Genomic DNA, 44776 nt, shown 5'->3' on the forward strand with positions numbered 1-44776 from the left:
CGAGTTTGGGCAGGCGCTGAAAATGGGGCCGGATTCGAGGATACAAGCCATCGTGTGAGGCCGGCAAGGCAGGCCAATCACCCCGTGGGTAGTTACAGCCATACTTAGAATTGCTGAACACACCCCGATCCACTTGACATCGGCTGCGGGCAATGGGGTAATCCGGCGCTAAGTCAGCCTGGACCCACTGTCAACCCGATGAACCGGAATTCAACGCTTTACGTTCTACTCCTCAGCCTACTGCTGCTCGGCGGCTGTGCCAGCCAGGCCCGTTTTCCCGACAATCCGCCCCTGGCCGCGGCGAAACCGACGCTCAGCCCGATCACCCCGGACTCCACGGTGCTGCTGATGACCCTCTCCGGCGGCGGCAGCCGGGCTTCCGCCTTCGCCTACGGGGTGATGGAGGCATTGCACCAGACCCCGCTCACCACCCGGCCCGACGCGCCCACCCTGCTGGACAAGGTGGACCTGATCTCGGCGGTCTCCGGCGGCAGCATCATCGCGGCCTATTACGGACTGCATGGCGACCGGCTGTTCGAGCGCTTCCGTGATGACTTCCTGAAGCAGAATGTGAGGGACGAGATCCGCCAGCGCATGCTGTCACTGGAAAACCTCTCCCGGCTCTCCTCCACCACCTTCGGTTCCGGGGATATCCTGGACGAGTATTTCAGGGAGAAGTTGTTCGGCGAACGCCCGCTGAGTGAACTCTTCGATGACCAGGGGCCGGTGATCATCATCAACGCCACCGACCTGTTCAAGGGGAGCCGCTTCGGCTTCACCCCCGAGCTGTTCTCCCTGATCTGCTCCGACAACGAGCACTTCCCGGTGGCCCGGGCGGTGGCCGCCTCCAGCGCGGTGCCGTTGATCTTCACCCCGATCACCCTGACCAACCGGGCCGGCAGCTGCGGCGCGCCGGTCCCGGAGTGGGTACGGGTCGGGCTCACGGAAAAGGCGAAAAATCCCCGCCGTTACCGCCTGGCCAGGACCTGGAGCCGCTACCTGAACCGCCCGGAACACCCTTACGTGCACCTGTTGGATGGCGGTCTGGCCGACAACCTGGGACTGCGCGCCATGCTCGACCAGATCATTATCCATGACGGCCTGGACGATACCCTCAAACATGACATGTTGGCGCAGGCCCGGCGCATCGTCCTGATCGAGATCGACGCGGCGGCCCGGCTACCGAGCGAGTGGGAGAAGAAGCCGGATCATCCGCCACAAACGGTGATCCTGGATGCCGCCAGCACCACCCCCCTGAGCAACTACAACTTCGAGACCAAGGCCTACCTGCACAGTCAATTGGAGCCCTGGCTGCGCCAGAACGGTGCCGCACCCTGCCGGGACCAGGCGCGTTGCCAGCCCGAGCTCTACATCATCGAGATCAATCTGGACGATAGCAGTGAACAGCTCGACGGCCAGCCCCTGTCGACCATTCCCACCGACTTCAACCTGCCGGAACAGGCGGCGGAACGGCTGATTGAGGCGGGTAACCAACTGCTGCGCCAGCACCCGGAATTCAGCCGCCTGCTGAAGGATCTCTATGCGGAGATGGCCGGGTTTCGCTGACGCTCCCGAACGACGTACCCGCTGCAGGGATCCAGTTCCGGAAAGCGATGGCAGCGGGGCTGCGCCCAGCCTGTAGGAGGCCCGCCCCCACTGGCTGACCGATCAACCGTAATGGCGCTCCACGTAGCGTTCCACCAGCTGCTGGAACTCCTCGGCGATGTGTTCCCCCTTGAGGGTAACGGTCTTTTCCCCGTCCTCGTACACCGGCGCCACCGGCACCTCGCCACTGCCGGGCAGGCTGATGCCGATATTGGCATGTTTGCTCTCGCCGGGACCGTTGACCACACAGCCCATCACCGCCACCTTCATCTCTTCGACCCCGGGATACTGTCGGCGCCACTGCGGCATTTGCGCCCGCAGATAGTCCTGGATCTCCTGGGCCAGCTGCTGGAAGAAGACGCTGCTGGTGCGCCCGCAGCCGGGACAGGCGATCACCATCGGAGTGAACGAGCGCAGCCCCATGGACTGCAGGATCTCCTGGGCCACCTGCACCTCCTGGGTGCGGGCGCCGCCGGGTTCCGGGGTCAGGGAGATGCGGATGGTGTCGCCGATGCCCTCCTGCAGCAACACCGCCAGGGCGGCAGTGGAGGCGACGATCCCCTTGGAGCCCATGCCCGCCTCGGTCAGCCCGAGATGCAGGGCATAGTCACAGCGGCCGGCGAGTTCGCGATAGACGCCGATCAGGTCCTGCACCCCACTCATCTTGCAGGAGAGGACGATACGGTCGCGCCCCAGCCCCAGCTCCTCGGCGCGGCGGGCGTTGTCCAGGGCCGAGACCACCATGATCTCGCGGATCACCCGGTCGTTGTCCAGCGGCGCGGCGGCGCGGGCGTTCTCGTCCATCATCCGCATCACCAGTTCCTGGTCCATGCTGCCCCAGTTGACGCCGATGCGCACCGCCTTGTCGTGGCGGCAGGCCAGCTCGATCATGGCGGCAAACTTCTCGTCCCGGTTGGCGCCGCGGCCCACATTGCCCGGGTTGATGCGGTATTTGTCCAGGGCCCGGGCGCACTCGGGATAGGTCCGCAGCAGCTTGTGGCCGTTGAAGTGGAAATCGCCCACCAGCGGTACATCGACCCCCAGCTTGTCCAGCCCGTCGCGGATCGAGGCGACGGCGCGGGCCGCCGCCTCGCTGTTCACCGTGATGCGCACCAGCTCGGAGCCGGCGCGGCGCAGTTCGGCCACCTGGCGGATGGTGGCCGCGATATCCGCCGTGTCGGTATTGGTCATCGACTGAATGACCACCGGGGCGGCGCCACCGACGGTGACACCGCCGATGCGAACACCCACGGTCGCGGCACGTTTGACTGTCAGCTCAGACATACACTTAAAGGAACCTGACGGCGATACCCCGGCCGGGCTCGGTCCTGACCACCACGGCGCGTTGTGGCAGCGGGTCTTCAATATCCATGGCCAGCACCTCGACTTGCGAATCCAGGGCCGGCAGCAACTCCTCCTTGATGATCAGAAACAGACCCCCGTGAGACAGATCCTTGGTATACACCTCACGCACCCGGCCTTCGGCATCGGTCAGCCTGACCTGGGAGCGCAGGGAGAAGCGGGAATACTCACGGTTGTCGATGGTCATGCCAATCGGGCCGTCAACGGCCGCGACGCCGCGCGGCGACGCGCAGCCTCAGGGCATTGAGTTTGATGAAGCCGCCGGCATCCTTCTGGTCGTAGGCGCCGGCATCGTCCTCAAAGGTGGCAATCGATTCATCGAACAGGCTGTGGGTCTCGGACTTGCGCCCCACCACCATGATGCCCCCTTTGTAGAGTTTGAGACGGACCACCCCGTTGACCACGCCCTGGGTCTGGTCGATGGCGGCCTGCAGCATCTCGCGCTCCGGGCTCCACCAGTAGCCGTTGTAGACCAGCTCGGCGTATTTGGGCATCAACTCATCCTTCAGATGGGCCGACTCACGATCCAGGGTCAGGGACTCCATGGCACGATGTGCCTTGAGCAGGATGGTGCCGCCCGGAGTCTCGTAGCAGCCGCGGGATTTCATGCCGACATAACGGTTCTCCACAATGTCGTCACGGCCGATGCCGTTGGCGCCACCGATCCGGTTCAGCTCGCCCATCACCTTGGCGGGGCTCATGGCCACACCGTCGATGGCCACCACGTCGCCCTTTTCGAAGCTCAGCTCGATATAGGTGGGCTGGTCCGGCGCCGCCTCCGGCGCCACGCTCCAGCGCCACATCTCCTCGGCGGGCTCGCACCAGGGGTCTTCCAGGTCATAACCTTCATAGGAGATGTGCAGCAGGTTGGCGTCCATGGAGTAGGGCGATTTGCCCTTGCGCTTCATCTCCACCGGAATGCCGTGCTCTTCGGCATACTTCATCAGTTTCTCGCGGGAGAGCAGGTCCCACTCGCGCCACGGGGCAATGATCTTCACGTCCGGCATCAGCGCATAGGCGCCCAGTTCGAAGCGCACCTGGTCGTTGCCCTTGCCGGTGGCGCCGTGGGAGATGGCGTCGGCACCGGTCTCTTTGGCGATCTCGATCAGCCGCTTGGTGATCAGCGGCCGGGCGATGGAGGTCCCCAGCAGGTACTCGCCCTCGTAGATGGCGTTGGCGCGGAACATGGGGAAGACGAAATCGCGGGCGAACTCCTCGGTCAGGTCATCGATGTAGATCTCCCTCACCCCGGCCGCCTGGGCCTTGGCGCGAGCCGGCTCCACCTCTTCCCCCTGGCCGATATCGGCGGTAAAGGTCACCACTTCACAACCATACTCCTCCTGAAGCCATCTAAGGATGATCGAGGTATCCAGACCACCCGAATATGCGAGTACGACCTTTTTTACGCCAGACGCTGACATGGGGAAACTCCGTAGATTGCTGCCGCCCAAGCGGCTTTGCCGTCAAGAAAGCGTAGCATTATAACGCAGTCAGGCGGGTTTCATACCAGCCGTTGCGCGGGGTTGCAGTGGCTTGCCAGGGGGAGGGTGCGGAAGAGCCTTCCGGCTGATCCAGCCTACAATTGCCGGGCCACCAAAATATCCAGGGGTCGGAGTCAAATGGGGCCAACAGGGTGGGTATAATCGCACAATCCAGGACCCATTTGACTCCGACCCCACACAATTCCAGGCCACCAAAACCGGGAGCCCGTAAAAAGCAGGCAACCGCGAAGCGCGCCAAATGCGCAAAGGAAAACCAATCCTCTCCTTTGCGCGCTTGGCGTTCTTGGCGGTTACATGTAATTCAGGGGGCCTTCGGTTAAATTTCCCAGGGACGGGCTCAGCGCCCCTGGCGGCGCCAGCGGCGCACGATCGCCTCCACATCCACCGTGCCCGGTCCGTCACGCCACATATTGTAGAAGTCGATATCATTACTGTTCGGCGCCGGGTCGGGGGGATGGAACTGGAAGCGGGTCGGCAGCGGCACCGCCTCGCCCAGCGCCATCGCCTCACCGCGCCCCAGGGCGGCGAGGATATTCACCAGGTTGGACTCCGCGTCCGGCACCAGGTCGCGGATATACTGCTGGTCTTCCGGGTTGGTCACGCGCAGGCAGATGAAGCTGCCGCACTGCGCCAGCACCGTCTCCGACAGCTCATGCGGCCGCTGGCTCACCACGGCCAACCCCACCCCGTACTTGCGTCCCTCCTTGGCGATACGCTCCATGGAGCGCCGGGTCCCCTCGAACTGGGTACCGGCCTCGCGCGGGATGTAGTTATGCGCCTCCTCGCAGACCAGCAGCAGGGGGAACTCACGGGACTGCGGATTCCAGTAGTTGAATTCGAAGGCGAGCCGACCGATCTGCGCCGACACCGTGGGTCGCACGTCGAACGGCACCGAACTGAAGTCGATCACCGTAATCTGCCGTTGCGGCTCCACCAGACCGACGAACTCCCGCAGCAGATCCACCAGGGTGGCGGAGGATTTGCGCCGTTTCGGCTTGAACAGGAAATCGTAGCGCACATCGTTGAAGCGGCTCTGCATCTTGATCAGAAATTCATCGAACTGACCGTACAGCGCCCCCTTCACCTTACCGAAGTCCATCACCTGCTCATTGGCCCGCTTGAACTGATGGAACAGCTCCGCCAGGGAGAAGTAGACCGGCGAATCGATCGAGATATGGGCATCATCCATATCGCTGTTGGCCTTGCGCCGCAGCGTCAGCAGCACCTCGCGCAGAAACGCCATCTGGGTGGAGGCCTTGGCGTCGTCGCGGTCGATCAGCAGGTCCACCAGCTCACCATAGGTCAGCAACCAATAAGGTATCTCCAGATTGCGCGCGTCGATATAGCGGCAGGTCCCCTCCGCGAAGGCGGAGTGCTGGGTCTCGCCCTCACTCCAGACGTACTCGCCGTGAAGATCCAGCAGGATCACCTTGGCCTTTGGCATCACCTGCACGGTGCGCTGCAGTATGCTGGCCACCGCCCAGGACTTGCCGGAGCCGGACTGGCCGAGAATCGCCATGTGACGGCCAAACAGGGCCGTGGGATCCAGACAAACCCCCATGGAGGTGAGGGTGGGCAGGTAGCCCAGTTCGAAGCCGGTGGACTGGTACTTCTTGAACAGGATGGCGATCTCGTCCGGGCGCACCACGTGCACCTCCGCCCCGGGGGTCGGGTAGTGAATCACCCCACGGTGGAAGTTCCTGTCCCGATCCAGTTCGCCCAGGGGAACCAGCGTCATCACCCCGCGCATGCCACCCGCCTCCAGGTGCTCCTGACCGGCGCCGATCACCATGGCCACCACCTCAATACCGCGCTGTTTCACCATCAGATAAGAGCCCAGCTGGCCCACGGAGATATCGCCTGTTTCCGCCGGGACCACGGGAAACTCGCCATGCTCCATCGTGGTCAGCTCGGCGAGCATGATGTTTTCACGTACTTCGGTAACCCTACCGATATGGGTTTGCGTATTTTCCATTCTGGTCGGACCCCGTTCTGTGGTTCTTTAGTTATTGTTCCGGGCGGTGGCGGCCTGGGAGTATGGATTATTGATGCGCTGAAAGCGTCTTTTTCAAATTAAAGAATACCCCACATCGTCGCACTGTGTTGTGAATAATTTCTGCAATTCCAAATACAAATAAGAACCACCGTAAAACTCCAGGGCAATGTCAGATTTGAGCTATGCATCGATCGGACGCCTCTGCATGGCAATTGGCAGATTGATTCTCACCAAGACGCCAAGCACGCAAAGTTTAAACAAAAGGAGCGCTTTTCCTTGGCGTTCTTGGCGTCTTGGCGAACGCAATGATCCGTTACCGAATTGGGGGCGGGAACCAAAGAGGGGCCGACCGTACCTGCCGACGGCGCCCTTGGAGCGCCCCATAATCTGACTTGATCGCGAGGGGTAAGCTTGGGACCCGCGCAAGGGGGGGCGCGGACGGGGGCGCTCAGAAGTCGTGCAGAAACTCATTCAGCAGGTCGGAGAACGCCTGCGGCTGTTCGGCATAGACCCAGTGGCCGGCGCCCGGGACGCCGCGCAGGCGGGCGCGGGGAAACAGCCCCCGGATGATCGGTTTGGCCTCCGGCTGCAGATAGTCCGACTGTTCACCGTGTATGAACAGGGTAGGCCCGGGATAGGCGGGGCCGTCGTGGGTCGGGAAACCGACGATCTCCGCCATGCCCCGGGTCAGGGCCGGGAGGTTCATGCGCCATCCCCAGCCCCCCGCCACCTGCTGCAGATTCTGCAGCAGGAACTGGCGCAATCCCGCCTCATCCAGATAGCCGGCGAGGATCGCATCCGCCTCACCCCGACTGCCGACAGGCGCCTGGTCAACCGCGTGCAGCGCCTCATAGATCACCCCGAAGCGGTTGGGATAGGCGACCGGTGCGATATCCACCACCACCAGTCCAGTCACCCGTTCCGGCTGTTCCAGGGCCAGCCACATGGCGGCCTTCCCCCCCATGCTGTGTCCGATCAGCAGCGCCGACTCCAGCCCCTGCTGGTCAATCAGCTGCGCCACATCCCGGGCCAGGGCGGCATAGCCGACCTCCTCGTCATGGGGTGAGCGGCCATGGTTGCGCAGGTCCGGCACCAGCACGTGGAAGCGGTCGGCCAGCCCGCGGGCCAGCGAGTGCCAGTTGGCGGAGGAGCCGAGTAGGCCGTGCAGAAAGACCAGCGTGGGGTGCTGGTCGCTGTAGCTGCCATATTCCCGGTAGTGGAGTCGCATTGTCCGTTCCGCTGTGGTGAGACTTTTTTCGGCGCCGGATTGAACGGTCCAACCACCCAACCCGGGGCCTAGAGGCCAAGCTGTTTGTAACGACTCATCCGGTCAGTAAGAGATGGGCCTGCCTTGTTGGCCGATCTTGATGGCGCCTCGAATCCGGTCCCGTTTTCAGATTCAAGCCTGCCCTTGTTTGAGCGAAGCGAGTTTGGGCAGGCGCTGAAAATGGGGCCGGATTCGAGGATACAAGCCATCGGGTGAGGCCAACAAGGCAGGCCCATCACCCCGTAAGCAGTTACGGCTGCTTACTTCTTTTTCGGCGGCATCAGGTCGGTAATGGTGCCATCCGCCATCTCCGCCGCGAAGCAGATGGTCTCGCTCAGGGTCGGGTGCGGATGGATGGTCAGGCCGATATCCTCGACATCCGCCCCCATCTCCAGGGCCAGTACCGTCTCGCCGATCAGTTCGCCGGCATTCACACCGACAATGCCGGCACCCAGAATGCGCTTGGTCTCGGGATCGAACAGCAGTTTTGTCATGCCCTCTTCACGGCCGATACCCAGGGCACGTCCCGAAGCGGCCCAGGGGAAGGCGGCCTTCTCGTAGGCGATGCCCTGCGCCTTGGCATCCGTTTCGGTCAGCCCCATCCAGGCCACTTCCGGATCCGTGTAGGCCACCGACGGAATGGTCAGCGGATCGAACAGCGCGTGATGGCCGGCGATCACTTCCGCGGCGACCTTCGCCTCGTGGGTCGCCTTGTGGGCCAGCATCGGGTTGCCCACCACGTCGCCGATGGCGTAGATATTGGGCACGTTGGTACGCATGTGCTGGTCCACCGCGATGAATCCGCGCTCGTCCACCTTGACCCCGGCCAGGTCGGCGCCGATCAGCTTGCCGTTGGGCACGCGACCCACCGCCACCAGCACCTTGTCGTACACGAGTGCCTTTTCCGGGGCGTGCTTGCCTTCGAAGGTCACCTTCAGGCCGCCCTTCTGCGCCTTGATCTCGGTTACCTTGGTGTCCAGCATGATGCTGTTGAACTGCTCCTTGAGGCGCTTCTGCAGCGGCCTTACCAGATCGGTATCACAGCCGGGGATCAGACTGGACTGCAGTTCAACCACGTCGATCTGACTGCCCAGGGTGGCGTACACCGTACCCATCTCCAGGCCGATGATACCGCCACCCACCACCAGCATCTTCTTGGGGATATCTTCCAATTCCAGGGCGCCGGTGGAGTTGATCAGTCGCGGATCGTCATTGGGGAAACCGGGAATCGCCACCGGCCGCGAGCCGCAGGCGATGATGGCGTTTTCAAAACCGATGATCACCCGGCCCTTGCCGGTGTCGACGCTGATGCGGTTCGGGCTCTCGAACTGTCCCCAGCCGGTCACCACCTCGACCTTGCGCTGCTTGGCCAGGGCTGCCAGGCCCTGGGTCAGGCGGCCCACCACCTTGTCCTTGCCGGCGCGCATCTTGTCCAGATCGATTTTCGGCTTGCCGAAACTGACCCCCATCTGCTCCATCTCGGCCGCTTCGTTAATGATCGCCGCCGTATGCAACAGCGCCTTGGAGGGGATACAGCCGACGTTCAGACAGACACCCCCCAAGCTCTCGTGCTTTTCAATCAGCACCACCTTTTTCCCCAGGTCGGCGGCGCGAAAGGCGGCGGTATAGCCCCCTGGACCCGCGCCGAGCACTACCACTTCCGCCTGGATGTCGACTGCGCCCTGTGTGCTGTTGGAGCCGGAATTGTTATTCATCTCTTCTGCTTCACCCTATGCAAATTCCATAATTCAGGATAACCCCACTGGCCCTACTGGCCCGCCCCTGAAAATCCGTCATCACGGACCCGGAGATCGGCGTTCAAGCTATCCGCTGCGTATTCGGCCCAGCTGTTTTTTCTGAAACACTCCAAAAAAACAAAAAAGCTGAAAAAATATTGAGTAATTATTGGACAAGTGTACTAATTCTTGATTTCACCGCGAAATCATGCAAAGAGTAGCCTATCCGCCAATAAATTGAAATTATAAATTTCCCCAAAACCCACCCATTGCGGAAAAACGTCACCGAATCGGCCCCGGCTATAACAGCAGTCGGCGTATATCGGCCAACAGCGTCGACAGGAGGACCGTAAACCGGGCCGCCTGCGCCCCATCGATCACCCGGTGGTCATAGGAGAGCGAGAGCGGCAGCATCAGCCGCGGCTTGAACTTCCTGCCATTCCACACCGGTTTCGTGGCGGAGCGTGCCACCCCCAGGATCGCCACTTCCGGGGCATTGACGATGGGGGTGAAAGCGGTGCCGCCGATGCCGCCGAGACTGGAGATGGAGAAACAGCCTCCCTGCAGATCGGCCGGGGCCAACTTGCCCTGCCGGGCACGCTCACTTACCTCGGCCAGCTCGGCGGCCAGCTCGAGTATCGACTTGCTGTCGACCTGGCGCAGCACCGGCACCATCAGGCCGTTCGGCGTGTCCACCGCGACACCCATATTAAAGTAGCGCTTGTAGATCAGACTCTCCCGATCCGGGCTGAGCGAGCTGTTGAATTCCGGCATCTCGCGCAGCGCGCCGACACAGGCCTTGATCAGGAACGGCAGAAAGGTGAGCTTGATATCCTGCCGCGCGGCGGCCTCCTTCTGCTCGCGGCGAAACGCCTCCAGATCAGTAATGTCGGCCTCGTCGAACTGGGTGACATGGGGGATATTCAGCCAGCAGGCGGTCAGGTGAGCCCCGCCGATCTTCTTGATCCGGCTGAGCGGTTGCACCTCCACTTCGCCGAACCGGGTGAAATCCACCTCCGGCACTTCCGGCAGACGCAGCGCCCCAGAGACCCGCGCGCCGCCACCCGCCCTGAGTGCCTGCTTGATAAAGCCCTGCACATCCTCCCGGGTGATGCGACCTTTTCTGCCGCTCCCCTGAACCTGGTCCAGATCGACCCCCAGCTCGCGGGCAAAGCTGCGCACCGAGGGGCTGGCGTGGGCCACGCGATGCGGCTCGTCCGCGGGGTGGGGCTGGACCGGCGGCGGCTGGGTCGCCTTGTCCCCCGGCAGGCGCCCGCCAGGTGGCCCCTCCACGGCGGAGGTCTCCTCTGACGACTCCGCTGGCACCCCTTCCCCCCCGGGGGCGGCTTCCTCAGTCTGTTGTTCCTCTGGCTGCGCGGCCGGGGCCTGTTGACCCTCTTCGCCCCCCGCTTCAGCCGGCGCTTCGGGTTCCTCATTCGCCTCAAGAATCAGCAGCAGATCGCCCTCGCCGATGGTGTCCCCCACCTTGACCTCGACCGACTTGACCACTCCGGCATGGGCCGCCGGTATCTCCATGGTGGCCTTGTCGCTCTCCAGGGTGACCAGTGAATCCTCCACCGCCACCCGGTCCCCCTTGGAGACCAGCACCTCGATCACTTCTACGCCGGAAAAATCGCCGATGTCCGGCACCAGCTCTTTGATTTCACTCGCCACCGCGGGCCTCCAGATTGTTTGTCATCCTTACACACCTGCGCTCGACCGCACCGTGCAGCAGCTACACCGTCCATGGCCTGGGCTTGTCCGGATCGATCCGGTATTTGCGGATAGCCCGGGTCAGCTCCGCCTCCTGCACGCTCCCCTCATCGGCGAGCGCCTTGAGCGCGGCCAGCACCACGTAATAGCGGCTCACTTCAAAGAATTTCCTCAGCTGACTGCGCCGGTCACTGCGGCCGTATCCGTCGGTGCCCAGCACCCGGTAGGTGCCGGGGACAAAGGGGCGGATCTGATCGGCATAGCTGCGGATATAGTCGGTGGCCGCCACCACCGGCCCGGACCGGCCGCGCAACTGCTGTTCGACGTAGCTGGACCTCGGTGGCTGTCCCGGGTGCAGCATGTTCCAGCGCTCCACACCCAGCCCCTCGCGCCGCAGTTCGTTGAAACTGGTGACACTCCAGATATCCGCGGCGATGCCGAAGTCCTGCTCCAGCAGTTCCGCCGCCGCGATAACCTCGCGCAGGATGGTGCCGCTGCCCAGCAGTTGCACCCGTTTCTTGCGGCGACCGGCGGACTGCAGCAGGTACATCCCCCTGACGATCCCCTCCGCCGCGCCTTCGGGCATGGGCGGATGGCCGTAGTTCTCGTTCATCACCGTGATGTAGTAGAAGATGTTCTCCTGCTCCCGGTACATGCGTCGCAGGCCATCCTGGATAATCACCGTCAGCTCGTAGGCGAAGGTGGGATCGTAGGCGACACAGTTGGGGATGGTCGCCGCCTGCAGATGGCTGTGCCCATCCTGGTGCTGCAGCCCCTCGCCCGCCAGGGTGGTGCGCCCCGCGGTGCCGCCCATCAGGAAGCCGCGCGCCTGCATGTCGCCGGCCGCCCAGGCCAGGTCGCCAACCCGCTGGAAACCGAACATGGAGTAGTAGACGTAGAACGGGATCATGCTGATGCCGTGGTTGGCATAGGCGGTGGCGGCGGCGATCCAGGAGGACATGGCCCCCGCCTCGGTGATCCCCTCCTGTAGGATCTGGCCCTGCTTGTCCTCGCGGTAGTACATCACCTGGTCAGAATCCACCGGGGTGTAGAGCTGGCCCACCGAGGAGTAGATGCCCAACTGGCGGAACATCCCCTCCATGCCGAAGGTGCGCGCCTCGTCCGGGATGATCGGCACCACCCGCTTGCCCACCTGCTTGTCGCGTATCAGGATCGAGAGGATGCGGACAAACGCCATGGTGGTGGACATCTCCCGTTCACCGGTACCTTCCAGCATGGTGGCGAAAAACTCCAGCGCCGGGACCTCCAGTTTCGGGGTGGCCGCATAACGCGCCGGCAGCGAGCCGCCCAGGGCCTCGCGCCGCTCCAGCAGGTACTTCAACTCCGGACTGTCGGCGGCCGGCTTATAGAAAGGCATCTCGTTGAGCTTCTCATCCGGAATGGGGATGTTGAAGCGGTCGCGAAACGCCTTCAGGGCCGCTTCGCCCATCTTCTTCTGCGAGTGGGTGATATTCTGCCCCTCGCCCGCGATGCCCATGCCGTAGCCCTTGACCGTCTTGGCGAGGATTACGGTCGGCTGCCCCTTGTGCTCCATAGCCGCAGCGTAGGCGGCGTAGATCTTGTAGGGATCGTGACCGCCCCGGTTCAGGCGCCAGATATCCTCGTCGGTCATGTTGGCCACCATATCGGCCAGCTCGGGGTATTTGCCGAAGAAGTGCTCGCGGGTATAGGCACCGCCTTTCGCCTTGTAGGTCTGGTAGTCCCCGTCCACCGCCTCTTCCATGCGTTTGCGCAGCAGCCCCTGCGTGTCCCGGGCCAGCAACGGGTCCCAGTAGCCGCCCCAGATCACCTTGATCACGTTCCAGCCGGCCCCCCGGAACACCGCCTCGAGCTCCTGGATGATCTTGCCGTTACCGCGCACCGGCCCGTCCAGCCGCTGCAGATTGCAGTTGACCACGAACACCAGGTTGTCCAGCCGCTCGCGGCCGGCCAGGGAGATGGCCCCGAGGGACTCCGGTTCATCGCTCTCGCCATCCCCCATGAAGGCCCACACCTTGCGTGGCTCGGTGTTGACGATGCCGCGATCACCCAGGTAGCGCATGAAGCGCGCCTGATAGATGGCCATCAGCGGCCCCAGCCCCATGGAGACCGTGGGGAACTGCCAGAAACCGGGCATCAGCCAGGGGTGGGGATAGGAGGAGAGCCCCTCCCCCTCCGACTCCTGGCGAAAGCTGTAGAGATCCTCCTCGCTCAGGCGCCCCTCCAGGAACGCGCGGGCGTAGATACCGGGTGCCGAGTGGCCCTGGAAAAACACCAGATCCCCGTCCCGCGCCTCGCTACGGGCATGGAAGAAGTGGTTGAAGGCGACATCGTAGAGGGTGGCGGCGGAAGCGAAGCTGGAGATGTGCCCCCCCAGCTCCGGGCTCAGGCGGTTGGCCTGCACCACCATGGCCATGGCATTCCAACGGATAAAAGAGCGGATGCGCCGCTCCATGGCGGGATCACCGGGGAACCGTTTCTGTTTGGTCACCGGGATGGTGTTGATGTAGGCAGTATTGGCGCTGTAGGGGAGATAGGCGCCGGAGCGGCGTGCCTTGTCGATCAGGGTTTCGATCAGATAGTGGGCCCGCTCGGTCCCCTCGTTTTCCAGAACCGCCTCCAGGGCCTCGAGCCACTCCCGGGTCTCTTCAGGATCAATATCCGGTTTCATGGGTCACGCTCACGCTCTTTAGTGCATAGATTCCGTTATCAAGAAATACCCGGGACAGCTACGAAGTAAACCATTAACCCGGGCATTACTATTTGTTTTTTCAATTCTTTATATTGTTAATAACAATATACAGGAGTCGGCCGGCGCCCATCAACCGTAGGCGCAGAACGATCCCGCCAATGCTATGAGCATAGACGGTTGCCGGTGAAACGCGGGGGGCCGGCAGCGGCCCGGCCATCCGGGATGTCGCCTTAGGCGCAGGCCCCTGTGCCTCACCTGATCTATCGACACCGCCCCACCCGGCGGGCAACCAAGGGGGGTTGCCCCTACACAGAATCTGAAACAACCAACGCCCCACCCGTAGGGGCAGGCCCCTGTGCCTGACCTGATCTATCGACACTGCCCCACCGGTGGGCAATCCCCCCCTGGACAAAAAAAAAGCATCCGCGGCTGGGTGCCGCGGATGCTTTTGGGATGGAACCTGCCCCGGTGAAGGGCTTACATTATCAGAGTTCGCGAGCGCTGTGACGCGTCTCCATTTCCTGGCGCCGGGCTGCCTGCTGCTCCCGGGCAGAAGCGCGCTGCGCCTCGACACGCTTCATCATCTCGACCCGGCGGGCCTCCATCTGTTTCTGCATCTCATCACGCCGGGCCTGTACATCCGCCGGCAGTTCGAACGGGGCATTGGGGGCGGCAAACGGCTGAGGCTGCTGGGCGGCGAACTGCTCGGCAAACTTGCGCTGCGCTTCCACCGCCTCCTGCATGGCCTTGGCCTGCTGTTCCGCGAACGCCTTCTGCTGCTGCTCCATCGCCTGCCGCTGCTCTTCGCTCAAAGGGGCGACCGGGGCATAGGCACCATAATACGGATATCCGTAGTTCGGCTGGTTATAGCCATAACCGTCCCCATAGCCTGAAACACGACTGCGACCGCTGAAATTCATGCTGAATGAGCCGTCGCCCACGCCGTTTCCGAAACCGTCACCCAGACCGTTCCATGGTCCGCCCCACCAGGCACTGGCCGTCATGGATACGGTTGAAAGGGCCGCCGCGGCGACCAGGGTTGCAATCTTCTTCATTATCAAATTCCTTCCGTTGTATGCTTTTCAGCCCCTGGCCGCCGCCGTCCTGACTACCAACCTATGGCGTCACGCCGCACGAACCGGGAACCGCTATTGTAAGGGTACGTCCCTGTACCACACCCTTCCGTGGAGGGTTATATCGCTTTCGACCCGCTTACTTCGCCGGGGCCGGTGCTGCCGGGGCCGCCTGAGGGGCTACCGGGGCAACCGGATAACCGTAGGGGGCATAGCCGTAAGGCGCGCCATAAGGGGCGTAGCCGTAGGGGGCGCCGTACGGGCCGTAGCCGTAGTACGGATTCTGGTAGCCATAACCCCGACCGGCTCCGTACATGTTGCTGCGGCCGCTGAAGTTCATATTGAAATCGCCGGCGCCATCACCAAAACCATCGCCCATACCGTTCCAGGGACCACCACCCCAGGGACCGCCCCACCAGGCGGATGCGGAAGCAGAGGTAGCCAACAGAGCGGTAATTGCAGCAGCTTTAATAAATTTGTTCATCGTATCTCTCCGTAAATTTAAGTCTCTATCTCCGGTGCGGAAGCATTGATACTGCGCGTCTTCCTGAAGTGAAGAATATTAGTAAATACTTAAATTGTATAATTCGAATTTTTTATGCGCTGGTTAAATTTAATTAATGGGTGATATCTCATCGGAGAGCCCGCCCGGACATGCGGACCCGGCGAGCGGTTATGGCCATTCCGAACCACGGAGTCGCTGCGATCCGGGAATAGCGACAGGTATCAGGTGGCGTTGATGCGGTTCGATTGCCTCAGCGCCCGCCGGCCGGATTTTCAGGCCAGACCACTATGTACCTGCCAAAAAAAACCCCTTCTCGCGGGAAGGGGTTATTCTGACCGGGGTGCCGGAACTACTCATCCGCCTCCGGCGGTGGGGCGCCATCATAGACGTCATTACGACGTTTCTGCAGATAGGCGTCGCGCTGGAATTCATAGGGATCCAATGCCGCCTCTGCCAGCACCCGGCTTGCACTCAGCAGGTCGGCACGGGTATCGATGGCGCGCAGGCCGATCAGGCTGTTGCGCCAGTGGTTGGGTTTGACATAGCGTACCGGATCGGTATACCAGTCAACCACCAGGCCCACGGTATCGCGACCGCTGCTCGGACCGAAGAACGGCAGCACGATATAGGGACCGGGATCCAGGCCCCAGGCGCCCATGGTCTGGCCGAAGTCCTCGCCATATTTCTGCATATTCATGTTGCTGGCCACGTCGATGAAACCAAGCAGGCCGATGGTGGAGTTGACCAGCACCCGCCCCACGTCGCTGGCGGCGCGTTCCAGCTTGAACTGCAGCAGGTTGTTGATGGCCGAGCCCACATCGGCGAGATTACCGAAGAAGTTGCTGATGCCGGTATCCACGGGAGCCGGGGTGATCGCCTTGTAGCCCCTGGCCAGCGGCTCCATCAGGATATCATCCAGCCCTTCGTTGAATGAGTACACCCCCCGGTTGAATCCCTCGATCGGATCCCGTGGATCCGCAAACTCGCCGGTCGACGCACAGCCGGACAATACCGCTGCCAATAGTGATAGCAGCATGACCCGAATCGGCTTTAACAGACGCTCACCCTTCATTTTTTCTTATCCTTAACAGACCAACATGCTTGATTTATAAAAAATTGTGACTCGTTCCCCAAACAGAGACGAAATTTATCATATTTGACTATCCGTCACACCCATAAAACAGAATTATCAGTATTTTCTGACGATCCGATAGCCGCGCCGCTCCAACAGTCTGAGGATCCCCTGCTCGCCCGGCAGGTGCAGGGCACCTACCGCGACAAACACGCCGCCCCGCGCCAGTGGCGCTTCCAGCCGTTCAACCATGCGCCGGTTCCGCTCGTCGACCGCCTTGGCTTGAAAGCGCTCGACCAGCGGCTCGGTACTCCCGCCAACTAGCTGCCGGTTGATCTCCACCAGCCCCGCCAGGTCACGATCGAGATAGCGGTCGAGCAGTGCTTGAAAGATTGTCGGCAGCTGTTCGAAATTATTTAACGTATCACGCAACAAAAGGACCTGATCCTCTTCGGACAGGGAATCAAACAGGTCCAACTGCTCGCGGATGGTCTCAAGCCCGGCCACCTCCTTGTTCAACTCCAGCGCCCGTCTGTAGAGTACGAGATCGAGAAACAGACCGGTCTCGGATGGCGGCAGACTCAGCATGATAGCCAGGGCCCACGGCTTGTAGTAGCGAAGCGCCGCCTCGGGTAGACCCAACCGCGCAGCCGTCGCCACCGTCTCCCTATAGAGGGCGGGGTCGAGGATGTCGCGTAGCTCCCGCCCATCGTCAAGCAGCATTGCCGCCACTGACGCGAGCAGACTGGCCCCATCCATATTCACTTCCACAAGGAGGCGCGGGGACTCGACAAAGGCCCGCTCCACCGGCCCCGGCAGGGCCAGCACCCGGGGATCTTCAGAATGCATGGTGCCAAACAGGTAGCCGACCGGCTCCCCATCCCGCTCAACCTGGAACAGCAGCCCCTGGGAGAACGGCAGCTCGGCGGCACGCAGGGGCGTCAGCCAGGCGATGGATACCATCAACAGCAGCAGCATGCCGCACAGCAGCCGTTCTTTCCGATCCTGTCGCATCGCTATCCAGATTGGTTCAAGGTGAGGACCTGTATTTTGTTTACCCGCCTGACTCGGCGCGACGGCGGGAAAAGTGTTGGCCGCGAATGAAGGAAAATAGACGTGTATAGGGAAATACGCAAATGCCGATCCGGGATCGGAGTTCGAGTGTAACTACCCACGGGGTAAGGATGTAGGGTGGATAAGCCGGTAGGCGCATCCACCAATGCTACGGGATGATTGGCCTGCCTTGCCGGCCTCACACGATGGCTTGCCTCCTCGAATCCGGCCCCTTTTTCAGCGCCTGCCCAAACTCGCTTCGCTCAAACAAGGGCAGGCTTGAATCTGAAAAAGGGGCCGGATTCGAGGCGCCATCAAGATCGGCCAACAAGGCAGGCCAATCACTTACAGACCGGTTGAGTAGTTACGTTCGGGCTTGAAATGCCGGCGTACGCTAATAGCTGATTTGCCGAGTCGTCCGGGCGTGTTTTTTTCTGACACCCGGATGTTCTGATCGAAAACCGGGGCCGATTCCATTATCCTGTGCCGCTATGACAGACTACCCCATCAATCCGGCTATTGCGCAACGCTTCCGAGGCTTTCTTCCCGTGGTGGTTGATGTGGAGACCGCCGGTTTCAATGCCAAAACCGATGCCCTGCTGGAGATCGCCGCCGTTATCCTGGTGATCGACGAAGACGGTCTGCTCCATACCACCCCCTGTCACGCCCGCCATGTCGCCCCGTTTCCCGGTGCCAACCTGGAACCCAAGGCGCTGGAGTTTAACGGCATCGACCCCGACCACCCGTTTCGCAACGCCCTGCCGGAAAAGCAGGCGCTGAACGAGATCTTCACACCGATCCGCCAGGCGGTGAAGGCCAGCGGTTGCAATCGGGCAATCCTGGTGGGCCACAACGCCTTTTTTGACCTCGGATTTCTGAATGCGGCGGTGGCGCGGACCGGTATCAAGCGCAACCCGTTCCACCCCTTCAGCACCTTCGATACGGTGTCGCTGGCGGGACTCGCCTATGGCCAGACGGTGTTGGCCAAGGCCGCCATGGCCGCCGGCCTGGAGTGGGACAACAGCGAGGCCCATTCGGCCATTTATGACACCGAGAAAACCGCCGAACTGTTCTGCCGGATCGTCAATCAGTGGCAACAGCAATCGACGGAAAGACCCTGGCTACCGCAAGGCGCGTTCGGCGGAGCAGGATAGGCAGACGCCAGCCAACGGCGCCGCCATCCGGCTGCGCGCCGTAGGGGCAGGCCCCTGTGCCTGCCCATGCCCCGGGCAACCACGGGGGGTTGCCCCTACGGCCATCCCTGGACAAAAAAACCGGCAACGCATCGCTGCGTGCCGGTTTTTTCCGCGTGTGCGGGTTTACTTGCCGGCGGCCTCGGCGGTCATCTTCTGCAGCTCACCGGTCTGGTGCAGCTCCAGGGTGATGTCGCAACCGCCCACCAGTTCGCCCTTGATATAGAGTTGCGGAAAAGTCGGCCAGTCGGCATAGCGGGGGAGATTCTCGAAAATCTCCGGGTCCGACAACACATTGACGTAAGCGAACTCTACGCCACAGTCCTGCAGTGCCGCGGCGGCGCGGGATGAGAAGCCACACTGGGGAAACTGTGGTGTCCCCTTCATGTACAACACTATGGGGTTGCCCTCAACCTGCTCTTTGATTCGCTCCAAAACGTCCATCATTCACCTCTGTGTAAAAACTGACTCTGGGCGGCAGATGGGGTCATCCGCCGACGATTTCAAGGGCAGCGCCCTGCCACCCCCTGGTTCGATGCATTTACCATGCATAGGTTCAACCTGTCAAAACGGCTTGGCCGCGCCGATGACGATGGTCACCAGTCCCAGCACCAGATTGATACCGATAATCCGGCGCATCACCGCCAGCCGCGCACCGGCCTGGGGCAGCTCCCCGGCCTGGAGCGCCCGCCCCATCTGCCGGTAGGGCAGGAAGTAGATGTAGCAGAACAGCGCCACCATGGCCAGGCCGATCCCCTGCATGATGTGCACGTGGAGACCCGCCCCGGCCCCCAGTATGCCGAACTGGATGGCGTAGCCACTGCCCAGGATCAGGACAATGGCCAGCCAGACCCAGGGGAAAAACCGGTCCAGGGTGCGCTTCATCAGGGGCAGGCGCTGCGGCGGTTCCAGCACCTCGACGGCCGCCGGACGCAACGCCATGTGGGCAAAGAACATCCCCCCGACCCACACGACCACACCCAGCAAGTGCAAGGTTATTATTACTGAATACATAAGTTATTTCCTTTAATGAAACTTCCCCGGTCGCCTTTGTCCCGCTCACCGGCTCAGGCGGCAGCAATTCTAAATATGACCTTAAGTAGTCGTTTAATTATCCAGGTCTGATTAAAAGGAACCACGGATGGACACAGATTCACACAGATAGGAGCTTAGAATTCTGAATCCGTGCTCATCTGTGTGAATCCGTGGTTCTCCAGGGTCCTGCCCAACCAGTATGCCCGGTGTCAATTAATGCGTCCGTAATGCCTCACCCCTCGGCATATTTAGAATTGCTGCTCAGGCGCCGTCCACATTGCGTTGCAACCAGTACTCCAGCAGCGCCAGGTGCCAAAGCTTGCTGCCGAGCAACCGGGTATGGTGCATTTCCGGCGCGGCCAGCAGCAGGTCGACATAGGCACGGGAGTAGAGTCCACGTTGCCGGCAGGCGGCCGAATCCAGGATGTCGCGCATGAAGTGGAGAAAGTCGCCCCGTACGTACTTCAGCGCCGGCATCGGGAAGTAGCCCTTGGGCCGATCGATCACCGAATCGGGCAGCAGTCCCCGGGCCATCGCCTTCAGGGGATACTTGCCCCCCTCCCGCAGCTTCAGTTCGGGCGGGCATTGCGCCGCCAGCTCCACCAACTGCTGATCGAGGAACGGCACCCGCGCCTCCAGTCCCCAGGCCATGGTCATGTTGTCGACCCGCTTCACCGGATCATCCACGATCAGGGTGGTGACGTCCATGCGCAGCACCGCGTCCATGAAACTCTCCGCCCCGGGCTCATCGAGCAGTTCGGCGACCAGCTGGCTGGTGTGATCCTCGCCGCGGAAATCGGCCGTGACCATGCGCCGGTACTCCTCATGGTCGCGGTCGAAATAGTGGCGGGCGAAGCGCTCCACCGCCGTCCCCTGCCCCTCGTCCCGCATGCGCGGATACCAGAAGTAGCCGCCGAACACCTCATCCGCCCCCTGCCCGGACTGGACCACCTTGATCTGTTTCGAGACCTGTTCGGACAACAGGTAGAAGGCGACCGCGTCTTGGCCGAACATCGGCTCGGCCATGGCGTCCACCGCCTCCGGCAGGCGTTTCAGCACCTCCGCATTGGGGATCAGGTACTTGTGATGGCGGGTGGCGTAGCGCTCCACCACCTGGTCGGAGTATTCAAACTCGTTCCCCTTCTCATCCGGGTGGTCCTCGAAGCCGACCGAGAAGGTGCGCAGATCCGACACCCCCGACTCCGCCAACAGTGCCACCAGCAGGCTGGAATCGAGCCCCCCCGACAGCAGCACCCCCACCGGGACATCGGATATCTTGTTGCGCTTGTGCACCGCCTGGCGCAGCGCCTCGTGGATGGCCTCCAGCCACTCGTCATCGCTATGCGGCTGGGCCGGCCGGCTGGCGTCGAGCTGCCAGTAGCGACGCTCGGTGCGCCGGCCATCGGCATCGATCAGCAGCGAATGCCCCGGCGCCAGTTTGCGCACACCCTGGAGAATCGTCCGCGGCGCGGGCACCACCGCGTGCAGGGTAAACTGGTGGTGCAGGGCGACCGGATCCAGGGTGGTATCGACATCGCCCGCCGCGAGCAGCGCCTGCACATTGGAGGCGAAACGGAACCGCTTATCCGTGAGGTTGTAGTAGAACGGCTTGATCCCCATCCGATCCCGGGCCATGAACAGCTGTTTTTTGCCCTGATCCCAGATCGCGAAGGCGAACATCCCCTGCAGGCGGTCGACGCAGCGCTCCCCCCAGGCGTGCCACGCCTTGAGAATCACCTCGCTGTCACCCTCGGAATAGAAGTGGTAACCCTCCCGCTTCAGCGTCTCGCGCAGCTCGGGATAGTTGTAGATGGTGCCGTTGAACACCAGCGCCAGCCCCAGCTCCTGGTCCACCATGGGCTGATTGGCCCGCGTGGAGAGATCGATAATGGCGAGCCGGCGATGGCCGAACGCCAGCGCTCCGTCGCTGTAGCTCCCCTCGTGATCGGGCCCCCGCCGCTCCAGCCGGGCCGTCATTCGGGCAATCCCGCCCAGATCGGGCCGGCCGCCATCGAGTCGCAACTCCCCACATATTCCACACATTAACTGTTTCCTGCCTTGTATTTTCGTCCTGTTGGCCAATGGCCCGGAACCTGTTCGATCTGACCATTATAACCTTGCCCCGGGCCCATCCACACACTATAGCTATGGATGGATTGAGGGATGATCTTGAATCAAAATTAACGCTGGCATTATAATACCGAGTAAAATACTATGTTATTATGATTCTAACTTATCAACAGCAACACATTATTAAGGAAGATACACCATGGCATACGAACTACCCCCCTTACCCTACGCCCAGGACGCTCTGGAACCGGTACTCTCAAAAGAGACCCTGGAGTATCACTACGGCAAACATCACCAGACCTATGTGACCAATCTGAACAATCTGGTCAAGGGCACCGATTTCGAGGGCGCCGCGCTTGAAGATATCATCATGAAATCCTCCGGCGGCCTGTTCAACAATGCCGCCCAGGTCTGGAATCACACCTTTTACTGGAACTGTCTCTGTCCGGGCGGCGCCGCCCCCAGCAGTGAACTGGAGGGAGCCATTGGCAACGCGTTCGGTTCCATGGAAGAGTTCCAGAAACAGTTCTCGGCCTCCGCCGCCGGCAATTTCGGCTCCGGCTGGACCTGGCTGGTGAAGAACGCCACTGGCGGCCTGGAGATCGTCAACACCTCCAACGCCGCCAACCCGATGACCGATGGCAAGACCCCGCTGCTGACTATCGATGTCTGGGAGCACGCCTACTATATCGATTACCGCAATGCCCGCCCCAAATACCTGGAATCGATCTGGGGCATCGTCAACTGGGCTTCTGTCTCGGCTAATTTTGCCGGCTGATCAATCCCGCCTCCCCCGCCCGGGGGAGGCATCCCTCCCGCCTCCCGCACCCGGCAAAAATACCCCCCGCACCTCTTGAATCCGGCAAAAATCCCCCTATATTTTTAGTGGGAATAGCACAACCACAGGAGGTATCAAAATGACACGCCTGATATCTGATCCCTGGCAGCTGATGAGGCTGTGGCAGGATGAACTGAACCGCAGTCCCCGCGCCCCCCTTGCCCAGAGTGACGATTCCAGTGTGGTGGGTGGGGACTGGACACCCGCCATCGACATCAAGGAGGAAGAGGACCGTTATGTACTGCACGCCGATATCCCCGGCGTGGAGCCGGACAAGATCGAGCTCAGCATGGAGGACGGCATGTTGACGATCAAGGGCGAAAAACGTCACGAGGTGACGGAGAACAAGGAGGGATACAAGCGGGTCGAACGTTCCTATGGCAGTTTCTACCGGCGCTTCAGCCTGCCGGACAATACCGACCCCGACCTGATCAAGGCCAGCGGCAAGGACGGCGTGCTTGAAGTGGTCATCCCGAAGGTCGAGGCCAAACGTTCCAAAAAGATAGAGATCCACCCGAAACGGAGCACTTGAGCTATCCGCCGCCCGGCGGAGCCGGGTGGCACACCCGCTTCGTCAGGAGTAACAACTCACCCGGTCTGTAAGTGATTGGCCTGGCTTGTTGGCCGATCTTGATGGTGCCTCGAATCCGGCCCCTTTTTCAGATTCAAGCCTGCCCTTGTTTGAGCGAAGCGAGTTTGGGCAGGCGCTGAAAATGGGGCCGGATTCGAGGAGATAAGCCATCGTGTGAGGCCGGCAAGGCAGGCCAATCACTCCGTGAGCATTGGCGAGGCGTATCACATGAGTAGTGGTACAGGAATGTACCGTTTACGGACCTGAGGATGGCATGCGCCTACCGGCTTATCCACATCCTTACCCCGTGATCAGTTACCGTCAGGGCTCCCCGCGCAGCTCCAGCGCCCGCTGATAGAGCCGGTTCTTCTTGGCGCCGGTAATGCGCGCCGCCAGTGCCGCCGCCTGTTTGGTCGGCATCTCCTCCAGCAATACGCCCAGTATCCGTTCCGACTCCGGATCGAGAGCATCCGCGCTGCGTTGTGCGCCCGCCACCAGTACCACGAACTCCCCCTTGCGCTGATTCGGGTCCTGGGCCAGGAGTTCCACCAGCGCGGCCAGGGGGCGGGAGAGGATCGTCTCGTGCAGTTTGGTCAGCTCCCGTGCGACCACCGCCGGGCGATCCCCGCCAAACACCGCCATCATGTCGGCCAGACACGCCTCGATCCGGTGACTCGCTTCGTAGAAGATCAGGGTCATCCCCTCATCCTTGAGACGCCTGAACTGCTCACGCCTGGCCGTTCCGGTCCTGGCCGGAAAACCCTCAAACAGAAACCGGTCGGTCGGCAGACCGGCCGCTGAGAGGGCGCAGATCAGCGCACTGGGTCCGGGAATCGGCACCACGCGCACACCCGCCTCCCGGCAGGCACGCACCAGCGGGAAGCCGGGATCACTGATCAGCGGGGTACCGGCATCGGATATCAGCGCCAGGGTGCCGCCGGCCACCAGCTGATCGACCAGCCGCCCGACCAGCTTCTGTTCATTGTGCTCATGCAACGCCAGCAGCGGCGTGTTGATCGCCAGCATCTGCAGCAGTGGCCGGCTGTGACGGGTATCCTCGGCGGCGATCACATCCACCGAAGAGAGTACCTGCTTCGCCCGCTCGGTAATGTCGGCACGATTGCCTATCGGCATGGCGACGATATACAAGCACCCCTTATCCATTGACACGGCACACCCCAAAAAAAGATACTGTCTTGCTCAATCCTGCCTGCCTGAAAGCGACCATGCAACAAAGACCTGCTAAATTCCTCCTCACGCTGTTGATCCTGCTGACCGTAATTGGCTGTGTGCCGTTGCCGGGCGTCCGGGATACGGGCACCGCAACCGATCCGCTCACGGCGCAGGCGATAGCGCTGGAGGAGGCCGGAGAGTATGCCGCCGCGGCTGAGCTGTTCGAACAGCTGGCCCTGCAGGCCCTCCCGCCAGCCGACCAGGCCTTGCTCCTGCGGGCCGCCGAGAACCACTTCCGCGCCCAGAACAGCGAGCGCGCCACCGCGCTGCTGGCACGGATCAACACCCGGACCCTGCCCGCCCTGGATTTTCGCAAACGCCTGCTGGTGGCGGAACTGGCGCTCAGCAACAACCGCCCGGATGAGGCCATGTCGCTGTTGAGCGAAGGGGTTCCGGAGGGGACCGACAGCGCCCTGCGCCAGCGTTTCCACGCCGATATGGCCGAGGGATACCGGCTCTCCGGCAACCTGCTGGAGAGTGCCCGGGAACTGGAAGAGCTGGACCTGTTGCTTGAGGACATGAACAAGCGGCTGGATAACCAGTTGCTGATCATTCAAACCCTCACGGCACTGACCGATACCGCCCTTGACCTGCTGCAACCCAACCCGCCGGGGATTCAGGGGGGCTGGATGGCCCTGGCGCGGATCATCAAGGGACACACCGGCGATACCGACCGGATCCAGGAGCAGCTGAAGGGCTGGCGCGAACGCTTCCCCAGCCATCCGGCCATCCCGGGACTGCTGGAGGGCTATTTCCAGAAACTGGAGAGCCAGTACCAGCGCCCCGATCACCTGGCCATCCTGCTGCCGAAATCGGGCCCCTATGCCAATGCGGCAAGCGCCTTGCGGGACGGTTTCATGGCGGCCTATTACCAGCAGCCGCCAGAGAGCCGCCCCCGGCTGCAGTTCTATGACAGCAGCGACAGCGCCGACACCTGGCCGCTCTACCGCCAGGCGGTGGATGCGGGCGCTGATATGGTAATCGGCCCGTTGAACAAGGAGGGGGTCGCCCAGCTGGCTCGCGCCGGGGAACTGGAGATTCCGGTGCTGGCCCTCAATCAGGTCCCTCCCGACACCACGCCACCGGTGACCCTCTACCAGTTCGGCCTGGCGCCCGAGGACGAGGCGCGACAGGTGGCCGAACGCGCCTGGCTCGACGGCCACACCCGGGCGATCACCTTCACCCCGAGCGGCGACTGGGGTGACCGGATACTCAACGCCTTCCGCAATCGCTGGGAGCGCCTGGGCGGCACCCTCAGCGAGCAGCAGCGCTATGATGCCAGGGAGAACGACTTCTCCGACGCCATCCAGGCGCTGCTGAACCTGGACGAGAGCCGCGCCCGGCGCAGCCACCTGCAACGCCTGTTCGGTCAGAACCTGGAGTTTGAACCGCGGCGCCGCGGTGACGCCGATTTCATCTTCCTGGCGGCGAATCCGTCCAAGGCACGGCAGATCAGGCCCCAGTTCCAGTTCCACCATGCCGCCGATATCCCGATCTACGCCACCTCCAGCATCTATGCCGGGGTGCCGGCCCCGGGCGAAGACCAGGACCTGGAGGGGATCAAGTTCCCGGATATCCCCTGGCTGCTGATGAATGAAGGCGACAGCCCGCTGGCCCGGGACAATCTGGCCCGCGTCCTGCCTGACAGCCAGGGCGCCTATCGGCGACTCTATGCCATGGGCATCGACAGCTTCCGCCTGCTGCCCCACCTGGGACGGCTGCAATCCTCCGCACGCGAGACCATCGAGGGCAAGACCGGCAACCTCTACCTGGACAGCATCCGCCAGGTCCACCGCCAACTGGTCTGGGCCGAGATGAGCCGGGGTATTCCCAAGGCGATCGGCTACGCCCCGCGCATGATGAGCATGAGCGAAGAGATGGAGGGCGGTCCCGCCGCAACGAGCGCGGCACCACCGGCCGGGAGCGAACCCGCGCCACCCCGGGGCGGCGTGATACCCGAGGCCGGTGCGGCCACCATCCGGCCGGCGGAGTAGCGGGTTGCGGCGACCATTCCAAAACGGTTTCCCAGGCAGGCCACACGGCAGGAAAACCGGCGATGACGCCGAGACACGCGCCCAACACTACCTGGAGGGACAGGGACTGCGCACCCTGAGACGCAACTATCTCTGCCGGGCGGGCGAGATCGACCTCATCATGCAGCACCGGGAGACCCTGGTATTTGTCGAAGTGCGCTACCGCAAAAATGCCCGCTTCGGCTCCGCCGCCGAGAGCGTGACCAGCGCCAAACAAAAAAAGATCATCCGCGCCGCCAGTCACTGGCTGAGCCGTGAGAAGCGGCACAACACCCCCTGCCGATTCGACGTACTGGCTCTCACCGGCGAGGGTGAGGCGCTGCGGATCGAATGGATCACCGATGCCTTTCAGCAGGAACTTGTGTAGATGAACCTGATCGAACATATCACCGAGACCTTCCACCACAGCATGCAACTGCAGATGGAGTCGCTTTCGGTGGTCGCCGAACCCGTCGCCAGAAGCGCCGAACTGATCGTCCGGCGCCTGCTGGAGGGGGGGAAAATCCTCACCTGCGGCAACGGGGGCTGCGCCGGCAATGCCCAGCACTTCTCCTCGGTGATGCTCAACCGGTTTGAGCGGGAGCGGCCGGGACTGCCGGCGATCGCACTGACCACCGACTCCTCGACCCTCACCGCCATCGCCAACGACTATGATTATGATGAGATCTTCGCCAAACAGATCCGTACCCTGGGACACCCGGGCGATCTGTTGCTGGCCATCACCAGCAGCGGCAATTCGGAGAATATCAATGCGGCTATCGCCGCCGCCCACGAGCGCAAGATGCTGGTGATCGCACTCAACGGCCGCGATGGCGGTCGGCTCTCCGGCCTGTTGCAGGAGGGGGATGAGGAGATCTGCATCGCGGCCGACTCGAGCGCCCGGATAATGGAGGTGCACCTGCTGGTGATTCACTGCCTGTGCGACCTGATTGACAAACAACTCCTTGGTAACTAGTACTCTGACAAGGTGATATTGACGTATTCAGTACGTAATTATTCTTTCGCAGTAACTACCTAGGGGTGATTGGCCTGCCTTGTTGGCCGATCTTGATCCAGCCATCGTGTGAGGCCGGCAAGGCAGGCTAATCACTTACAGACCGGGTGAGTAGTTACCTTTCGCAAACCCTAAGGAAATAACGGAGAACCCCATGAAAAAAATACTCACCCTGATTGTCGTAACCAGTCTCTCCCTGCCGCTGCTGCAAGGCTGCGCCACGGCCGTGGTCGGCGGCGCCGCCGCCGGCGCCTCGGTGATCCATGACCGGCGCTCGGCCGGCACCGTACTGGATGACCAGACCATTACCGTGAAGATTATGAACGAGTTGCTGAATAACAGGGAACTGCGGGAACACAGCAGCATGAGCGCCACCAGCTACAACCAGGTGGTGCTGCTCACCGGCCAGGCGGAAAATGCCGGCTATCGCACCGAGTTCGAGCGCATCGCCCGCAATACGCCGATGGTGAAACGGACGGTCAACGAGGTGCAGATCAGCCCCAGTGCCACCCTGGTCGAACGAAGCAAGGACAGCTGGATCACCTCCAAGGCGAAGATCGAGCTGTTCAATGTCAAACTGCCGCGATTCGACCCGACCCGGGTCAAGGTGATCACCGAGAAGGGCGTCGTCTACTTGATGGGCATGGTAACAGCCGAGGAGGCGGAGGCCGTGGTGGAGAAGATCCGTTACCTGGACGGCGTCACCAAGGTGGTGAAGGTCTTTGAGTATATCTGAGGGTAAAACCGCCACCCCGCTCGACGCCGATACCCGCGAGGCGCTGGCCGCGATCGTCGGCGCAGAGGGGGTGTTGACCGATCCGGGCGACTGCTGGCCCTACGGCTATGACAACAGCCGCCGCCACGCCCTGCCCCAGGCGGTGGTCTTCGCCACCACCCATGAACAGGTGCGCGACATCGTCGTCCTGTGCAACCAGCAGCGGATCCCGCTGATCGCCCGGGGCAAGGGGACCGGCACCACCGGCGCCACGGTGCCGGACCGGGGTGGTATCATCCTCGCCCTGGAGCGCATGGACCGGATCCTGGAGATCGACCCAGCCAACCGTATCGCCCGGGTGCAGCCCGGCGTCACCAACCAGGCGCTGCAGCAGGCGCTCCACCCGCACGGCTTCTTCTGGCCGCCCGACCCCACCAGCGCGGCGATCTGCACCGTCGGCGGCAACCTGGCCTACAACTCGGCCGGTCCGCGGGCGGTAAAATACAACACCCCGCGGGAGAACACCCTGGGGCTGCGCGCGGTCAGCGGCGCGGGCGAGGAGTTGCGTACCGGCGTCATCACCAGCAAGGGGGTCGTCGGCTACGACCTCACCCGGCTGTTGATCGGCTCGGAGGGGACCCTGGCCATCATCACCGAGGCAGTGTTGAAACTCACACCCCTGCCCGAGGCCAAGGCCACACTCCAGGCCACCTACCGGGACATGCATGCCGCCGCCCGGGCGGTCTCCGCCATCATGGCCCAGCCGATCACCCCCTGCGCCCTGGAATTCATGGACGGCGCCTCCATCGACATGGTGCGCAACTACTCCGATCTCGACCTGCCGGAGGCCGTCGGCGCCCTGCTGATGATCGAGGTGGACGGACCGGCCCACGGTCTCGACCAGTCCCTGCAGGCGGTGATCGACGCCGCCCGGATCGACGGGATGGTCGGGATCGAGGTGGCCCACGGCGAGCAGGAGGTGGAGCGGCTCTGGCGCACCCGCAAGGCCCTCTCCCCGGCACTGCGCAACATCGCCCCGAAAAAGATCAATGAGGACGTGGTGGTGCCGGTCTCCCGCATCCCCGACCTGATAGGCGGGCTGGAACGGCTGTCCGACCGATTCGATATCCGCATCGTCAACTTTGGCCACGCCGGCAACGGCAACATCCATGTCAATCTGCTGACCGACCCGGACGACCCGGCGATGATGGCGCGCGCCCATGAATGTCTGAGCGAAACCTTCGATCTGGTTCTGCAACTGGGCGGCACCTTGTCGGGGGAACACGGCGTGGGGCTGGAGAAGCGGGATTACATCGACCGCGAGATCGAGCCCGCCACGCTGCGCCTGATGCACGCCATCCGCCGCCAGTTCGACCCGCTGGGCATCCTCAACCCCGGCAAGACGCTGCCGGAGAGCGACGGGGCGACGGAGGAGACGCGATGAGACACCAGGCGCCGCGAACAATCTGGCTGCTGCTGATCGGCGGCCTCGCCCTGCCGGCCCTGGCGGCCCGCATCGACCTCACCGACCTCGCCAACCAGGGCCTGGACGGCTGGAACGAACACAGCTTCAAGGGCCACACCCGTTACCGGGTGGTCGATCTGGACGGCATTCCGCTGATCAGTGCCCGCAGCGACGCCAGCGCCTCCGGCCTGTATAAAGAGCTGCGGGTGGATCTGCGCGAGACGCCCTACCTCAACTGGCAGTGGCGGGTCGAGAAACCGTTGCGCGGGCTGGATGAACGGAGCAAAGGCGGTGACGACTACAGCGCCCGGGTCTACGTGATCCGGAGCGGCGGCCTGCTGCCGTGGCGCACCAAGGCCCTCAACTATGTCTGGTCAGGCAGTCAGCCGACCGGCGCAAGCTGGCCCAACGCCTACAGCGACCGTGCCCGGATGATCGCCGTCCGCTCCGCCGCCGACAGCCCGGGTAGGCTGTACAGTGAGCGACGCAACGTCCAGGTCGATTTCCAGCGCTACTTCGGCGCCCCGGTGGACTCTATCGATGTCATCGCCATCATGACCGATACCGACAACTCGGGCCGGCAGGCGCACGCCTATTACGGCGACATCTTCTTCTCCCGATAACCCCAAGGAGTCGCGCAAGAATAAGTTCCGGTATTCGGTCGCCACTGCCAAGCCGGACCACGCGGTCAATATATTCGCGCTTCGACCTCCACACCCTGCCGCTAAAATGGTATAAAGTCGCTCCGATATATCGGGCGACCACGGCAGCACTCCGCTCCGGCCCGCCACGGTTCAATCTGTAGCCCGCTAAATGATCAAGGAGCAACTGCTGTGAGTAACGCCCTCAAAACCCTGTTTTTCCTGCTGGTGGCCCTCCCCGGCGCGGCCCTCGCCGCGGCAACCGGTGACAACCAGCTGGACCTGACCAGCCATTGGGTGGGCTACACCGCCATTGCCATCTTCGCCCTGGCCTATCTGCTGGTAATGGCGGAAGAGTTTACCCATCTGCGTAAATCCAAACCGGTGATCCTGGCCGCCGGCCTGATCTGGTCGCTCATCGCCTGGTACTACGCCGCCCACGGCTTTACCAGCGAGGCGGAGGTGGCGGTACGCCACAACCTGCTGGAGTATGCCGAGCTGATGCTGTTCCTGCTGGTGGCGATGACCTATATCAACGCCATGGACGAGCGCAACGTGTTCGAGGCGCTGCGCTCCTGGCTGGTGGCCAAAGGCTTCGGTTTCCGTCAGCTGTTCTGGATCACCGGCGTGCTCGCCTTCTTCATCTCACCCATAGCGGACAACCTGACCACCGCCCTGCTGATGTGCGCGGTGGTGCTGGCGGTGGGCGGCAACAACAACAAGTTCATCCTGCTGGCCTGTATCAATATCGTGGTCGCCGCCAATGCCGGCGGCGCCTTCAGTCCGTTCGGCGACATCACCACCCTGATGGTGTGGCAGAAGGGTGTCGCAACACCCCAGGGCGTGGTCGCCTTTGGCAGCTTTTTCGCGCTGTTCCTCCCCTCCCTGATCAACTGGCTGGTACCGGCCGCCATCATGCACTTCGCGGTCCCCAACGAGCAGCCCAGCGGCGGCGGCCAGGCGGTGGCCATGAAGCGCGGGGCGCGGCGCATTATCGTGCTGTTCCTGCTCACCATCGTCACCGCCGTGAGCTTCCACAACTTCCTGCACATGCCGCCGGTGATCGGCATGCTCACCGGTCTGGCCTACCTGCAGTTCTTCGGCTTCTTCCTGAAGAAGACCTACCACCGGGAACTGAACGCCAGCAACGGTGAGGTCGCCACCGAACTGGAACATGACGGCCAGATGGGCGATCTGGTCGCCTTCGACGTGTTCAGCAAGGTGGCGCGCGCCGAGTGGGACACCTTGCTGTTCTTCTATGGCGTGGTGCTCTGCGTCGGCGGCCTCGGCTTCATTGGTTACCTGTCGCTCACCTCGGAACTGATGTATGTGCAACTGGGGCCCACCACCGCCAACGTCATCGTCGGCCTGCTCTCCGCCATCGTCGATAACATCCCGGTGATGTTCGCGGTGCTCACCATGCTGCCGGATATGTCCATGGGCCAGTGGCTGCTGGTCACCCTCACCGCCGGCGTCGGCGGTTCGCTGCTCTCCATCGGCTCCGCCGCCGGCGTCGCTCTGATGGGCCAGGCGCGGGGCCGTTACACCTTCTTCGGCCACCTGAAGTGGGCGCCGGTAATCGCCCTCGGCTATGCCGCCAGTATCTACGCCCACCTCTGGATCAACGCGTCCCTGTTCTGATCCCAATCGGGACCACCGGCAGTCACCAACTGCCGGTGGTTATTAAGATAACAATTCCGTTATCATGGGCGCTGGTCTAGGAGTCTGTCGGACTTAACACTGATCTACTGCGGAAAAGCCGGATTTGGCCAGATTTTCCGATCTTTCTCGTTAAATAGGCCCACTATTCTCCTCGAAAGATCGAAAAATCTGGCTCATTCAATCGCCGGGAGCGATTGACGTGCCAACCCCGAAGGGGTGAAGCACAGGGATGTGCGGAACAAACCGGCTTTCCCTCGCTACGATCGGTTAAGCCCGACAGACTCCTAATGGCGACGAGCACTCACATGCAGATCACCCGAACAGCACCCCGACTCGGCATTGCCGCACTCGCCTGCGTGAGCGGCACCGCGCTCGCCGCCGACCCGGACCTGTTGCTGCCTGCAATGGCCGCCCACTGGAGCGGCTATCTCGCCCTGGCGACCTTTCTCCTCGCCATCCTCCTGGTCAGCCTGGAGGAGTTCACCCAATTCAGTAAATCCAAACCGGTCATGATTTCCGCCGGCGTCATCTGGGCATTGATCGGCTGGTACGCCGTCACCACCGGCAGCGCGGCACAGGCGGAACAGAGCGTGCGTCAGAGCCTGCTGCAATATAGCGAGCTGATGCTGCTGATCCTGGTGGTGATGACCTACATCAACGCCCTGGGCGAGCGCCGCGTGTTCAAGACCCTGCGTGCCCGGTTGTGCAATCGCGGACTCAGTTATCGCGGACTGTTCTGGAGCAGCGGCATCAGCACCTTCCTGCTGTCGCCGTTTCTCGACAACCTGGCCAGCGCACTCCTGGTGGGCGCGCTGATCCTGGTGATCGAGCCGGACAACCGGCGCTTCATCAGTCTGGGGTGCATCAACGTGGTGGTGGCGGCCAACGCCGGCGGCGCCTTCAGCCCCTTCGGCGACATCACCACCCTGATGGTGTGGCAGCAGGATATCCAGAGCAGCAACGGGGCCCTGGATTTCTGGAGCTTCTTCAATCTGTTCATCCCGGCGCTGATCAGCTTCCTGATACCCGCCTGCGCCATGCACCTGGCCCTGCCGAAGGGGAGGCTGCAACCGCACTGCCAGCCGGTGCGCATGCTGCGTGGCGCACGCCGCATCATGCTGCTGTTTCTCGGCGCCATCGCCACCGCGGTGCTGTTCCGGGGGGTGCTGCATCTGCCCGCTGTGGTCGGCATGCTCACCGGCCTCTCCTACCTGCAGTTCTTCGGCTACTACCTGAAAAAAACCCACCGGCCCCTGGAAGAGGGGGTGGAGGATGCCGAGATGCTGGCCTCGCCCGTCCCGGTCGATGGCCGCACTCCGTTCGACGTATTCGTCCGAGTGGGCCAGGTGGAGTGGGATACGCTGCTGTTCATCTATGGCGTGGCGCTCTCGGTCGGCGGACTCGGTTACATCGGTTACATGGCCACCGCCTCCGATATCATGTACAGCCAGTGGGGCGCCACCGCCGCCAATATCACGGTGGGACTGGCCTCGGCGGTGCTGGAGAACGTGCCCACCATGTACAGTGTGCTGACCATGATGCCGGATATGACGCAGGGGGAGTGGTTGCTGGCGACCCTCAGTGTCGGCACCGGCGGCTCGCTGTTGGCGATCGGCTCGGCGGCCGGGGTGGCGCTGATGGCCCAGTCCAATGGCAACTACACCTTTTACAGCCACCTGAAATGGACCCCGGTGATCCTGCTCGCCTACTTTGCCGGCATCCTCGTCCACCTGTGGCTGAACGCCCGCCTGTTCTGACCACCACGTCTCATCGCAGCGACCCCTCCCGATCCATAGGGCGGGCCGTGCCCGCCGACGGCGCCCACGGGGCGCCCTATACCCCAAGCGTCGGATCGGGCTCAGGACTGCCCCTGGCTCGTTGGGGTTCGCAGGTTCACCCCAACCTACGGCCGTGCGGCGGTGTAGGATGCCGGTGAGCTTGCGAACCGCATCATTCCATCCTCAGGTCCGTAAACGGTGCACCCCTGCACCACTCCTCGCGGTAAGGGTGATGCGGTTGGTGCCTCACCGGCAACCTTATTCGTGTTCATTTGCGTTCATTCGCGGCTTAAATCTTCCCTCCGCACTCAGGGGTCGGAGTCAAGCCGGCCGGTATGGCTAAAGCAATTCCCGGAAATGCGCGGCTTGACTCCGACCCCTCGCAAATTGTGCCCACGCGGAAGGTGCGACACGGGACAACAAGGTGGGCACAGACCACGTGCCCACCCTGCGCGACTGTGGTGGAAATTGGGGCCAATAATTACTCCTGATCAGAACAGCAGATTCATCATCAGGATCATCACCACCAGGAACAGCAGGGTCATAACGCCGCCGGCACGCATGAAGTCCGGCACCCGGTAACCGGCCGGCCCCATGATCAGGGCATTCACCTGATGGGTGGGTATAATGAAGGAGTTGGAGGTGGCGATGGCCACCGTCAGGGCAAACACCGCCGGATCGGCACCGACGCCGACGGCAATATTCACCGCCAGGGGAACCAGCAGTACGGTGGCGCCCACATTGGACATCACCAGGGTGAAGAAGGTGGCCAATATGGCGACAGCCGTCTGGATCACCCACACCGGCATCCCGCCGACCACCGAGATGGTCTGCTCGGCAATCCACTTGGCGGTGCCGCTGGTCTCCACCGCCAGGCCCAACGGGATCAAGCTGGCCAGCAGGAACACCGTCTTCCATGAGACCGCCGAATAGGCCTCCTCGATCTTCAGTACGCCCGAGAGCACCATGCCGATGGCCCCGGTCAACAGCGCGATGGAGAGGCGGATATCGGTGAACAGGACCATGGCGAGGGCGATGGCAAAGAACAGTCCGGCCCAGCCCACTTTCTGCGGGCGCGTCTCTTCATGCGGATATTCCGTGGTGACCACGACAAAGTTGCGGTCCGATTCCAGGCGCACCAGGGAGTCCCAGGTGGTGTGCACCACCAGGGTATCGCCCGCCTTGAGGGGCAGATCGCGGATGTGATCCCCCTCATGCAGGGTCTCGCCATTGCGATGCAGCGCCACCATGGCGACACCGTAGGTCTTGCGCAGCCAGACATCGCGGGCGCTCTTGCCGATCAACTGGGAACCGGGGGGAATGACCAGCTCGGCAATACCCGCCTTGGTGGAGGCGAGCGATTCGGCAAAGGATTTGAGGCCGTTGCGCAGCCGCAGATCGAACTTCTCGACAAAACCGGCCAGACACTTGGGCGAGGCGATCACACCCAGCACCATACTCGCCTCAACGGCAAAATCCCGCGCCAGATCACCGCGACCGATACGGATGCGGCCGTTCGACCCCTTGGTGGCAATCATGCGCACCCGGTAGTCCGTCTCCACATCGTCCAGCTTCTTGCCCACCAGTTCACTCTCCGGCGGCACCACCACCTCGAACAGGGCATAGTCGATGTCATAGATGCGCTGGAAATACTCCATCGAGTTGGTGGCTGTGGCGCCGTTGTCGCTGCTACCGACGGGCAGCACGAAGCGCCCGGCAAGCACGAAATAGATGATGCCGGTAACGACCAGGGCGACCCCCACCGGGGTGACGGAAAAGAGCGACCAGACCTGCATCTGGTGATCCGCCGGCAGCGCCTGGTTGGAGGTGAGGATCAGGTCATTGAGCAGGATCAGCGGTGAGGAGCCGACCATGGTCACGGTACCGCCGAGGATGGCGCAGAACCCCATCGGCATCAGCAGGCGCGACATGGGCAGGCCGGAACGGGCGGAAATACGGCTCACCACCGGCAGGAACAGGGCCGCGGCGCCCACGTTCTGCATGAAGGAGGAGATGAAGGCCACGGTGCCGGAGATGATCGGGATGATCCGTTTTTCGGTACTGCCGCCCACATCGAGGATGAATCCCGCCACCTTGCTCATCAGTCCGGTCTTGTCCAGCCCGGCACCAATGATCATCACCGCGATAATGGAGATGACCGCGTTGCTGGAGAAGCCGTCGAACAGATGGGTGGTGGGAACCAGCCCCTCGGACAGCCCCATCATGGGTGCCAGCAGGCTGGTGAGTCCGAGCAGCACCATGACCGTCAGCGCGGCCACGTCCACGCCCACCACCTCGAAGGCAAACAGATAGATGGTGAGCAGCAGCAGGCCGCTGACCCAGGCGATCTGCAGCGTCGGCACCACGGAGGTCGTGGCGAGGGCCAGCAGCGCAAAAACCAGTGCCGCGATGAATTTTTTCCTGCCCGGCGTGATCGGTGCTTTCTTCTCCAGCGAGACCGCAGACTCCATCGACCGTTATACCCCGAAATAATAATTATGCTTGTTGGCTACCCTGGAACCGGGTGAAGCGCCAGATTTTTCGATCGTTCGAGGCCAATAGTGGGCCCATTAAACGAGAAAGATCGGAAAATATGGCCAAATTCGGCTTTTCCGCAGTAGATCAGCGTTAAGTCCGACAGGCTCCTGGAGCGATCCACCCTGAGGTGGTCCGCATATACCATATAAGATCGCCGCGCTGGCGGCCAGTCGCAGCACCCAGTCACAGTACGGAGCGGAGCGGAAGTATATCAGCGGGATCTTATTTAGCCAAAAATATTCTCGCCAACACGCGGCGCAGTCCGAGGTCAAAAAATCAGGGGGTTCCGAGCGTTATGAAATGACCTGGGCCCATTCATCCCGGGTTGACGGCAGGGCGTATTGCAGTCGCCCGGGCGACACTCCATACTGAGCAAGACGAAAAACGAACAGCGGGACTGATAAAAACACCCATTAACATAACAACGCCTTATAGATAAGGAAAATTATTGTTACTTCTCCTCACGGTTCACCGCTGTCAGAATTGCCGACAATCTGAAGAAGTTTTATAGACTCAGGGGTATAACATGTCGAAAAAACATCCGATCGTTGCCGTTACCGGCTCATCCGGCGCCGGAACGTCCACGGTAAAGCGTGCCTTTGAACACATCTTTTATCGGGACGGGGTCACCCCGGCCATTATCGAGGGCGACAGCTTCCACCGCTATGATCGTGTGGCGATGCGCGAGGCGGTGGCCGAGGCATCGCAACGGGGAGAGAACCTGAGCCACTTCGGTCCCGCCTCCAATCTGTTCGGTGAACTGGAGAAGCTGTTCAAGACCTACGGCGAACACGGCAACGGCAAGAAACGCTACTACCTGCACAGCGAGGAAGAGGCGGCGGAGCACAATGTCCGCCTCGGCACCGCCCTGGAACCGGGTCAGTTCACCCCCTGGGAGGACATCCCCGGCGAGACGGATCTGCTGTTCTACGAAGGCCTGCACGGCGGCATGGTCACCGACGAGGCCAATGTGGCCCAGTATGTCGACCTGCTGATCGGCGTGGTGCCGATCGTCAACCTGGAGTGGATCCAGAAGATTCACCGCGACAACTCGGAACGCGGTTACTCCGCCGAAGCCATTGTGGAAACCATCCTGCGGCGCATGCCGGATTACATCCACTACATCACCCCGCAGTTCTCGCGCACCGATATCAACTTCCAGCGCGTCTCCACCGTGGACACCTCCAACCCCTTCATCGCCCGGGACATTCCCAGCCCGGATGAGAGCTTTGTGGTGATCCGCTTCCGCGACCCGAAGAAGTTCAATATCGACTTCCCTTACCTGCTCTCCATGCTGCATGACTCCTTCATGTCACGCCGCAACTCCATCGTGGTGCCGGGCGGCAAGATGGGTCTGGCCATGGAGATCATCCTGACCCCGATCATCGAGCAGATGATGGACGAGCGAAACGGCGGGTAACCCCACCGGACCGCTTCCAGGGATACAAAAATGCCGCCTTCGAGACGGCATTTTTTTTACCCGATGGGCCACTCACCCAGCCATGGCCCTATGCTGTTCATTTGCTATCGATCTTCACCACTGGGACACAGAGGGCACAGAGGCCAATGCTACTTAGTTAAACTTAAAACTCCCGTCATCCCGGCGCAGGCCGGAATGACGGTGGTTCTTGGCTGAAGTAAGTGCTATTCGGCACAGAGGTAAAATTGGTCAACGTAACGGAGCGGATAAGCCATTGTACTCAGGGGTCGGAGTCAAGCCGGTCGGAATGGATTAACCAATTTTCGCAAATACGCGGCTTGACTCCGACCCCTTCCGATCTTGAGGCGGCATTTTTTGTCTGTAACTCAGGCCGTCACTGTGGCATTGGCGGCAGTGGGATGGTCTTGCCGTTGACGCTCAGCAGGCCATCCGCGAGGGTTGCCCGGGTGGCGATCGTGTCGCCCTGCTCGACCAGGATCTCCTGCCCCAGCAACTGGTTCAGCTGCTGTTCGGTCAGCACGGTCGCCAACTCCGCCAACTCCGCCGCACTGGGCAGCTTGGCATCGGGATTGAGCAGCCGGCGCTGCTCAAACTGGCGCAACAGATCGGCCTCCACCTTTTGCCGCAACAGCAGGGTGAACAACCGCTTCGGCATCTGCAACGAGGCATCGGCCACCAACTTGCCGAGTACCGCCGGCGCATTGCCGATCTCCTTCCACTCCAGCCCTACCGACTGCAGCGAGAGCTTACCCGCGACCAGGCCATCCGGGGTCTGAATGCTCAGCTTGTCGATGGTCACCAGCGGATCCCCCTTGAGCAGGGCCGGGGCATTGCCCATCAGCACACTCAACAGCGCCATCCCTTTCTGCTCGTCCGGCAGCTGCTGGGCATTGATCTCCTCGACCGACTGTTGAATCCGCAGCAGCGCCTCGGGCGGCAGATTGCCGAGCCCCAGCCGAACCTCCGCCGGGCCGTAAACCCCGCCATCGACCTCCAGCCGATCCAGCTGGTAATGGACCGTGGCGCTGACCAGCTCCCCCTTGACCGTGCTTTCGGCCTCCACACCCAGTTGACGCGCTTCAATCCGGGTGCCGGAGGCCTGATCCCACATGCCGATGCGGCCGATCGCGAACCGCCCCCCGCCCAGCGTCAAGCCGGAGACATCCTTACTGGAATGGGAGTTGAGCTGCATCCCCTCGATCTCCAGTAGTTGCGCGTCCCCCTGCGACAGCCGCAATGCCGGCAGGGCGAAACGGGCATCCACCTGCTCGAAGGCCGCATCAAAACGAATATCGCCATCCATACCGTCAAAGCGGATCGCCGGGCGCTCGCCACTGGCCGGGATCACACCCGCCGGAAGGTCGATCCGGGTACTGCCCTGACCGTCGATGCCGATCAGCGTCCTGATCACGGCCTGATAATCGGCCGGCAACAGCGACTCACCATCCACCCGGATATCGCTGCGGATATCCGCCAGCCGCAACCCATCCGTCGTCAGCGGCCCGTGCGTGATATGACTCACCAGGGAAAACTGCAGCGTTTCCATCTTGCTGCGATCCGCGCCGGAGGGGATCCTGACCAGAAAATCGGTACGGCTCTCGGCGCCGAACCAGGCACGCTGGTAATCCTGCGAGACCAGCTCGGCACCGCCCTTGGCAAACTGCTGCATCAGTCCCTGATAGTAAGTCTCCACCTGAAAGCCGACGATACCGGGAGCCGCCAACAGGGCCGCCCCCAGCACGACAAACAGGGCAATAAACCGCTTCATACGCATCCTCACTTTATTGTTATGCTCCAATACCGCCCGAGAGGCGCAACCCGACCGCGGCGTGGCGGCGGGACTTAGGGCCCGCGCAAGAATACGTTCCTGCATTCGGACGCTCCTGGACACCGCTGGCGGCATTACGCTTTGTTGGCAAGGGAACAGCTTTGTCCAAGGATGGACTTATGCCGCGGAGACCATGGATGGTCGGGAGCGGCCATTGCCTGTAAAGCAGGCCTTGCCAGCGTGGCCCAGGAACGCCCTCGGTACCACGGAATTATCCTTGCGCGGGCCCTTAGCGCTGACCGTTGACCGAAACTTCCCTGACCGGATCTCCCGCCGTCAACTCGGCGTCCGCCGCCAGTGCCGTCTCGATCACCGCTAGCACGCTCTCCCGGTCGAGCCCCGCCTCGCGCAGCTGTTCCGCCGGCGTGGCGTGCTCGATGAAATGATCCGGCAAGCCGAGATTGATGGTCCGGACCCGCTGCCGGTCGGCCGCCAGATACTCATTGACGGCGGATCCGGCGCCCCCCTTGAGCACATTCTCTTCCAGGGTCACCAGCAGTTCATGACTGTCCGCCAGCCGCCGCACCAGTGTCTCGTCCAGCGGTTTGACAAAGCGCATATTGGCCACGGTGGCGTCCACGTCCTCGGCCACTTGCAGTGCCGTATCCAGCAGACTGCCGAAGGCCAGGAGTGCCACCCGCCGGCCCTGCCGACGAATCTCGCCCTCGCCCAGCGGCAGGGTCTCCAGCGCCTCGTCAACCCGGGCCCCGCAACCCGCCCCGCGCGGATAACGGACCAGGGCCGGCCCCTCATACTGATAGGCGGTCTGCAGCAGCTTGCGGCACTCGTTCTCATCGGACGGCGCCATCACCACCAGGTTGGGGATGCAGCGCGCATAGCTCAGATCAAAACTGCCCGCGTGAGTGGCGCCGTCGGCGCCCACCTGCCCGGCCCGGTCCACCGCAAAGGTGACATCCAGGTTCTGCAGCGCCACGTCGTGAATCAGCTGGTCATAGGCGCGCTGCAGGAAGGTGGAGTAGATTGCCACCACCGGTTTTACCCCGTCACAGGCAAGCCCGGCGGCGAAGGTGACGGCATGCTGTTCGGCAATGCCCACATCGTAATAACGGTCGGGAAAACGCTTGGCATAGGCCACCATGCCGGAACCGGAGCACATGGCCGGGGTGATCGCTACCAGCCGCGGGTCGGCCGCGGCGGCATCGCACAACCAGCGGCCGAAGATCTCGGTATAGCTGGGCCCGGAGGCGCTCTTCTTGTCCATCTTGCCGGTGGCCGGATCGAACGGTGTCACCCCGTGGTAGACCAGCGGGTCCCCCTCAGCCGGCTTGTAACCCCGGCCTTTCTGGGTCACCACGTGCAACAGCCGCGGGCCGTGCATCATCTGCATGTTCTGCAGGGTGGCGGTCAGGGTCTCCAGGTCGTGGCCGTCGATCGGGCCGATATAGTTGAACCCCAGCTCCTCGAACAGGGTGCCGGGCATCACCATGCCCTTCATGTGCTCTTCCCAGCGCCCCACCAGCTCGGAGATGTGCGGCAGACTGCTCAGCGCCGACTTGCCGCCTTCACGCACCCGGGTGTAGAACTTGCTGGAGAGCAGGCGGGCCAGGTGATTGCGGAAGGCGCCGACCGGGTCGGAAATGGACATGTCGTTGTCGTTCAGCACCACCAGCAGGTCCAGGTCCAGGGCACCGGCGTGATTGAGCGCCTCGAACGCCATCCCGGCGCCCATCGCCGCGTCACCGATGACGGCGACCACATCACGCTTGACCTTCAGCCGCTTGGCCGCTGCGGCCATGCCGAGGGCGGCACCGATGGAGGTACTGGAGTGGCCGGTGCCGAAGGTGTCGTAGTCGCTCTCTTCGCGGCGCGGAAAACCGGAAATGCCGTCGCGCTGGCGCAGGCTTTCCATACGCTCGCGCCGGCCGGTGAGAATCTTGTGCGGATAGGCCTGGTGGCCCACATCCCAAAGCAGCCGGTCCTCCGGGGTATTGAGTACGTAGTGCAGCGCAATGGTCAGCTCCACCACCCCGAGCCCGGCCGCCAGATGGCCGCCGGTGCGCGACACGGTTTCGATCAGAAAGCGCCGCAACTCCTCGGCCAGTGCCGGCAGCCGCTCCGGCGGCAGCAACCGGAGATCCCGGGGATATTCGATACTGTCGAGCAGCCGGAATGTGCCAGTCGATCCTGATCCGCTGCCCTGTTGCCGCTGTGACATGCCCTTACCCGTGCGTTCCGCTGGAGACCCTGGCAGCCTGTCTGGCTTAACCGATCGTAGCGAGGGTCCGCAGTAGATCAGCGTTAAGTCCGACAGGCTGCTGCAGCCATTGTAAAGTATAGCCGTCGGAGGATTTCCACCCGCTCAGCGATGGAAGTCGGTCCCCGACCCTGGTTGATTGTGCAATCGCAATAGGCGAAACCGCGCATTTTAGCCCAACAAGCCGCACCAAGTCCCTACCTAATTTTCTGGATCTCGGCCAACCCGTCGCCCAGCAGGAAATCGTGGAACGCCTGGGCCGAGGGCGACAGCCGCTTGCCGCGGCGATGCACCATGAACCACTTCTTGAGCAGTGGGAAACCCTCCACGTCCAGGGTCACCAGCCGGCCGGTCTCCAGCTCCAGCTCGATGGTGTGGGCCGACACCACGGCCAGTCCCAGCCCAGCCCGGACCGCCTGTTTGATCGCCTCGCCGCCATTAAGCTCCATGCCGCAGAGCAGATCGAGTCCCTGCTCCTGAAAAAACCGCTCCAGCGCCAGCCGGGTGCCAGAGCCGGGCTCGCGCATCAGAAAGGTCTGCTCGGCCAGCTTTTGCAGCGAGATTCGCTTCTCCCCCACCAGCGGGTGGTCGGGCGGCGCGATCACCACCAGGGGATTGTCCATGAACTCTTCATATTCCAGATCGAGCGCATCGGGGGGTTGGCCCATCAGCACCAGATCCTTCTCGTTCTGTTCCAGCATGCGCATCAGCTCCTTGCGGTTATTCACCGAGAGGCTGAGCCGGACACCGGGATAGCGGCGTGAAAAGGCCCCCAGGGCACGCGGGGCGAAGTAGTTGACGGTACTGGCCACGGCGATATCCAGACGGCCGCGACTCAGCCCCTTCTGCGCCTCCATCACCTCTTCCATCTCGTCCAGTTGGCGGAAAATCGCCTTGCCATAGGTGTGGAGCTCCCGCCCGGCCCCGGTGAGATGGATCTTCTTGCCCAGCTTCTCAAACAGCGGCAATCCGACGCTCTCTTCTAACTGTTTGATTTGCATGGAAACCGCAGGCTGACTAAGATATAGCTCATCAGCAGCTCTGGTAAAACTCAAATGAGTGGCTACGGCCTCGAACACTTTCAATTGACGAATTGTGAAATTCATAATGCTCACCCCATACCTACATATAAGCGCTACCTTATCACATCAATCAAAAACTTTGAGTTTTATTTATAGTGATCGATAGCTATAGTCACCTCAACTCCCCTGGGAGAAGCCGATTGAACCCATCGCACTGTACGCAAACAGCCCAATCATATATAGAGAGTAATGAGGTAACAACAGATGGCCCTTGACCAAACCAGTCGCTACGCCGACCTGAGTCTGAATGAAGACAAGCTGATCGCTGACGGCAACCACATCCTGGTTGCCTACACCATGGAGCCTGCCGCAGGCCACGGCTATCTTGCTACCGCGGCACACTTCGCCGCCGAGTCTTCCACCGGGACCAATGTGGAGGTCTCCACCACCGACGACTTCACCAAGGGTGTGGACGCGCTGGTGTACGAGATCGATGAAGCCAACGGCATCATGAAGATCGCCTATCCGAACGAGCTGTTCGATCGTAATGTCACCGATGGCCGCATCATGCTGGTCTCCTTCCTCACCCTCTGCATCGGCAACAACCAGGGCATGGGTGACGTGAAGAACGCCCAGATGCAGGACTTCTATATCCCGCCGAAGATGCTGCAGCTGTTTGACGGCCCGGCCAAGGACATCAGCGATCTGTGGCGCATCCTCGGTCGTCCGGTCAAGGATGGCGGCTACATCGCCGGCACCATCATCAAGCCGAAACTGGGCCTGCGCCCCGAGCCGTTCGCCTCGGCCGCCTACCAGTTCTGGCTGGGCGGTGACTTCATCAAGAATGACGAACCCCAGGGTAACCAGGTGTTCTGCCCGCTGAAGAAGGTGGTACCCCTGCTGGCCGACGCCATGAAGCGCGCCCAGGACGAGACCGGGCAGGCCAAGCTGTTCTCCGCCAACATCACCGCGGACGATCATTACGAGATGCTGGCGCGTGCCGATTATATCCTCGAGACCTTCGGCGAGAACGCCTCCCATGTCGCCTTCCTGGTGGATGGCTTCGTCGGCGGCCCGGGCATGATCACCACCGCCCGGCGCCAGTACCCGAACCAGTACCTGCACTACCACCGTGCCGGTCACGGCATGATCACCTCGCCCTCTTCCAGCCGCGGCTACACCGCCTTCGTACTGGCCAAGATGGCGCGTCTGCAGGGTGCCTCCGGCATCCACGTCGGCACCATGGGTTACGGCAAGATGGAAGGCTCGCGGGACGACAAGATCATCGCCTATATGATCGAGCGCGACAGCTGCGACGGTCCGTTCTATCACCAGGAGTGGTACGGCATGAAACCCACCACCCCGATCATCTCCGGCGGCATGAACGCGCTGCGTCTGCCCGGCTTCTTCGAGAACCTGGGCCACGGCAACGTGATCAACACCTCCGGTGGCGGCTCCTACGGCCACATCGACAGCCCGGCGGCCGGCGCCATCTCCCTGCGCCAGGCCTACGAGTGCTGGAAGGCCGGTGCCGACCCGGTCGAGTACGCCAAGGAGCACAAGGAGTTTGCCCGCGCCTTCGAATCCTTCCCGCACGATGCGGATCAGATCTTCCCCGGCTGGCGGGATCGTCTGGGCGTGCACAAGTAAGCCACCCAATAGCTGTGTAGAACAGAAAACCCCGCATCCTGATGCGGGGTTTTTTTGTTTACCTAGTTCTGCCCTTTACATCCGGGCGTAGGATGGGTGGAGCGCCCCCATGGACTCTCCGCCGGCTCCGGCTCCGGCGCGCAACCCATCGTGCACCTGCACCCGCATCCGAAGATGGGTTACGGCGCGACCAACTGCCGCGAACAGCCGTTTACAATGGTGCCGCGCCTCCACCCATCCTACACGCTACTGCCTACCCCCCCTCGTTCCCACGCTCC

Annotated in this window: 34 protein-coding genes; 14 read left to right on the top strand and 20 right to left on the bottom strand. The window is 62.2% G+C overall.

Going from position 1 to position 44776, the window contains the following annotated elements:
* Positions 1-198: 198 nt before the first annotated feature.
* A complete protein-coding gene (locus NPX02_RS16475; RefSeq protein ID WP_260294887.1) occupies positions 199-1566 on the top strand; it encodes a patatin-like phospholipase family protein in 1368 nt (455 codons plus the stop codon).
* Positions 1567-1668: 102 nt separating this feature from the next.
* On the opposite strand, the gene ispG is transcribed toward NPX02_RS16475, so the two are convergent.
* From ispG to NPX02_RS16535, 12 genes are all read right to left on the bottom strand, one after another.
* Positions 1669-2889, bottom strand: a complete 1221-nt coding sequence (gene ispG, locus NPX02_RS16480) for a flavodoxin-dependent (E)-4-hydroxy-3-methylbut-2-enyl-diphosphate synthase (RefSeq protein WP_260294888.1) — start codon at positions 2887-2889, stop codon at positions 1669-1671.
* 4 nt (positions 2890-2893) lie between these two features.
* Positions 2894-3154: a PilZ domain-containing protein gene (locus tag NPX02_RS16485; RefSeq protein ID WP_260294889.1), complete on the bottom strand. Its 261-nt coding sequence runs from the start codon at positions 3152-3154 to the stop codon at positions 2894-2896.
* A gap of 13 nt (positions 3155-3167) precedes the next feature.
* A complete protein-coding gene (locus NPX02_RS16490; protein ID WP_260294890.1) occupies positions 3168-4388 on the bottom strand; it encodes an argininosuccinate synthase in 1221 nt (406 codons plus the stop codon).
* Between the two features lie 418 nt (positions 4389-4806).
* A complete protein-coding gene (locus NPX02_RS16495; protein WP_260294891.1) occupies positions 4807-6444 on the bottom strand; it encodes an ATP-binding protein in 1638 nt (545 codons plus the stop codon).
* A gap of 469 nt (positions 6445-6913) precedes the next feature.
* Positions 6914-7693, bottom strand: a complete 780-nt coding sequence (locus NPX02_RS16500) for an alpha/beta fold hydrolase (RefSeq protein WP_260294892.1) — start codon at positions 7691-7693, stop codon at positions 6914-6916.
* A gap of 299 nt (positions 7694-7992) precedes the next feature.
* Entirely contained in the window at positions 7993-9447 is a 1455-nt protein-coding gene (gene lpdA / locus NPX02_RS16505; protein ID WP_260294893.1) for a dihydrolipoyl dehydrogenase, read from the bottom strand.
* Positions 9448-9768: 321 nt separating this feature from the next.
* Positions 9769-11142 (bottom strand): dihydrolipoyllysine-residue acetyltransferase, encoded by a 1374-nt coding sequence (locus tag NPX02_RS16510; RefSeq protein ID WP_260294895.1) that lies wholly within the window; start codon positions 11140-11142, stop codon positions 9769-9771.
* A 61-nt stretch (positions 11143-11203) separates the two neighbouring features.
* Positions 11204-13852 (bottom strand): pyruvate dehydrogenase (acetyl-transferring), homodimeric type, encoded by a 2649-nt coding sequence (gene aceE / locus NPX02_RS16515; protein ID WP_260294896.1) that lies wholly within the window; start codon positions 13850-13852, stop codon positions 11204-11206.
* A 506-nt stretch (positions 13853-14358) separates the two neighbouring features.
* Positions 14359-14928 carry a sulfur globule family protein gene (locus NPX02_RS16520; RefSeq protein ID WP_260294897.1) on the bottom strand — a complete coding sequence of 190 codons (570 nt, stop codon included), beginning with the start codon at positions 14926-14928 and terminating at the stop codon, positions 14359-14361.
* Positions 14929-15085: 157 nt separating this feature from the next.
* Positions 15086-15430, bottom strand: coding sequence for a sulfur globule family protein (locus NPX02_RS16525; RefSeq protein ID WP_260294898.1), 345 nt, complete (start codon positions 15428-15430; stop codon positions 15086-15088).
* Positions 15431-15800: 370 nt separating this feature from the next.
* Positions 15801-16523, bottom strand: a complete 723-nt coding sequence (locus tag NPX02_RS16530; RefSeq protein ID WP_260294899.1) for an MlaA family lipoprotein — start codon at positions 16521-16523, stop codon at positions 15801-15803.
* Positions 16524-16640: 117 nt separating this feature from the next.
* Complete coding sequence (locus NPX02_RS16535; RefSeq protein WP_260294900.1) at positions 16641-17537, bottom strand: TraB/GumN family protein; 897 nt, start codon at positions 17535-17537, stop codon at positions 16641-16643.
* A gap of 530 nt (positions 17538-18067) precedes the next feature.
* Here NPX02_RS16535 and rnt point away from each other — a divergent pair.
* The gene (gene rnt / locus NPX02_RS16540; RefSeq protein ID WP_260294901.1) at positions 18068-18730 is read left to right on the top strand and encodes a ribonuclease T; all 663 of its coding nucleotides are present in this window, start codon (positions 18068-18070) and stop codon (positions 18728-18730) included.
* Positions 18731-18895: 165 nt separating this feature from the next.
* On the opposite strand, the gene grxD is transcribed toward rnt, so the two are convergent.
* The 3 genes from grxD to NPX02_RS16555 form a co-directional block, all read right to left on the bottom strand.
* The gene (grxD, locus tag NPX02_RS16545) at positions 18896-19213 is read right to left on the bottom strand and encodes a Grx4 family monothiol glutaredoxin (protein ID WP_305792911.1); all 318 of its coding nucleotides are present in this window, start codon (positions 19211-19213) and stop codon (positions 18896-18898) included.
* A 120-nt stretch (positions 19214-19333) separates the two neighbouring features.
* Positions 19334-19783: a CopD family protein gene (locus tag NPX02_RS16550; protein WP_260294903.1), complete on the bottom strand. Its 450-nt coding sequence runs from the start codon at positions 19781-19783 to the stop codon at positions 19334-19336.
* Between the two features lie 282 nt (positions 19784-20065).
* Complete coding sequence (locus NPX02_RS16555) at positions 20066-21847, bottom strand: N-acetylglutaminylglutamine amidotransferase (RefSeq protein WP_260294904.1); 1782 nt, start codon at positions 21845-21847, stop codon at positions 20066-20068.
* A 226-nt stretch (positions 21848-22073) separates the two neighbouring features.
* On the opposite strand from NPX02_RS16555, the gene NPX02_RS16560 reads away from it, so the two are divergent.
* Both NPX02_RS16560 and NPX02_RS16565 read left to right on the top strand, forming a co-directional pair.
* Positions 22074-22652, top strand: a complete 579-nt coding sequence (locus tag NPX02_RS16560; RefSeq protein WP_260294905.1) for a superoxide dismutase — start codon at positions 22074-22076, stop codon at positions 22650-22652.
* 139 nt (positions 22653-22791) lie between these two features.
* Positions 22792-23244: an Hsp20/alpha crystallin family protein gene (locus tag NPX02_RS16565; RefSeq protein ID WP_260294906.1), complete on the top strand. Its 453-nt coding sequence runs from the start codon at positions 22792-22794 to the stop codon at positions 23242-23244.
* A 360-nt stretch (positions 23245-23604) separates the two neighbouring features.
* Here the strand turns inward: NPX02_RS16565 and rsmI are convergent, their stop codons facing one another.
* Positions 23605-24447, bottom strand: a complete 843-nt coding sequence (gene rsmI / locus NPX02_RS16570; RefSeq protein ID WP_260294907.1) for a 16S rRNA (cytidine(1402)-2'-O)-methyltransferase — start codon at positions 24445-24447, stop codon at positions 23605-23607.
* Between the two features lie 62 nt (positions 24448-24509).
* On the opposite strand from rsmI, the gene NPX02_RS16575 reads away from it, so the two are divergent.
* From NPX02_RS16575 to nhaD (NPX02_RS16610), 8 genes are all read left to right on the top strand, one after another.
* The gene (locus tag NPX02_RS16575) at positions 24510-26510 is read left to right on the top strand and encodes a penicillin-binding protein activator (protein ID WP_260294908.1); all 2001 of its coding nucleotides are present in this window, start codon (positions 24510-24512) and stop codon (positions 26508-26510) included.
* 4 nt (positions 26511-26514) lie between these two features.
* Positions 26515-26916, top strand: a complete 402-nt coding sequence (locus NPX02_RS16580) for a YraN family protein (RefSeq protein ID WP_260294909.1) — start codon at positions 26515-26517, stop codon at positions 26914-26916.
* Positions 26917-27504: a phosphoheptose isomerase gene (locus tag NPX02_RS16585; RefSeq protein ID WP_260294910.1), complete on the top strand. Its 588-nt coding sequence runs from the start codon at positions 26917-26919 to the stop codon at positions 27502-27504.
* 193 nt (positions 27505-27697) lie between these two features.
* Positions 27698-28279, top strand: a complete 582-nt coding sequence (locus NPX02_RS16590; RefSeq protein WP_260294911.1) for a BON domain-containing protein — start codon at positions 27698-27700, stop codon at positions 28277-28279.
* Positions 28272-29702 carry an FAD-binding oxidoreductase gene (locus NPX02_RS16595; RefSeq protein ID WP_418067345.1) on the top strand — a complete coding sequence of 477 codons (1431 nt, stop codon included), beginning with the start codon at positions 28272-28274 and terminating at the stop codon, positions 29700-29702. Before NPX02_RS16590 ends, NPX02_RS16595 begins: the two co-directional genes overlap by 8 nt.
* Entirely contained in the window at positions 29699-30346 is a 648-nt protein-coding gene (locus NPX02_RS16600; protein WP_260294912.1) for a DUF3047 domain-containing protein, read from the top strand. Before NPX02_RS16595 ends, NPX02_RS16600 begins: the two co-directional genes overlap by 4 nt.
* Before the next feature lie 210 nt (positions 30347-30556).
* A complete protein-coding gene (nhaD, locus tag NPX02_RS16605) occupies positions 30557-32005 on the top strand; it encodes a sodium:proton antiporter NhaD (RefSeq protein WP_260294913.1) in 1449 nt (482 codons plus the stop codon).
* 326 nt (positions 32006-32331) lie between these two features.
* Positions 32332-33783, top strand: coding sequence for a sodium:proton antiporter NhaD (gene nhaD, locus NPX02_RS16610; RefSeq protein ID WP_260294915.1), 1452 nt, complete (start codon positions 32332-32334; stop codon positions 33781-33783).
* A 512-nt stretch (positions 33784-34295) separates the two neighbouring features.
* Here the strand turns inward: nhaD (NPX02_RS16610) and NPX02_RS16615 are convergent.
* Entirely contained in the window at positions 34296-36275 is a 1980-nt protein-coding gene (locus NPX02_RS16615; protein ID WP_260294916.1) for an SLC13 family permease, read from the bottom strand.
* Positions 36276-36868: 593 nt separating this feature from the next.
* Between NPX02_RS16615 and NPX02_RS16620 the strand changes: the two genes are divergently transcribed.
* Positions 36869-37762 (top strand): phosphoribulokinase, encoded by an 894-nt coding sequence (locus tag NPX02_RS16620; protein WP_260294917.1) that lies wholly within the window; start codon positions 36869-36871, stop codon positions 37760-37762.
* Between the two features lie 394 nt (positions 37763-38156).
* On the opposite strand, the gene NPX02_RS16625 is transcribed toward NPX02_RS16620, so the two are convergent.
* The 3 genes from NPX02_RS16625 to NPX02_RS16635 form a co-directional block, all read right to left on the bottom strand.
* Positions 38157-39551 carry a YdgA family protein gene (locus NPX02_RS16625; RefSeq protein ID WP_260294918.1) on the bottom strand — a complete coding sequence of 465 codons (1395 nt, stop codon included), beginning with the start codon at positions 39549-39551 and terminating at the stop codon, positions 38157-38159.
* Between the two features lie 289 nt (positions 39552-39840).
* Entirely contained in the window at positions 39841-41787 is a 1947-nt protein-coding gene (dxs, locus tag NPX02_RS16630) for a 1-deoxy-D-xylulose-5-phosphate synthase (protein WP_260294919.1), read from the bottom strand.
* 236 nt (positions 41788-42023) lie between these two features.
* Positions 42024-42932, bottom strand: coding sequence for a LysR family transcriptional regulator (locus NPX02_RS16635; RefSeq protein WP_260294920.1), 909 nt, complete (start codon positions 42930-42932; stop codon positions 42024-42026).
* Between the two features lie 180 nt (positions 42933-43112).
* On the opposite strand from NPX02_RS16635, the gene NPX02_RS16640 reads away from it, so the two are divergent.
* Positions 43113-44498 carry a ribulose-bisphosphate carboxylase gene (locus NPX02_RS16640; RefSeq protein ID WP_260294921.1) on the top strand — a complete coding sequence of 462 codons (1386 nt, stop codon included), beginning with the start codon at positions 43113-43115 and terminating at the stop codon, positions 44496-44498.
* Positions 44499-44776 lie beyond the last annotated feature (278 nt).

The sequence above is a fragment of the Sedimenticola hydrogenitrophicus genome (assembly GCF_025175675.1).
Classification (GTDB): Bacteria; Pseudomonadota; Gammaproteobacteria; order Chromatiales; family Chromatiaceae; genus Sedimenticola; species Sedimenticola hydrogenitrophicus.

Bases quoted from the DNA above. Each gene is read 5' to 3' on its own strand.
- NPX02_RS16475 (WP_260294887.1), top strand. From the start codon at position 199: ATGAACCGGAATTCAACGCTTTACGTTCTACTCCTCAGCCTACTGCTG.
- ispG (WP_260294888.1), bottom strand. From the start codon at position 2,889: ATGTCTGAGCTGACAGTCAAACGTGCCGCGACCGTGGGTGTTCGCATC.
- NPX02_RS16485 (WP_260294889.1), bottom strand. From the start codon at position 3,154: ATGACCATCGACAACCGTGAGTATTCCCGCTTCTCCCTGCGCTCCCAG.
- NPX02_RS16490 (WP_260294890.1), bottom strand. From the start codon at position 4,388: ATGTCAGCGTCTGGCGTAAAAAAGGTCGTACTCGCATATTCGGGTGGT.
- NPX02_RS16495 (WP_260294891.1), bottom strand. From the start codon at position 6,444: ATGGAAAATACGCAAACCCATATCGGTAGGGTTACCGAAGTACGTGAA.
- NPX02_RS16500 (WP_260294892.1), bottom strand. From the start codon at position 7,693: ATGCGACTCCACTACCGGGAATATGGCAGCTACAGCGACCAGCACCCC.
- lpdA (WP_260294893.1), bottom strand. From the start codon at position 9,447: ATGAATAACAATTCCGGCTCCAACAGCACACAGGGCGCAGTCGACATC.
- aceE (WP_260294896.1), bottom strand. From the start codon at position 13,852: ATGAAACCGGATATTGATCCTGAAGAGACCCGGGAGTGGCTCGAGGCC.
- NPX02_RS16520 (WP_260294897.1), bottom strand. From the start codon at position 14,928: ATGAAGAAGATTGCAACCCTGGTCGCCGCGGCGGCCCTTTCAACCGTA.
- NPX02_RS16525 (WP_260294898.1), bottom strand. From the start codon at position 15,430: ATGAACAAATTTATTAAAGCTGCTGCAATTACCGCTCTGTTGGCTACC.
- NPX02_RS16530 (WP_260294899.1), bottom strand. From the start codon at position 16,523: ATGAAGGGTGAGCGTCTGTTAAAGCCGATTCGGGTCATGCTGCTATCA.
- NPX02_RS16535 (WP_260294900.1), bottom strand. From the start codon at position 17,537: ATGCGACAGGATCGGAAAGAACGGCTGCTGTGCGGCATGCTGCTGCTG.
- rnt (WP_260294901.1), top strand. From the start codon at position 18,068: ATGACAGACTACCCCATCAATCCGGCTATTGCGCAACGCTTCCGAGGC.
- grxD (WP_305792911.1), bottom strand. From the start codon at position 19,213: ATGGACGTTTTGGAGCGAATCAAAGAGCAGGTTGAGGGCAACCCCATA.
- NPX02_RS16550 (WP_260294903.1), bottom strand. From the start codon at position 19,783: ATGTATTCAGTAATAATAACCTTGCACTTGCTGGGTGTGGTCGTGTGG.
- NPX02_RS16555 (WP_260294904.1), bottom strand. From the start codon at position 21,847: ATGTGTGGAATATGTGGGGAGTTGCGACTCGATGGCGGCCGGCCCGAT.
- NPX02_RS16560 (WP_260294905.1), top strand. From the start codon at position 22,074: ATGGCATACGAACTACCCCCCTTACCCTACGCCCAGGACGCTCTGGAA.
- NPX02_RS16565 (WP_260294906.1), top strand. From the start codon at position 22,792: ATGACACGCCTGATATCTGATCCCTGGCAGCTGATGAGGCTGTGGCAG.
- rsmI (WP_260294907.1), bottom strand. From the start codon at position 24,447: ATGGATAAGGGGTGCTTGTATATCGTCGCCATGCCGATAGGCAATCGT.
- NPX02_RS16575 (WP_260294908.1), top strand. From the start codon at position 24,510: ATGCAACAAAGACCTGCTAAATTCCTCCTCACGCTGTTGATCCTGCTG.
- NPX02_RS16585 (WP_260294910.1), top strand. From the start codon at position 26,917: ATGAACCTGATCGAACATATCACCGAGACCTTCCACCACAGCATGCAA.
- NPX02_RS16590 (WP_260294911.1), top strand. From the start codon at position 27,698: ATGAAAAAAATACTCACCCTGATTGTCGTAACCAGTCTCTCCCTGCCG.
- NPX02_RS16600 (WP_260294912.1), top strand. From the start codon at position 29,699: ATGAGACACCAGGCGCCGCGAACAATCTGGCTGCTGCTGATCGGCGGC.
- nhaD (WP_260294915.1), top strand. From the start codon at position 32,332: ATGCAGATCACCCGAACAGCACCCCGACTCGGCATTGCCGCACTCGCC.
- NPX02_RS16615 (WP_260294916.1), bottom strand. From the start codon at position 36,275: ATGGAGTCTGCGGTCTCGCTGGAGAAGAAAGCACCGATCACGCCGGGC.
- NPX02_RS16620 (WP_260294917.1), top strand. From the start codon at position 36,869: ATGTCGAAAAAACATCCGATCGTTGCCGTTACCGGCTCATCCGGCGCC.
- NPX02_RS16625 (WP_260294918.1), bottom strand. From the start codon at position 39,551: ATGAAGCGGTTTATTGCCCTGTTTGTCGTGCTGGGGGCGGCCCTGTTG.
- dxs (WP_260294919.1), bottom strand. From the start codon at position 41,787: ATGTCACAGCGGCAACAGGGCAGCGGATCAGGATCGACTGGCACATTC.
- NPX02_RS16635 (WP_260294920.1), bottom strand. From the start codon at position 42,932: ATGAATTTCACAATTCGTCAATTGAAAGTGTTCGAGGCCGTAGCCACT.
- NPX02_RS16640 (WP_260294921.1), top strand. From the start codon at position 43,113: ATGGCCCTTGACCAAACCAGTCGCTACGCCGACCTGAGTCTGAATGAA.